Here is a 57,671-nt window from a genome sequence, read left to right as displayed (position 1 = left end):
TATTGTGATGGTAAAGCGATACTTAAAGATGCCATAAGAGCGTATGCCAAAGATGTAAAATCTCAAGCATTTCCACAAGCCCAAGAGAGCTATTAAGAGGTAAGATTATGGAGAAAATCACCATTGAGAAAATGATGAGTTTAGGAGAGGGTGAGAAAGTAAATCGTGTCGTAGATATGGAAAAATATAGCTTTGAAAGTGTCCAAGAGTTATCTTTGCGTCCAAATGTGTGGGAGGAGTATATCGGGCAAGAAAAGATTAAAAAAAATCTCAAAGTGTTTATTGAGGCGAGTAAAAAGCGTAAAGAATGCCTAGATCATATTTTGTTTTTTGGACCACCCGGTCTTGGTAAAACTACGCTTAGCCATATTATCGCACACGAAATGGGATGCAATATCAAAGTCAGTGCTGCGCCTATGATTGAAAAATCTGGCGATTTGGCGGCGATTTTAACAAATCTTAATGAGGGAGATATTTTATTTATTGATGAAATACATCGTCTTAGCCCTGCGATTGAAGAGATTCTCTATCCTGCAATGGAGGATTTTCGCCTTGATATTATTATCGGCTCTGGTCCTGCTGCGCAAACGCTTAAAATTGACTTAGCTCCTTTTACTCTTATTGGCGCAACTACACGCGCAGGTATGCTTTCAAATCCGTTGCGTGATAGATTCGGTATGAGCTTTAGATTGCAATTTTATGAACCAAAGGAGCTCTCTGCTATTGTGATTCGTGCTTCTTCAAAGCTAGGCAGAAGCCTCTCAAAAAGCGGTGCAGATGAAATTGCGCGCCGATCAAGAGGCACACCTCGTATTGCTTTGCGATTGCTTAGGCGTGTGAGAGACTTTGCAGATGTGGGTGAATATGCACAGGATATGAAAAATCAAAGTGAAATAAGCCTTGAATGTGTCCGTTATGCACTTAATGAGCTAGGTGTGAATGAGCTAGGCTTTGATGAGCTTGATTTGCGTTATTTGGCAATTTTAGCAGAATCTAGAGGCAAAGCTATAGGGTTAAACACCATTGCCGCTGCGATGAGTGAAGATGAGGCAACTATTGAAGATGTAATTGAACCCTATCTTTTAGCAAATGGCTATTTGGAGCGCACAGCAAAGGGGCGAGTGGCAAGCCCAAAGACTTATGAACTTTTGCATATTCCTTTTTTGGAGCAAAAGGGATTGTTTTAGAATCTATTTTATAAATTTAATTGTCCCAATCTTTTTGCTGTTTATTTTTTATAGCACTTAGTTGCTCCATTTTGCACAATGCACTTCTTATTAAACTCATAATCCATCGCCATTACAAAACAAATTAAAAGAATGACAAATCCTGTCAAAATATCTCTTATCCAATTCTTTTTTACTTGTGCTTTCTCTTCCATGTTTAATTCATTCCACTTTTTAGATTCTTGTGCTTTAGGATAACGCTTCTCTGTCATTTTTTCTTCCTATGGATAATGAGTAATCCAATTAAAATAATCAATAGGCATAAAGCTTGTCCCATACTTTATATTAAACTCCTTTATTCTTGCTCTGTTACTTTAGTAGCAAAACTTGTGCCACGTATGACATTATCTTAAAACAATCAATAAATTATAAAGATTCTGCTAAATTTGCATAAATTACTTTCGCAAACTCCCTTAATTTCTTTTTGTGTCTATAAGTTTGCTTTTTATTTTAATATAAAACAATATTTACTTAATAATAATATTTTTATACATTACTTTTATTATACTGCTATATTCACTATGATTAAACTCTTCCTCATATTTAACAATGCAATGTCCTATATATAGCGCACCCATACTTCTTGCATAATTATACTTTTTCTCTAAGTGTTCATTTACACACTCCGCAATTTTTTTACCCATAACTTCAGATGTATTTGTATTATCGCCATAACAAGCAACTGCAAACCAAAATACAAGCAGCCAAATCGCTAATACCTTTGTATTAAATGGTGTGTGAAAGATTATTTTTTGTATGAGATTCGCATTTAAGCGGTTAGAAAGTGTGCTGCTCTTGTGATGTGTAATGCGATTTGAAGAATGCGATGTATAAGAATATAGCTTATGCCCCCCCCCCCGTTAAAAGCAAATTCATTATTCCCCTCCATCAAATAAATTTAAAGCTGCAATTATAACGAAAAATCTAAAAGAGTTGCTTAAGGATAATGGGATTATTGCTGCGAGTTTTGCAGAGTTTCTTCTAAAATAGATTGCGTTACAGGCGCATCTTTTGGATCGACAAAGAAAAATATCTCTACACGATTATTTTTTGCACGATTGAGCGCGCTATCATTAGGCGCAATCGCTTGATGCTCTCCATAGCCAGAAAATGAGATTCGCTCGGGAGAAATACCATTTTTAATAAGATTTTTCATCACGCTTAAACTTCGTGCAGAGGAGAGCTCATAATTATCTTTATAGCGTGAACCAACAGGCAGTGGTGCATTATCTGTGTAGCCTCGCACATCAATTTTTACATAATCGGGCAGTTTTTTGATAATAGCACTCATTCGTTGGAGGTACAAAAATACATCGCTATTATTAATCTCTGCACTACCAGAATCAAAGAAAAGGTTAGAAGGGAGGCGCAATGACATACCCATTTCCATTTGCTCTAAAATTCCGCCTTCTTCTGCCATTTGTTCTATTTCTGCTGAAGTAACCGATGAACTTTCACTTATTGCCCCACTTTCATTTTCTGTTTCAGAATCATTAACATCATCTTGGTCAGAATTGAGTGGAGAGGTAAGCGTAAAATCAAAAATTTTAACAAACTCGGTTTTAAGCAATTCAGAATCCGCATTGCTTGTAGATGAAATCGCCCATAGCGCAATAAAGAGTGCCAATAAAAGTGAGAGGAAGTCTGCATATGGAACAGCCCATTTCTCTCCTGCAGGACACTCAGGGCATTTTTTCTTTTTAGCCATTTTGCACTCTTAATCTATCTTATTCAAATTGTGAGATTTTAGGCTCACCGGGTGGAATAAATCCAAGTAATTTCTCTTCAAGGTTGCGAGGGTTATCACCATTAGCGATACCTACAACGCCTTCTAAAACAACCATACGTCCCCTTATTATATCTGCGCTTTTAGAGTGCATTTTATGTCCCCAAGGTCCAAAAAGTGCATAAGAACAGAAAATCCCTGTAACGGTCGCGGTAAATGCACCCGCAATACCTGCTGCCATCGCTTTTGGGTCATCAAGCAACTGGAGGGCAAGCATAAGTCCCATAACCGCTCCAACTAGCCCCATTGTAGGACAAGTTTCTGCATAGAGAATCCAAAAGTGTGAGCAACCTTTATAATATTCTTCAAGCGATTCTATTTGCACTTCCATATCTTCACGCACAGCGTGAGCATCTCGTCCGTCAATAATCATTGAGAGGGATTGACGCAAGAAGTCATCTTCAATTTGTGCCGCCTTTCCTTCAAGTGCAAGCACACCATCTTTTCTTGCGAGTGTAGCAAGTTCTACAAGCTGTCGTATTATTTCATTGAGATTCACTCCTGTTGAACCAAAAACGATTTTGAGCTCTTTCATTGCACCTTTGATATGTGTGGCGTGTGTAGCACTTGAGGCAGCACACATAGCGGTAGGTATGATAATAATCAGTGAGCTTATGTGGATAAGATGCAGGGGGTTACCTCCCTCAAGAAAGTCCCCAACACAAAGGCTTATAATCGCCCCAATTAGCCCACCAATGGTCGTTATATCCATAAATACCCCTTTATGTTAATTTGAGATGAAAAAGCAAAAAGTATTCCTAATTATAAACTATGTTCTAGCTGTTTAATCCAAAAACTGACATTGCGTTGTTCTTCAGCAAGATTTGTTGAAATTCCGTGTCCGGGGTGGATTGTTTTGTTTGGATTTGAGGGTAAAGAGCTAAAGCGTATCAGAGATTCTCTCATATCCATTGAGTTTGAGTAAGTAAAATCACTCCGCCCAATGGAGCGATGAAAAATAAAATCACCACTAAAAATTTCTCCCTCAATCTCCACAATAGAGCAACCCGGGGTGTGTCCGGGAAAATGAGAGAATATTACTTCAATACCTTTAAAATCAAGTTTTTGTGTGCCTTTTTGACATTGTGTAAGAATATCTGGAGTGCTAGGAGTTACGCCTATATCAAAGCAATCAGATTCTAACATAAATGCATCAAGTGCGGGACAAACTAATGGCACATTGGGAAAGTGAGATTTAAGTGTAGCATTGCTCCAAATGTGGTCAAAATGACCGTGCGTATTAAGGAAAGCAAGCGGAGAGGGGCATTTTTCTATAACCCAATTATGCGCCCCCATTCCTGCATCAATAACAATCTCTCCTTGAGGAAATTTGCAAATATAACAATTTGTCTGATACTCGCCAAAACTTTGAGAGAGAATTTCCACTGCAATCTTACCTTTTTGAGAATTGTGGGCTTCGGCGTGCTTTTCGTTTTCCATATTTTTTTCGTTCAACCACACGAGAATCTCGTGTTAAAAGTCCTTTTGGTTTTAACATCGCTCTGAAAGCAACATCATAGGCATTAAGTGCTTTTGAAATGCCGTGTCGCAAAGCTTCTGCTTGAGCCGAATATCCACCACCAAGTGTAACAGCGTGAATATCCACTGATTTTTCTTGTTTGGTAAGGATAAGCGGTTGCATTACTTTCATTTTAATAGCTTCGTGTCCTCCAAGCCAGTCATTGAGACTTTGCCCATTGATATTGAGCTTACCGCTCCCAGAAGTAAGCCAAACTTTCGCGATTGCCGTTTTTCTTTTTCCTGTTGCATAAACTTTTGCCATAGTATTCCTTATTTTGAGCTTTTAGCGACTTGAGCGCTGTGTGGGTGCTCACTGCCGCGATAAACTTTGAGTTTTTTAAGCATAGCTCGTCCAAGTTTGTTTTTGGGGAGCATACCTCGCACCGCAAGATGATAGAGTTTTTCGGGAGTTTTTTCTAACATTTCTTGAAGTGTTTTACTTTTAGTGCTGCCAAAGTAACCTGAATGCGTGAAGTATTCTTTGTCTTTGAGTTTCATACCTGTGAATTTTACTTCTGTGGCATTAATAATGACTACAAAATCGCCACAATCAATATGAGGTGTGAAACAAGGTTTGTGTTTGCCTCGTAAAAGTGTAGCTATTTCTGTGATAAGGCGACCAAAGACTTTATCTTTTGCATCAAGCACAATCCACTGACGATTGATGTCATTTTGTGTTGCTATTTTTGTCAATTCCATTATTTTCCCTTAGATTCTAAATAATTTTGGAAAGGGGATTCTAGAGTAAAAAAACTTAAATTTTTATTAACTTAAGCATATTTTAATGTAAGATACCAAAATGCTCTAAAAATTCATCATCTATATCATCAATAAGTCCCTTTTTCTTTAATGTGGCGATGACAGATGGGCTACAATTTGTATCTTGGGGCCACTCGCGCAGATGTCCATCACAGGTTGATTTATCGGTTGCATCAATAAAAACAAGATTTTCAACAATAAGAATATCACGCTTTGCATCAATATTATTAACAATCCGCCAAGTAAGCATATAAGGGTTTGTGAGATGATTTTTATGCGAATCTACAAAGATAAGAATACTTAAGCAGTTTTGTAAAGCTTGAAAACCTTTAAGATTCTCATTTAAATCTGTAAAGAGATGACTTTGCTTTACCACACTTACAATACAAATGGGATTGGGCGTGTGAGTAAAATATTGCTTTAAAGCAGTGGCTTGAGGAAAAAGTGGAGCAAATTTCTCCCATAAGCACTCATCATTAAGAGCAATAAATGAAGGCTTATGCACGGGTGTAATAGCTTCTACACCAAGCTTTCCTCCGTGAGCAAAATGTGGGCTTGCGTGATCAAGTGCATCACAGATTCCCTCTGTAATAAGCAGATTATTAGGAGAGAAGCGCTCAAGTATGTAAGTGCCAAGAGCTTCATAATCTGTCAGTTCGGGTGCATTTTCATCAACAAAAATAGCGTGTTTTACAAAGCTCATTTGCCCCACTCCCCAAAAATTGTGCATAATCTGCTTACTATGCGAAGGATAATCAGGCTTGATTTTTGCAAAAATAAGATTATGGAATACGCCATTTTCGGGCATATGATAATCCTTTAATCCGTGTGCAGTAGTTTGTAATAATGGCAAAAATACGCGCTCTGTTAAATAACCCATATATTTATCCTCAAGCGGAGGTTTGCCAACGATTGTAGCAGGAAAAATAGGTTTTTTTCGCATCGTGATTGCACTCACTTCAAGCACAGGATAAGGTTCAATAGGCGTATAGAATCCTGTATGATCGCCAAATGGTCCCTCATCTCGCATTTGTGTGGTATCTACCCAGCCTTCAATAACAATATCTACATCATTTGGCACAAAGAGTGGGTTAGTGATACACGGGCAAAGCACAGGCTTTTTAGAGCGGATAAAGCCATAGAGCATTAGTTCAAAGATACCCATAGGTAAAGGTGCCTGTCCGCACCAAATATAGAGTGGGTCGCCGCCAAGAGCAATACTCACAGGCATTTTTTCCCCTGCTTGTTTATATTGATGAAAAAAATGTTGAGAATCTTTATGAATTTGCCAATGTAATCCTAAATGTTTCTCATCATAGACTTGCAGACGATACATACCTAAATTTTTTGCTTTGCCATCAAGGCTTTGGGTATAAACTTGCCCCATAGTAATAAATGCTCCCCCATCGTGTTCCCAAGTTGTGAGAATGGGGAGATTAAAAAGATTAATTTCTTCACCTATAATAATAGTATCTTGGCATAGACCTTTAGATTTCGTGTATTTAGGAAAAACAAAGCGCAAGTGAGCAAGTTCTTTAAGCCGAGAGAAAATCTCTTTTATACCTTTAGGTGGGCTAAAGCGCAAAAGATGTTGTATGTGAGTAGCAATTTGTGGAATTGGCTTATCAACGAGGAGGTTAAGTCTTTGATGTGAGCCAAAAATATTCATAAGCACGGGTATATCAAAGGTTTTTCCACTTTTAGCACAAATAGGATTTGTAAAAAGAAGAGCTTTGCTCGTTGGTTTTTTAACTTCAAGATAGGCAAGCTGAGGAATTTGCAGATAAATATCAAGAGGTTCATCAATAATAGTCAGTTCATTGTGAGATTGCAAAAATGTAATGAGCTGATGAGAATCTAAAGCCATATAAAGCTCCAAAAGTAAGTTACTCCCCTCTTTGCTAAGCCATTTGGTGATTAAGCAAGAGGGTTAGGATTCTATAAAATATAGAATCCTAGAAATGCAAGGCAATAAGTGCTTGAATAGTTTGCATTTTCTCTTTATTGCCTAAGGGAGTATCAAGCTCTGGTTTTTGATAAGTATAGAGTAAACCAAGTGAAATAGGAATAAGATCAAATTTAAGCTTTAACCCTGCATTATAAGCAATAGTATCTTTATAAATTTTATTAAAACTTGAGTGATTCACTCCTATATAAGGTGTTAATCGTGCGATAATGAGCCCAATGTTATATCCAGCTGAGATACCATATTGTAAATTTCTAAAATCATTATCAGAGTTTGAATGTGAATTAAAATCCCATTTGACTTGCGGAGCTACAACAAAATCAAAAGCACCAAGCCATATACGCCCAAATGCACTATAATCTTTTAGATTCGCACTATCGATTTTTGTTTGTCCTGCAGCAAATCCGATTTCAGGGCTTATTTCAAACCCTGCAATACTTGCAGCTTGCACATTAAGACTAAGTCCTGCTACACAAAGTAGCGAAAGTAGATGTTTTTTCATTTTGTTCTCCTTAGTTTTGAAAATGACGTGCATTATAATCAAAATATCATTTATTTCCCTTAAATATTTTTCTAAAATTTTATAGAATTTGAAACAATTTTGCCAATGTTTATAAAATTATTGAGAGAATCAAACACAAAGGAAGCATTTTTAATGTGAATTTGAGATACAATGAAATTATATTACGACATTAAGGGGGCAATATGACAATTAATGATTCAAAAATGTATTTTAATCGTGAGCTTTCGTGGCTCAAATTTAATACACGTGTGCTTAATGAAGCTAAAAATACTAATATTCCACTTTTGGAGCGATTAAAATTTGTAGCAATTTATGGGACGAATCTTGATGAATTTTATATGATACGCGTAGCAGGGCTTAAACGTTTATATGCAAGTGGAATTACCGAAGTGGGCGCAGATAAACTTACGCCATTGCAGCAGCTTAAAAGTATACGCGAATACCTTGATAAAGAAAAAAATATGCTTGAGAGTGTTTTTAAGGAGATTCAAAGTGGCTTAGCAAAGGAAGGTATGCACATTAAACAAGTCAATCAGTTAAATAATGAGCAAAAAAAGCGATTGCACGAATTTTTTATTAATTATTTGTATCCTGTGATTGTGCCTGTGGCAATAGATGCTACACACCCCTTTCCTCATCTAAATAATTTAAGTTTTGCCATTGCGCTTAAACTTAAAGATACACAAGAGGGGAGTGTAAAATTTGCTATGGTAAGAATCTCGCGTTTGCTTTCGCGTTTTGTGGAGATTGAAAGCGGCGTGTTTATAGCGGTTGAAGATATTGTAGGTGAGTTTGCAAGTGAATTGTTTGGAGAATATGAGATTCTCAATTATGTTCCTTTTAGAATCACGCGTAATGCGGATATGGAAATTGAAGAAGAAGAGGCAGATGATTTTATAGAGATTATGAGTGAGGGGCTTAAAACTCGTAGGAAAGGTGAAGTAGTGCGTCTTGAGATAGGTGCAGATAAAGATAGTAGCCTTTTAGATTTTATTAATTCTCATTTAAAAGTTGATGCTAAAGATGTTTATGTTTATCATATTCCGCTCAATCTAAGTGGATTGTGGGAGTTGGTAGGAAGCAAGGCGTATGCTCATCTTACCATTCCACCTTTTAATCCAAAAACACTTCCACCATTACACGGGAGTGGAGAGATTCTCTCTACAATGGAAAATGATGATATTTTGCTCTTCCACCCCTATGAGAGCTTTGATCCAATAGTGAATTTTATTCAGAGCGCAGCAAAAGACCCTGATGTACTCTCCATTCGTATGACACTTTATCGTGTAGGAAAAAATTCACCTATTGTTAAAGCTCTCATACAGGCAGCTGAAAATAATAAGCAAGTAACGGCGTTGGTTGAGTTAAAAGCACGATTTGATGAAGAAAATAATCTGTATTGGGCGCATTCTTTAGAATCTGCTGGAGCGCACGTTATTTATGGTGTGCCCGGACTTAAGGTGCATGCCAAAATTGCGCTTGTGATTAAAAAAATTGGCAATACACTTAAAGAATATGTGCATTTAAGCACAGGAAATTATAATCCTAGCACTGCAAAAATTTATACTGATATTTCGCTCCTAACTTGCAATCAGTCTTTTGCAAAAGATGCAATTAAACTTTTCCACTCTCTCTCTACAGGTTCTTCATATCGCACCAAGCTTAGTCATTTATTGATTGCTCCTACACAGATTAAGACTAAAATTTTAGAGCTTATTGAAAACGAAAAGAAAATGGGAAGTGAAGGGCGCATTATTATGAAAGCAAATGCTTTTATAGACATTGATGTGATACGTGCACTTTATGGGGCATCAATAGCTGGAGTAAAGATTGATTTGATTGTGCGTGGCGTATGTGCCTTGCGTCCGGGTATAAAGGGCGTGAGTGAAAATATTCGTGTATTTTCAATCATTGGAAAATATCTTGAACACGCTAGAATCTATCATTTTAAGAATGATAAAGTAGGCGTATATTTTGCTTCAGCAGATATTATGCCTCGTAATTTAGAGCGACGCGTGGAGATTCTCACACCAAGCTTAAATGCACAGATGAGCAAACGTTTAATGGAGATTCTCCAAATGCAGCTTAATGATAACGTCCAAATGTATGAACTACAAAGCAATGGGGAGTATCAGAAAGTAGTGAGCTCACAAAAACCCTTTAGTTCGCAACTTGCTTATGAGGAATATGTGAATGCTATTTATGGAGATTTGGTAAGAAATGATGAGGTGAATAAGGCAAAAAAACTTGCTAAAAGAATGCTCAAAGAGAGTTAAAAAAACAGAATATTAAACGATTTATTAAGGAGGTTTAACATAAAGCAAAGAAGCTTTATAATGCAGGGAGAGGTAAGGCAATGGGTAGGTTGCATTATACAGAAGTTTGGAATTTTATTACAGGTTGCACCCAAATATCCCCAGCGTGTGATTATTGCTATGCTATGACTATGACTAAGAAATTGCAAGCTACATCAAAAAGCGAGCTTGATAAAACTATAAATAAACTTGATTATAGTAAGTGTGCCCCTAAATGTAAAGATATTACGATGAGTGAAGAAGGCGATAAATTGCATATAGTATGCGAATGCAAAAATACTGAACATTTGATTGAAACGCCTAAATATTATTATGGGTGGGAGCAAGTTGTATTTCATAAAAGTATGTTAGAAGAAATACTAAACACAAATATGTATCCAAGCGGTTCTAAGGTTTGTGTATGCAATATGAGTGATTTATTCCACGAGGATATAGACTCGCAAGATTTAGCTCTTGTTTTTGAGTATATGATTAAGCGTAAGGATTTGATTTTCCAAGTGCTCACTAAACGACCGGAGCGAATGTTAGAGAGTGTGAAAAACAATATAGTAAATACAGATGATACAAAGCATATTTGGTTTGGTATATCAGCTGAAGATCAAGCTATGTTTGGCAAGCGTATGCCATCGCTTGTAGAGGTTAAAAAAAATTTGGGTGAAAAGGTGAAAATTTTTGCGATGATTGAGCCTATGATGAGTGGGATTGATTTACAATCTTATAAGGACAAGCTTGATTGGGTTGTTGTCGGAGGAGAGAATATCCCTGAAAACCCAAAAAAAGCAAGAAGTATGCAATATGAATGGGTAGAAGATTTGTATGAACAATGTAGACAATACGATATTGCTTTCTTTTTTAAACAATGGGGAAGTAATCCTAGAAATAGACCAGATTTGATTAATTTAAAGTCGGGATTCCCGAAGGTTGAGGAAGTTGAAACCTAAAAGCTGTGGTGTCCCCGATGCGATTCGAACGCATGACCTCACGATTAGGAATCGTGTGCTCTATCCAGCTGAGCTACGAGGACAAAAAGTAGAGCAGACACATTTTGGAATGGGCATTTTACACTCATTTGCCAGAGAAATCAAGCCAAAAGGTGGAGAATGGGCTTTTTTATGTTAAAATATATATTCAAACCCTTGCTGGGCATATTTGATAAAAGGAGAAAATATGGCGATTAAGCTCGCAATTAATGGCACTGGGCGTATAGGACTTTGTGCAGCGAGAATTATCGGACAACGCGATGATGTGGAGCTTGTAGCAATGAATACTACAGCAGATATTGATACACTTGTGCATTTGCTACGTTATGATTCTGTGCATAGGAGCTATGACATAGAAAAAATAGATAAACAGACTTTATGTATTGGCAAAAGCAAAAATGTTAAGATTGTAAGCGATAGAGATCCTAGAAATCTTGATTTTGGTGCAGCTGTGGGTGTGCTAGAATGCACAGGCAAATTTAATTCCCTTGAAAAATCAAGTCTTCATCTTAAAGATAATATTAAAAAAGTCATCATATCTGCTCCTGCAGATGATGCGCCCACATTTGTTTATGGCGTTAATCACACAAATTATCAAGGGCAAAGTGTCATTTCAAATGCTTCTTGCACCACAAATTGTCTTGCACCCATTGTAAAAGTGCTTGATTCTCACTTTGGTATAGAAAATGGTTTGATGAGCACGATTCATAGTTACACAAATGATCAGAATCTCCTTGATGTCAAACATAAAGACTTGCGCCGAGCACGTGCAGCAGCATTAAATATGATTCCTACGAGCACAGGAGCAGCAAAAGCAATAGGGCTTGTATTACCTCATCTTGCGGGAAAACTTAATGGGATTTCTGTGCGTGTGCCAACTCCTGATGTGAGTCTTGTGGATTTAAGTGTAAATCTTAAAAGTAAAGTGAGCAAAGAAAGTATCAATGAAGCATTTTATAAAGCTCAAGAGGGGGCAATGAAAGGTCTTATTATCGTTGATGATGAGCAAAGGGTATCAAGTGATTTTATTGGCTCAAGTGCGAGCGCAATCATTGTGTCTGATAAGAGCATAGCTATTGATAAAAGCGCAAAGATTCTTGCGTGGTATGATAATGAGATGGGTTATACTCATCGCCTTGTAGATATGAGTGTATATGTATGTAGGACATAAAAAAGTATGGTAGCGTTTTCACTGCATTTTCAAACACAGCATCAAAAAGTATGTGATACGCTTTTTGAGAGTATTTGCGAGGAACGAGATAGTCAAAAAAGTGGCTATTATGATTTGCCTTTTACAGAGGTGGCAGTTGATGAATCTTCTTGTTTTGTGAATGATAATAAAGCATTTTTGCAAACTCTCTCTCACTTGGTAATTATTGGCATTGGTGGGAGTTCACTTGGGCTTAAAGCCATAGATTCTATGCTGGAGCATTTGCCTCATCGCAATAAGCTTAAACTCTCATTTTTAGAACATACTGACCCTATTAGTATTACTAAGAGTTTGCAGGGTATTAAGCGTGAAAATACACTTTTTATTGTTATTTCTAAATCGGGCACGACTATTGAGACTTCATCTTTGCTTAAGTTTGTGCTTGAAGAATATAATTTACTCCAAAATGTGCAAAGCAAACGACATTTGCTTGTTATTACCGATAGGGATTCTCCACTTGAGCATTGGGCAAAAGTAGAGAAACTAACATATTTTGGAATCCCACCAAATGTAGGAGGGCGATTTTCAGTATTAAGTATGGTTGGTATTTTGCCTTTAAGCATTCTAGGCTTTGATACGCGAGCGATTTTGCGGGGAGCAGCAGGCATTACACAACGATTTTTTGAGCGCAAAGAAGAGCATATTTTGCACAAAGCTCTCACTTATTTTACTCATAAAAATCATATTTCTATGAATGTGTTATTTTCATATTCAAGTCTTTTTACGTATTTTAATGCGTGGTATGTGCAACTATGGGGAGAGAGTTTGGGTAAAATCAATGCTATGGGAGAAAGAGTAGGGCTTACACCTATTGCGCTTATTGGGAGCATTGACCAGCATTCATTTTTGCAGCTCATCGTGCAAGGCGTGCGTGATAAAAGCGTAACTTTTCTAAGCCTTAATCCTACTCATAGCGCACAGCCAAGCATTCCAAATCTTCAAATTCCATTTTTAGAATCTACAAACTTTGTAAATACACAAAGTTTTGCAACTTTGCTCAATAATCAACGTATTGCTACGATGCAGACAATAGAAAATGAGGGGATTCTCACAGATTGTATTGAGGTAATGAGTTTGTGTGAGGAAAGTGTAGGGATACTTATAGCATATTTTGAAGTACTCACTTCGTGTATGGGACAACTTTTTGAAATTAACACTTATGACCAGCCGGGTGTAGAATTTGGCAAGGCAAGATTAAAAAAACTTTTTGAATCTTAAATAATGGAGGTGAAACTATGCGAAATTTGTATGAATCAAAGGAGAAAAATGCAAAAGCTTATTTGCTTGTGTGCTTGCTATATGGTGCATTTATGCTTGAGGGCTGCTCACTTAAAGAATGCGCAGATGAGGAAGATAGAGAAAGGGGCTGCATTCAAAAAGAATATCGCTTAAGTGGGAAGCTTGGATTTGAAATTCCTTATAAAAACAATAAGGCAGAGGGCAGCGCAAAATTTTATTATCCAAGCGGGGAACTTGAATGTATAGTGCCATATAAGGGAGACAAAAGAGAAGGTGTAAGAAAATGTTATTATAAAAATGGAAAGATTAAAAGTGAAACACCTTATAAAAATGGCGAGCAAAATGGCGTTGAAAAATGGTATTTTGAGAATGGCAAGATTGAAAGTGAAAGACCATACAAAAATGATGAAAGAGAAGGGATACACAAATGGTATTCTGAGAATGGAAATATTAAAAATGAGGAATCATATAAAAGAGACAAACTAGATGGCGTATGCTCATCTTACTACGACAATGGCAAACTTAAGCAGCAAATCCCATATAAAAATAGTAATAGAGACGGTATTGAGAAAAACTATTATGAAAGCGGGAATCTTTGGATTGAAACTCCATATAAAAATGGCTATAGAGAGGGTATTGAGAAATGGTATTATGAAAATGGTAAGCTTTTTTCTCAAGTATTATATAAAAATAACCGCAAACAGGACGTAGCGAGCTTTTATGATGAAGAGGGTAATACAATTATGGAAATTACATTTGAAGATGGCATTCCCACAGGGGTTAAATGTCAAAATGGCAAAGAAAGTGAAAGAGGAATTGACGGGTTTTGGATGAGACTTCCTTCCTTTTGTGAGCAATGAGATGAGGTTTAAACATTGGGCAAAAAAGATTCTAATATTCTATTCCTACTTCTTTAAGCCTATCGCGGAGATAGCGCATTTGAATGTTTTTATCAAAACACCATTTAGGAGCAAGTAAAGATTCATCGTGTGCTCCTGCACTGATTCTCTGCACGACTACATCAGGTGGGATTTTTTGTAAAGATTTCACAATAAGATCACTAAAGCTTTCCATTGTGATTGGCTCATATTTCCCATCTTTATAAAGTTTAGCAAGACGCGTGCCATTGACAACATATAAAGGGTGAATTTTAATACCATCAATTCCCCATTCTAACACAGATTCCAGCGAGTGGAGCATCATTTGAGGGGTTTCTTCGGGTAATCCATAAATAAGGTGTGCGCAGACTTTCACACCTTTTTCACGAGTTTTTGCAAACATCTCTTTAGCTCCTGTAATGCTATGAGCGCGGTTTGTGATTGTTAGAGTGTTATCATACACCGATTGGATTCCATATTCTAACCAAATTTCTTTGCCTTTTTTGACATATTCGCCTAAAAGTTCCAGCACTTCATCTTTTACGCAATCAATGCGTGTGCCTATGCTTAAACCTACGACATTTGGGAAACTTAGTGCTTTATCATAGAGGGCTTTGAGCGTGGAATAAGGCGCATAAGTGTTTGTGTATGATTGAAAATATATCATATATTTGCACACACCAAATTTTCTTTGATGAAATTCAGAGTGCCAATAGAACTGCTCTTCTAGCTGCTTGAGCTGTTTTTGAAGTAGGGGATTATGAGTAAGTGAAAAATTCATTTTGACTTCAGAAATTTTATCAAGCTTAATGAGACTGGGTGAAAAACTTTCATTATCACAATAGATACAGCCGCCTTTGGCAAGGCTTCCATCGATATTGGGACAAGTAAATCCTTGTAAAGAAATAGGAATCTTTCTTACCCTTGTGCCAAAACGTCTTTTAAAATATCGCCCTATACTTAACATTACACGCATTATATATCTTTAATGAGAGGATTTTAAAGCGGCAGGGATTGCTGCACCTGTGGTATAATCATCAATATAATGTCCATCAAAACACGCTTTGCATAAAGAATTGTTTTCGCCTATACTTTTGGTCAAACCGCTAAGGGAGAGAAAACCTAGAGAATCTGCACCGATATGCTTACACACTTCTTCAATACTTTTATTAGCACAAATGAGTTGCTCCTTATTGGGCGTATCTATACCATAAAAGCACGGCGAAATCGTAGGTGGAGAGCTAATAAGTAGATGAATTTTTCTTGCCCCCGCTTGACGCAAGATTTTAATAATTTGCTTACTTGTCGTGCCTCTAACCACAGAATCATCAATGACAATAATATCTTTATTAGCTATAAGTTCTCTGATAGGGTTGAGTTTAAGGCGAACTTTAAGCTCTCTCTCTTGCTGCGTTGGCTCAATAAATGTCCTTCCTACATAGTGATTGCGGATAAATCCTAGCTCAAAATCAATTCCGCTTTGCTTACTATAACCAATAGCTGCAGCCACACCAGAATCTGGCACAGGAATTACCATATCTGCTTGAATTTGATGTTCTTTAGCAAGCTCTATACCCATTTGTTTGCGTGCTTGATAGACATTATGTCCAAACACATTGCTATCAGGACGTGCAAAATATATGTATTCAAATACGCAAAAATGCGGTTTTGGTTCAAAGACTTGAATACTTTTGGGTTGAGAATCTTGAAAGGCATACGCTCCATCAAAAATAATCATCTCACCTGCTTTGACATCTCGGACAAATTCCGCACCTATAAGGTCAAATGCACAACTTTCACTCGCTACAACATAGCCTGTGCTTCCATCTTCGTTTTGTATTTTGCCTAAGCTAAGTGGGCGCAATCCATACCTATCACGAATAGCAAACATTTTGCTCCGTGAAAGAAATACAAAGCAATACGCTCCATCAATGTAGCTTAAAGCATCAATGATTCTATCAGTAAGTGATGTTTTTTTACTTCGTGCAATCAGATGAATGAGATTTTCAGTATCAAGATAGCTTTGGAATATTGTTCCCTCTTTAATAAGCATCTCACGCACTTCTTTGGCATTTGTGAGATTCCCATTATGTGCGATTGCCATTTCGCCTAAATCATATCGTGCAAAAATAGGTTGTGTGTCATTTATAGAATCTTCACCTGCAGTTGAATAGCGATTGTGCCCAATACTTGAGCGACCTTGCAATTTATCAAGTCGCTTTTGTGTAAAAATTTTAGTTACTAAACCAGTATTTTTGATAGTTGTGATTTTTGTGCCATTACTTGCGGAAATCCCACTTGCTTCCTGCCCCCTATGCTGCATTGCAAAGAGTGAATAATAGCTTAAGAGTGCTGCATTATCAACATTATATACGCCCACAATGGCGCACTCTTCGTTCCAGCTTTCCATTCCTTATCCTCATTATGTTTTGTATCTGCGATTGTATAGTAACAAAACCAACAAGCAAATTTAAAGCTTAAATCTCAAGTGCATCCTCAATACTATAAAGCCCATTTTTTTGTGTTACAATCCATTTTGCCATATCAAGTGCGCCCTTAGCAAAAGTAAGGCGAGAAGTAGCATTATGAGTAAGCTCTAAATATTCACCATCAAGATAGAATCCAATTGTATGTCTTCCAGCAACATCACCTCCGCGTAGGCTCATTACGCCAATTTCGTGAGGATTTCTTTCACCAATATTTCCATTGCGTCCGCTTATGCGCACATCGCTCAATTTGAGATTCCTTGCTTTCGCACAGCTTTGAGCAAGAGTAAGGGCAGTCCCAGAAGGCGCATCTTTTTTGTAGCGATGATGAATCTCGCAGATTTCTATATCACTTTCTTTTAATGTTGCAGCCACTAATGCGCCAATTTTATTGAGCATTGCTACCCCTTTACTCATATTTGTTGCATAGAGTATAGGCATTGTATGTGAGGCATTTTCAAGGAGATGTTGTATGTCATTATCTAAACCTGTTGTGCCTATAACAAGCGGTTTTGGATAAGAGAGAGCGACTTCAAGAAGTGCTTTTGTCGCTTCGGGTGAAGAGAAATCAATAATCACATCACTTGCTTGTAAAAATATTTCAAAGTCTTTTGTTACCATTGTGCTTGAGGGAAGCGAATATTGTAATTCATTACGCACATATACACTTGAGAGATTGAAGTGAGTGTGATTAAGTATTTCTTCAATAAGTAGCTTTCCTACGCGTCCCGTAGCGCCAAAAATCCCTACTTTTAGCATATATTCTCCTTAAATGTAATAGATTCTATAAAATATATAATATTACTTATGTTCTAAATATGCAATAGCTTGTAATGCCGCAGTTGCACCATCTCCAGCTGCGCATACAACTTGTTTGGGAGCAAGAGTGCGGACATCTCCAGCTGCAAAAAGACCTTCTACACTTGTTTTCATTGATAAATCTACCTTGATACTGCCATATTCATCGCATTCACAAAGCATTGAGCCATCATCTTGTTTGAGCGTAGCTGTATTGACATTATAACCTACAAAAATAAAGATTCCCATAACAGGGATTTCCTCATTTGTATTTGAATCTGTATGTTTAATCAGCACACTCGTTACACCCGATTTATCGCCTTTGATTTCCTCAACAACTGCGGGAGTAACAATGTGAATCTTATCATTTTTCTTTACGTGTTCAATTGTGCTGGGCGCAGCGCGGAACTCATTTCTTCTATGCACCAAATGCACTTTAGAGCAAATCCGACTAAGATATACTGCTTCTTCAAGAGCTGTATCACCACCGCCGAGCACAATAACCTCTTGGTCTTTGTAAAAAAATCCATCACAAGTAGCACAAGTGCTTATACCTCTACCCCAAAACTCATCTTCTCCCTTAAGATTTGCTCTTTTTGGGCTACCACCGGCGCAAAAAATTACTGCTTTTGCTTCATCAATACTTCCATCGGTTTGATGAATGTAAAAAATATCATTTTTCTTTGTGATTTGGCTGACTTCACTCATTTTATGAGTTAATCCAAAGCGAAAGCATTGCTCTTGCCAAGGCTCCATAAACTCCATACCACTTACAATATCTTTTACACCCGGATAATTTTCTATTTCACTACTTCCTGTAATCTGTCCGCCGGGCATACCTTTTTCAAAAAGCACTACATTTTTAATACCGCCTCTTGTTGCGTATAAACCTGCACTTAGTCCAGCTGGACCACCACCGATAATTGCTAAATCAATCATATTTTTCTCCTTACAAATAATAAAAATTTTCCATTACTATAATTAACTAAAACAACAACTAGGTAAATGGAAAAGCAATGTTTCATAAGGTAAGGAAATTTGCAAGAAGCCTTAAACCTACGTTATGGCTTTTTTCGGGGTGAGCTTGTATGGCAAAAAGATTATCTTTATGGACAATCGCACCAAAAGGATAGCTATAGGTGCATTGAGCAAGGATAAATTGAGGTTGTGTTTGAATGTGAAAGCTATGTACGAAATAAAAAAAGCTTCCATCAGCGATACCCCTAAAAAGCTTTGAATGTTTGCCTTCAGGAGTAAAATTACAGCTATTCCACCCAATATGTGGCACTTTTAGTGGTGCAATATGTTCAAATCCTACTACTTTGCCCTCAATAAGTCCTAATCCTTTGTGATTACCAAATTCTTCACTTTGCTCAAAAAGCAGTTGCATTCCTAAACAAATCCCAATTAAGAATTTGCCGCTTTGGACAAATTCTCTGATAGCCTCATCTAAATGAGTGTTTTTTAAATGTGTCATTGCATTGCCAAATGCTCCAACACCCGGCAATAAGAGTTTATCGTAATCTTGTAGCCTTTCAGGGTGAGATTCTACCTTTATTTCAAGTGTATGTGGTAATACATCGCTAAAATGTGTTTGTATAAAAGCAAAAGCATTTTGTACACTGCCGAGATTCCCTACACCATAATTAATAATACCAACACGAAGATTACTCATTGACAAGTCCTAAAAGCCATTGTTTATTTTGTGCAATTACATCATTGCTTTTTTGTAAGAGATTATCACGCACATTTTCTAAATCTACACAAGAGAGAGTATCCATAACTGCAGGAGAAAGTGTGGTATGCGAAGCAGGAATTACATTAAGAAGTTGCTCTATCTCGGAGATAAGTTGGGCTTTGGTAGTGATTTCGCCATTTTTGGTAATATAAGGTGTATTCATTACTTTCCTTTTTTAAGAATCTGCTTTATAGGATTCTATATGTTTTTTAAGCGTATGTGTAAAAATATCTGAATAAGGCTTGTCTTTAGGGAGTTTCTCGCAAAACTCCACAAGTAGAGCATAATAGTCATTTTCTAATAAAGTGCCCTTAAGCAGCTCATATTTTAAATAGAGCCAATAAGTATTAAGCACATCACTATGGCAGTAATGATTAATTGTTCCAAGTGCAGCTTTTTTGGTTTCTAAAGTATTTTCTCCACCAAGATAAGTTTGATAGACTTGCTCACCACTCATATCATATTTGCCAACCATATCAAGCATACGACAGAGCGTGTTGAGATTGAGTGCGCGCACTGCCCCAAATTGCCCTAAGCTATCAAATAAGTCTGTGTGGAAAATCTCACTATATCGTTGGCGATAATTGTCCCATTTAGTTTTATTATGCGCAGGATTATTTTGCTCAAAATATGCGTATGCACTGATATTGTAGCGCATAGAGCGAAGAGCAAGAACAGGCAAATCAAAACCTCGTCCATTAAAGCTTACAAGCTTTGGATTATTTTTATTAAAAAACTGCCAAAATTCATTTAAAAGTGTAGATTCTAAAGTATCTAAGAAATCTTTTGAGAGACAATCTGTGCCCTCTTGTATCAAATCTAAAAATCCCTGCCCAAAGTGCCCTACTTTGCGGAAATGCCCAAAGTCATCGCATACCACACTGCTTATGCTTATTATACGATGAAAGCATAGAGGGAGAAACTCACTCCCGCTTTTGTCAAATTGTTCTTTAAAGGCACTTTGTGCGATTTGCAAAGGTTCGCCCTCATAACCAAAGGTAGTTTGAAGCAAGTCAAAATCTGGGATTGTTTCACAATCAAAGACACATATCATTTTATTGCCTTCTTAAAAAATATGGCTACAATATTACCAAAATTTACTAACAAGGACAGATATGTATGCACTATTAAGTGTAAGCGATAAAGAAGGTATTGTAGAATTTGCACAGGATTTAACACAATTAGGATATAAGATTCTAAGCACAGGTGGCACACTTAAGCTTTTGAAGCAATCTCACATTGCAGCTATTGACGTAGGAGAATATACACAAAGTGAGGAAATGTTTGATGGACGCGTGAAGACTTTGCACCCTAAGATCCACGGCGGGATACTTTATCGGCGCGATAATCAAAGCGATGTGGGCATAGCACAACAAAAAGGTATTAGTGCGATTGATATTGTATGTGTAAATCTTTATCCTTTTAAGCAAACCATAGAGCGCACAGATGACTTTGAGGAGATTATTGAAAATATTGATATTGGTGGTCCCGCAATGGTGCGCTCTGCAGCGAAAAACTTTGCGAGTGTGCTTATTATTACTGATAAAAATGATTATAAAAGCGTGATAGAATCTTTACGCGCAGGCAATAATACGCTTGAATTGCGTCAAAAAATGATGATAAAAGCTTTTTCACACACAGCAAGTTATGATGCAATGATAGCTCAATATATGAATAAATGCTTTAATAATGGTTTTGGGGAAAAGGTGTTTATTGTAGGCGAAAGAGTGCTACAAACACGATATGGCGAGAATCCACATCAAAAAGGTGCACTTTATGAGTTTGGGAGTTTTTGGAAAGAACATTTTGAGATAAAAAAAGGTGAGCCAAGCTTTAATAACCTTGCAGATATAAATGCTGCAATGAAACTCTCTATAAGTTTTGGTAAAGATGCGAAGGCAGTGAGTATCATCAAGCACGGCAATCCTTGTGGTTTTGCACTTAAAGATTCGCTTTTAGATTCTTATATTCACGCACTTGCGTGTGATAGCGTGAGTGCATATGGTGGTGTGGTAGCGGTAAATGGCATTGTGGATTTGCCTTTAGCCCAAGAGATGAATAAAATTTTTGTTGAGGTGCTTGTGGCTGGAGATATTACAGATGAGGCACTTGCGCTTTTTGAAGGGAAAAAGCGTATGAAAATCTTTACGCAAAAGACTTCTTATTTATCGCTCCCAAATGATGACTATGACTTTAAGCATATACAAGGAGGAGTGCTTTTCCAAGAGAGCGACAATGTCTTAAGTGAGGAAATAGATAATGCCACGCTTGTAAGCGAAGTTGCTGCAAGTAAAAGTCAAAAGCAAGATTTAAAAATCGCCTATATTATTGCTGCACTTACAAAATCAAATTGTGTAGCCTATGTCAAAGATGGCTCACTTGTAGGCATTGGTATGGGTATGACAAGTCGCGTTGATGCTTCAAGGGCAGCTCTTGCAAAAGCAAAAGATATGAATCTTGATTTAAATGGCTGTGTATGCGCTTCAGAGGCATTTTTTCCATTCCGTGATAGTGTAGATATGCTTCATCAAGCCGGTGTAAGCGCTATTATTCAGCCCGGTGGGAGTATTCGTGATGATGAAGTGATACAAGCGTGTAATGAATACAACATAGCGATGTATTTCACACATACAAGGCATTTTCTACACTAGATTTGCAAATTTATATTTCCCACTCAAGGGCGAAGTTAATAAAACTTATCGCCTCCCATTCTAGCGTATTCTTATTAAAGCTACATTTTCCTTTGCCCTCAAAGTTTAGGGTGATAATATAGATATGATTGTAAATGAAAGTGAGTTTTGAGAGTTTAGATTCTATATTTTCTAAGTTGCTAAAGGGCAAAAACAAAAACACACCGATTTCGCATACAAATTCCCCTAAATCGCCATAATATATTTGTTCGCTTTTTTCATATTGCTCACATAGTTTAAGAATCTCTAAAAGCAGCATATTTTCTAAAATCGCAATGAGATTTTTTGGGCTTTGCACGCAAAGTGGCAAAGTGAAATCATAAAAATATAATTTTTTATTTGCATTTTTAATATGTGGGATAAGATAGATAATACCGCACGCTTCAAGGTGTGTAAGCCACGGATAGATTTTATCTTTGGAGATTTTATGAGATTTTTTTAAAAGTGTGTAGATGTGGTTTATAGTGAGTTTTTGTCCTTGCATAGATAGGAGGGAGCAAAATAGAGCAAAATCATTAGCAAGTGCAAGTTTTAGAATCTCTTGTTTGCGAGTGATTTTGTAACTTGGTTGAAGTCGTTGGATTTCAGGGAGATTACCTTCTTTGAGGAAAAGATTAAAGAGATTTGTAATAGAAATATTTTTATTATCAAAGCTCACATATTCTTCAAAACTCAAAGCTCGGATATGCTTGTGTTTGAAATCTTTTGGGCAATGTGTCATTGAGGGGGCAATAAGGATAATATGATTAAGATTAGGTAGAGAGAGCGCAGGCGTAAAATTATCTATGATGAGAAGCTCAAGATTACGCTCAAGGTAGGATTTGAGAATAAGCGCATTAGCAGATTCTATATTTGTGCGGCAATCAGCGCAGTTTATATAAAGTGTCTTTTTGTAATACATACTATGAAAAAATGCTAATGAACTTTTACCCACGCCGGGTGCGCCATATAAAAAGATTCTCTGTTTATTGAGCCCATATCGGCGAGGTAATATGCCCACTACGCGTTCAAGGTAAGATTTGGATAAATCTTGCATACTTTGCCTTTGTAAAAGATTATATCATTATAGCTAGGCTTAATGCAAAACACAAAATGAATAAATTGAGTTATCTTTAAGTGTCGTTTTTTTTTTTTTTGATATATTTTCATTCAGATTTTTTTAATATTTACTTTATCTTTATTAGGTTTGGTTAAAGGGGGCAAAATGAATTTTTTTCGTTCATTAAGTATTGGCGCAAAAATTATGCTAGGTTTTTCAAGCATATTGGTTATTTGTATGTTGGCTGTTACGATAATCATCGTAAAAATTTCGCAAGATATTCAAATGAATGAAGCAAATAAAATGCTTGTCAATGCAGCTAAACGCGAAGCAAATTGGGTAGGAGGGATTTTTAATGAAATCTATGTTGCTGTGAGTGCTTCTAAGCATTTTGTAATGCGCGATGTGCAAGCAGGTGCACAGGCTATTTTGCAAAATGATGTTATGGATATGTTTAATAGCAATGAATGGGGCAATTTTGGCTATGTGTATCTTAGAGATGAAAGATATAAAGGTGGAAATATCCTTGATTCTACACATAAGTTACCTAATGGTGATTTTATGGTTTTGGCTATTAATGAGGGCAAAAATCAAAGTCGCATTGTGCCAGCAAGTGAAGTAATTGCAAATTTTCCAAGTGTGCAAGAAGCTCTAAGCACAGGAAAACCTAGTGTGGGCAGACCTTTGTGGGTAACAATTAATGGTAAAGAATACTTTGGTATGGGTATAAATCAACCTCTTATAGATAAAAAAGGTATAGTGCAAGGTGTTTTAGGTGTGTTTATTGATTTATCAACTATTACAACAATACTTCAAGATCCAAAAAATTCTATTTACAAAGGTGATTTTAAAGGCGTGTATGCGACTGATTCTACCATTGCAGCACACGGGAGAAAAGAATTTTTGGGTAAATATTTGCGAGAAGTGAATCAAAGCCCTACAATGAATGAGCTTAAACACGCGATTGAGAATCAAATTGAGGGGATATTTAGTTATATTAATTCACTAGGTGAGATGAGTTACACAGCTGTGGCAAATATCCATATCGGTGATAGTGTGGATACATCAATATGGACACTTATTGTTTCAGCGCCAGAAAGCTCTATTTACGAATCTGTCTCAAAGCTTAGAATAACAATGATAGCTGCTAATATTGCGAGTATTGTCATAGTGATGTTTGTAATGTTTATTTTTATCCGCACACAAATTGTCGCGCGATTAAAAAATATTTCTGCCTTGCTCTTTGGTTTTTTCAAATATATTCGTCACGAAGTGGATATTCCTCCAGCGTTTTTAACTCCAAAAGCAAATGATGAATTTGGCATTATGGCAAAAGAAATCAACCAAAATATACAAAATGTGCAAGAAGGTTTAGAGCAAGATAAAAAGGCGGTAGAACAATCTATACAAACGGCTAAGGCAATAGAAGAGGGAGATTTAACAGCAAGAATTATAGAAAATCCTTATAATCCTCAATTAATAGAACTTAAAAATGTCCTTAATACTATGCTTGATGTGTTGCAACATAGGGTAGGGAGCAATATGAATGAGATTCATCGTGTCTTTGAATCTTATAAAACCCTTGATTTTACGACAGAAGTGCCCAATGCACAAGGTAGTGTAGAGACGACCACGAATATTTTAGGAGAAGAGATTAAGAAAATGCTTCGTTCCTCAAGTGGCTATGCTAAAGAGCTTGTTGCACAAACACATCAGTTACAAGAATCTATGAATAAGCTCTTAGCTGGTAATTCTTCTCAAGCAAGTTCTTTGCAGCAATCTGCCTCCTCTATTGAGGAAATCTCTAGCTCTATGCAAAATGTTAATGATAAAACAAGTGAAGTTACGCATCAAGCAGAGGATATTAAAAACATCGTGGGTATCATTAGAGATATAGCAGACCAAACAAACTTACTTGCTCTTAATGCAGCAATAGAAGCTGCACGTGCAGGAGAACACGGAAGAGGATTTGCTGTTGTTGCCGATGAGGTGCGAAAACTCGCAGAGAGAACAAGTAAATCGCTCAATGAAATAGAGGCGAATGTCAATGTTTTGGTGCAGGGTATTAACGAAATGAGCGAATCCATCAAAGAGCAGACTTTAGGAATTGAGCAGATTAATGAGGCTATTGCCCAGCTAGAAACTCTTACTGATAATAATGTGGGTGTAGCGAATACTACAAATGAGATTGCTCAAAATGTCAATCAAATCGCTGATGATATTTTAAGTGATGTAAATAAGAAGAAGTTTTAAATTTTGAGTAAGTTTATTTTTATATTCTAATTTCCTTTTTTCTTATAAGAATATTATTGTTGCTTAGAATTTTTGTAAGTGGGCAATATAGAATTTACAATCATTATTCTTGAGTGCTAACTTCTAAAGCCCATACTCTTAGCATTATCAAAATTTCCGCTAAGCTCAGCCTTGATATGTGTGATAAAATCTTGTTGTGTGAAAATAGGCTCTTTTTTTGTGGCGACTTTATAAGCGGTATTTTTAACAATAAGGTGAATCTGTCCTCCACTTAAGTTATATTCTGCAAGTGCATTGGCAAGATTTTCTTTGCAATCTTCTCCAAAATCTGCATTTTTTGGCAGATATTTAAGCCATAGAGCGATTCTTTGCTCTTTATTTGGTCGTTTAAATTCAATTTTATAATTAAATCGCCGCGAGAATGCGCTATCAAAGTTTTCTAAAAGATTGGTTGTTGCAATCAAAATGCCCTCAAATCGCTCAATTTGCTCTAAAAAAATATTTTGCATTTGGTTGTGCATTTTATCTGCACTATTGCCGCTAGTTGCGCGCGTGCTAAGGAATTGGTCAGCTTCATCAAGGAGCAAAATAGGCTCATTTTTAATTTTTTTGCAAATTTCTTGGTAGCTATCAAAAATTTTGCGCACATTTTTTTCGGATTCTCCCACATACATAGAGAGAATCTTTGAACAATCAAAGCTTAACACTTGCTTTTTAAGGCTTTTAGCCAAAGCTAGAGCAGTAATGGTTTTACCTGTGCCAGCTGCACCATAAAGAAGAATTTTTGCATCAATGCCTTTTTTCTTATCTTTTATCCCCCAAAGTCTAAGCAGAGAAATTACATTGCTATTGACTTGAGCTAAGAGATTGTCCAAAATCTCACGCGTGTGAGAGTGCAAAATCACATCATTAATGCTTTGTTTCGGCTCCACAAGCTCAAAAATCTCTTGTTCTTTGATAATAGAATCAAGACTGATTTTAGCGCGTTTCTTTTTTTTGTTAGGGTGAATGATATCTTGAAGTATTTCTTCTGGGATAAAAAATGTGCGTGATATGCCCCCAAAGGGATTAAGCAATTCATCATAATCCACTAAGCCCTTTTGCACAAGATTAGAATTTTCATCAAGTAAAGAGCGATGTTTGATTTTGTCATACTCATCAAGGCTAATGAGCTCAAGTAAAGCATTTATATCGCGTAGATTCTCATCACTACTTGAATATTCTTCTTTGAGCAGGGCAAAAAAGATAATCTGTTCTTTTTGTTCTAAGTGATGTTCTTTGATAAGCTTGATAATACTAATATCTTTAGTTGTAAGCTTTAAGCGTGAGTTGATAGTATCTTCAAGGAGCTTAAGGCGATAATTTGCACGTAAAAGAGAGGGAGAATCTATTTTTTGCGAAAATTTAAGCCCACTCATTTTATGAAGTAAATCAATATGTGCAAAGCGGTCTTTGAGATATTCAAGGTGGTCTTCATAGGGAGTGATTTCGGGCAAATCAACATTAAGCGTGCCATCTTCAAGGAGTTTCAAAAAGGTGTGTGAGAGACAAATATTATCATTATAGAGCTCAAGTAATGCAATATCGGTAAGTTTGGGCTGTAAGAATGAGCTTTGAGTAATCCAACCTAACTCAATAAGATTACGAATATGATGCAAAAATGCAAGGCTATGCTCACCTTGTGTGCTTGAGGTGTCTTTGTGTGGGAAGACTTTAGCAAGTAGTATATGCACGACAAAATCCATTTCACCCTCAAGCAAGGCTTTTGCCATAAATTGCAAAATTTTTCCTTCATTTTCATTACACTTAAGGAATCCAAAAAGGCTATTATTTGTTAAATCTTTACACGAAATAAAATCAAGATAATGCTTCATTTATTACTACCCCTCCCCTGTATTTCCTTTGATGAGTATTTATTAATTAAATGCTTTTTAGGAGTGTGTTTTGACACAATTTTCCTTTAATATATTTAAAAGTTTTAAGGGGAACATTATAGCAGTCCCTAGCTTTTTGGCTTCTTAGTAGGATTCATTTTTGTATCTCTCGCCCACCATAAATATGGGTCAATGCCATAAGGTGGGGTAATGGTTGGCATTTCAATTTTGCGCCAATATGCCACACGAAAAGCAGGGAGGTTAAAATGTGGGATAGCATAGAATCCCCAAAGCAAGATTCTATCCATTGCTCTGCCAATGGCTATACGCTCTTTTTCATTCGTAGCATTTAATAATCTTTGAATTAAATCATCTACCACAGCATCTTTTACGCCTGCAAAATTTTTACTCCCACTTGTATCTGCCACTGCAGAGCTCCAATAGTAATTTTGCTCATTGCCCGGAAAAAGGCTTTGCCCTAAAAGCTCAATGACCATATCATATTTGAAATGCCGCACACGATTAATATATTGTGAATCATCTACTTTTTTAATCGTAGCAGTAATGCCAAGCTTTTGGAGATTTTTTACAAAAGGCAAGCAAATACGCTCAAAAGCTTCATACGATATAAGAATTTCAAAAGTAAAAGGTTTGCCTTGCGGCGTATAAAGTGTGCCATTTTTAATATAAAATCCCGCACTTTTAAGTAAATCTCTTGCGTATTTAAGATTCTCTCTTAAATTTTCCCCACGCACTTTTGCTCCATCTGTGCGGGGGATAATATAGCTTTGGGTAAAGATTCTAGGATTAAGCTTAGATTTATATTCTTCCAAAATCTCTTTTTCCCTGCCTGTGGGAATGCCAGAGGAAGCAAAAGGGGAGTTATTAAAAATATGCTTTGTGCGCTCGTATTGATTAAAAAATAAATTTTTATTGCTCCATTCAAAATCAAACGCATAAAGCAAAGCTTCCCGCACTCTTATATCGGCAAAAAGAGGATTTCTTGTATTGAAAAAAAAGCCTTGAAATGTGCTTGGAAGCTGATGTTTAAAGCTCTGCAAAATGATTTTTCCCTCTTTTTTTGCCTTGCCCTCATAGTCGTTTGCCCACACTTTTGCTGAAGATTCTATGCGATAGTCGTATTCTCCAGCAAGGAAGGCATTTTGCGCCACAGAAGGGTCTTTATAATATTCTATAATGACTTCATCAAAGTTATATGCCCCCTTTTGTGTAGGGTGATTTTGCGCCCAATAGTGAGGGTTGCGTTCATAAGTGATACTGCGCCCTATATCAAATTTTTTCACTCTATATGCGCCGCTTCCTATGGGGATTTGAAGTGGATTCTCACCAAAAGTATTTTTGCCCTCTTTAAGATAAATATGAGCAGGTAAAATAGGGAGTTGCCCTAAGATTAAAGGTAGCTCTTTGTTAGAATCATTTTTAAAATAAAATGCCACTTCGCTCTCACTTAGCACTTTGACGCTTTTGACATCAGCATAGTAGCGTTTAAACTCTATCTTGCCCTTTCGCATTAGCGTCTCAAAGCTAAATGCGACATCTTTTGCGCTCACCTTTACACCATCACTAAATTTTGCCTTTGGGTTGATATGAAAGATAATGTAATCTCTCCCCCTTGTCATAGAATCTGCAATTAGCCCATATTCGCTAAAAGGCTCATCTAGGCTTTGAATGGTAAGTGTGTTATACACAAGTGTGCTAAGCTCCGCAGCCGCATTGCCCTTTTGCACAAAGGGATTGAGGCTATCAAAAGTGCCAAGAGCAAAGCCTTTGAGTGCGCCACCTTTTGGAGCATTAGGATTAGCATAGTCAAAATGTGTGAAGTTTTGAGGATATTTTGGAGTGCCATAAATGCTAAGAGCGTGCGTTTTTCTTTGTGCGTGCAAAGTATCCGCGTTCATTCCTATGCATAAAGCAAGTAGAAGTATAAAATAGACTTTCATTATCAAAGATTAATAGAATCTATTAAGCGCGTAAGGAAATACACCAGCAATAAAAATCAGCACAATCACGAAGGGCAAGACATATTTAACATACGCATACCATATATTTACAAGGTGCGGATTAAGTGTGCCATTGTTGCTTAACTCTTTTTTTGCTTCATCTTTTAAAATCCAACCCACAAAAAGTAATGTGCCAAGAGAAGTGAGCACAAAGAGAATATTGCCGCTGATAAAATCAAAGCTATCAAAGATATTTTTGCCATTCCAAGTGATATGCTCCCAAGCTCCATAAGAGAGGATACAAGGGAGATTCCCACATATGAAAATAAAGCCAAGCGTGATATTAATTGCATTGGTGCGTGAGATATTACACTTTTCATATAAGGCGGTAATAATCACTTCATAAATGGGCAAAGAAGTAGTAAGTGCTGCAGTAATTAAAAGCAGGAAAAAGATAAGGGCGAGGACATTACCAAAATAAATATGTGAAAACACAATAGGGAGGGTTTGAAATACAAGGCTTGGTCCTTGATTTGGTTCTAATCCAAAACTAAAGAGTGAGGGAAAAATCATAAATCCAGCTAAGAGCGCGATAAGTGTATTAAGCACACCGGTGGTGACAGCGGTTTTAATCATATTTTCATTTTTTTGTAGATAGGAGCTAAGTGTAATCATCACGCCAAAACCTAAGGAAAGTGCAAAAAACACTTGCCCTAGCACATCAATGAAAAGCTTAGCTGTGATTTTGCTAAAATCGGGCAAAAGATAGAATCTCACACCCTCCATTGCGCCCGGAAGCGTAAGATTGCGGATAACGATAATAAATAAACAGATAAAAAGCAAGGGCATAAGATATTTCATACTGCGCTCAATGCCATCAATGATGCCTTTTTTGAGAATTACCCAATTTATAGCGACAAATACACTTGTCCAAATGCCAATCATTAGCGGATTATGCTCTATTTTGGCATTATAAAAGCTTTGGGCAAGTTCTTTATCAATGGGCGAGGAGAGATTAAGCTCGCCACTTAGGATACTTGTGATATAAGTAATCACCCAGCCGCCTAGCACCATATAATATGCCATAATCCCAAATGCTCCTGCAATGCCACAATAGCCAATGATTTTATAGATATGCGGAATGCTTTTGCCTTCTATCTCTCCACTAAAAGCATCAACTGCATTTTTATGTGCGCGTCTGCCAATGACATTTTCTACCCAAATCACGGGGATTCCTACTAAAATCATTGCAAGAATAAAAACAAGCACATACGCACCACCACCATTTTCTCCTACAAGATATGGGAATCTCCAAGTTGCTCCAAAGCCAATAGTCGCTCCTGCAACGGTTAAAACATAAGTGAGACTAGAGCTCCAAGTTTGGCGAGTAGGGGCAGGATTTTGCATTATTTCTCCTTTTGGGGTGTTTTCCAAAATACATATACAATTTTAATAAGCACACTAAAAATAATACCCTCTAAAATCGCACCAAGCACAAATGACGCATAAAGCGTGTCATTGAGTTCCCCAATACTTTTACCTAAAGTAGCAGTGGCGATAAGAAAGGTAAGTGGCATAGAATCGCTTAGCGCAAAAAGGAGTGTAAATTTTGCACTTTTAAAATATTTACCAAAGACAATACTTGCACTAATGAGGCGCAATGTAAGCATACCGATGACAAGATATAAAGCGTGATAGAGAATCTGTGTATCCCTAAATACTGCATTGAGATTGAGTGTAGAGCCCACGTGCACAAAGAAAAAAGGCACAAAGAATCCAAATCCAAAATGATTGAGTTTTTCGGGTAATTCGGCTTTATGTTTAAAAAATGTAGCGAGAATCGTTCCGGCTAAAAATGCTCCAAGCACAGCTTTAATTTCTAAGAACATCATTAAAAGCACGAAGCCAAAAAGTAACATAAAGACAAATCGTAAGTCTTGAGAGTTGCTATCATCGTTTGGCAAAAATAAGAATCTTACCTGAGGTATCCACCAAAAAATGACTTTTGCAATTTTAAAACCAAAGATGACAAAAAGCAAGAAAAGTCCAAGCATAAAGAGTTTTCTTCCCAGCTCACTTCCCACTCCGTGCCGCGATGCACCATCAATAATTACAAGTGCAGCAATACTTACTAATTCTCCCAAGATACCAATTTTGAGTGCCAAATCAAGCCAAGGTTGGTCTTTGCCATAATCCTTAATAAGCGCTACAATCATACCTAAGCTCATAACAGGAAATGCTGCAATATACACATAAGAAATTTTTGCGCTAAAAACAACGATACAAGTAATGCCATAGAGTGTGCAAAAATATGCTAGAGTTTGAAGCAAAAAGGGTTTGCCAAGCTTTGCAAAAGATTTAATATCTACTTCCAAACCGCATAAAAACATTAAAAATAAAAATCCTATTTCTGCGACAATGTGTATTTCTTGAGAATCATTAAGGAAAGTAAAAAAATGTGCAGCAATAGCTCCTAAAATCATCTCTACTACTACAATAGGAATACGCGTAAGGCTACTAATAGGCGAAGCAAATAGAATAAGGAGAACAAAAATGCTAAAAGCACTGAGTGTTTCAATGGGATAACTCATTTTGATTCCTCTACACTTTTGTTTAAATCTTTTAACCCAAGTGTGAGCAAAATAGCGCGTGGATAGAGAGAATATTCAAGGGCGTGGATTTTAGATTCAAATTCTTCAAGGGTTTCATTTGGAATCTTTTGCAATTTTTCTTGCAAAATAATTTCTCCACCATCAAGTTCTTCATTTACCCAATGGACACTTACTCCACCATAGGATTGAGCAGAGTTAAAACTCTCTCTAATGGCATAAGCTCCTTTGTGTTCAGGCAGAAAAGAGGGGTGGATATTGATTGTTTGAAAGGTTTGTGTAAAAGAAGATGTAAGAATGCGCATAAAACCTGCTAAGAGCACAATATCTATGGAATGCACTCGGAGTATTTCTATCATAGCATTATCAAAATCAATACGCGAGGAGAAATCTTTGTGATTAATAATTGTGCAAGGGATAGCAAGATCAGCAGAGCGTGTAATACCTTGTGCTTTGGGATTATTACAAAGAGTGAGAGTGATTTCAAGATGCACAGGATTGTTATTATTATCATAAAATATTTTATTATGCAAAGATTCTATAAGGTTTTGCATATTGCTTCCGTTTCCGCTAAATAAAATGGCACATTTGATGTTTCTCATCACTCTGCAAACCTATGTTTTGATAAAAAATTGTGGGTAGTCTTTTTTAAGAGATTTGATAATACCAATCATCTCTTCTTGCCCATAATTTGCATCTTCAGGGAGTTTGGCATAAAATTTGTCCATTTGTTCCGAATAAAGCTCTATAAGTTCATCAATATGCTTTTTTTTCGCTCCAGCAAAATAAAGTGCAACGCCTAGCATATCAATGACTTCTAGTGCCATTTCTTCTAAACTCATTTCAAGCGTAAGTTCTTCACTGATGTTTTCATCAATACTCATAAATCCTCCTTGTGCTTATTAAAATATATTCAATTTGTGTTTTAATATCTGCATAAGCAAAACTTTCTTTAAAACCTTCAATTTTTCCTCCAGCAGCATTTTTATGTCCCCCACCATTGAAAAGCTCTTTGCTCATTGTATTAACATCGCAGTTACCATTAGCGCGGAGACTTACATTACCACGCGAATTAACATCAATATAAAAATCATATTCAGGATTACGCCGCAAAAAGAGATTTGCCAAAACACTAATGCCTCCTAAAGAATAACTTAAGAATCCTTTTTTGTCATTATAGCTAATCGTGCAAAGATGTTTTTTTGCGCTTAAGAGTTCTACTTGTGCGTTTGAAGTGATAGTATCCATTGTTTGCGTTTTTGGGTCGCCTCCAAGTGCGCGTTTTTTAATTTCATACAAGGCATTATCAAAAGCTACCTCACCATTTGGGAGTTCTAAAAACTCTTGTGCAGATTCTATAAGAGCGAATTTATATGAGCGATGTTCCTCATCAAACATAAAACGATTAAGTTCATAACTTGAGCTAATCATATTCATAGCAACCTTGCCAAAATCAAATTTATAGCCATCTTCAAGCCAAATATCTACAGAATTAATCATTTCACTTAGATTGTGAATCCATTCTTTACGTGCAGAATTAAGTATATTGTGGTGCTGTGTAAGTGTTTGAAAAGTAATCTTACTTGCACTTCTTAAACTATCGAGATGATACCATTCATATTTATCTGCACATTCTTGCCCGCTAATATGGTGGTCTAAAAGCAGCAGTTCTATATCATATCCTGTAATTTTGAGCTCACTTACACGTTCATTAAGATAATTTGCCTCATTAAGTGTGAGATTTAAATCTGTGATAAGCAAAAGATATTTTTCATTTGTTGTCTGTTTTGTAGAGGAATTTTTAGGCGTTTTGCCAAATTTTAAAGCGAGGAGATTTTCAGTTGATTGCGTAGAGTGGATTATATAATCGAGTATAGAATTAAGGCGCACAAGCACTTCTTTGCCATAATTTGCATTATAAAATTTGATATGAGGGAAAAATTCTTTAGCTATAAATTGGCAACCATAGCCGTCTAAATCGGTATGTGAGAGATGAAAAACTTGCATATATGTCCTTAAAATTCAATATTAAGTGTGCCGACAACTTCAAAACTTGCGTGAGGGTCAATTTCTGCATTACCAAGTATGGTAATACTCATTCTAAAGGGTTCAAGGAGTTTAACAAGTGGTTTGCGGATTCTATAATCTACAAGCAGCACAGGCATAATATTTTTTTGTTTTAATTTCATATCTTCTTCTTGAATTGCATCTATGAGCTTTTGTACTTCATTAGAGTGTAATACGAAATTTTTGCCATTAGGTTGTTCTTTGATTCTATCAATGAGATATTGTTCGGTAGCAAGTGAGAGTGTGAAAAGTTTAAGATTCCCATCTTCGGCTTTGAAAATATCTGTAATAGTGCGTGCAAGGCGAGAGCGCACTTGCTCTACAATCGCATCAGTATCATCTTGCAAAATAGGATAAGTATCTGTGATACTCTCCAAGATTGTAGGCATATCTTTGATTGGAACTTTTTCGTGAAGAAGCTCGCGCAATACACGCAAAATGATACCCATAGGAATTTTTGAGGCTTCACCAACCACCACAGGATAATCTTTAGCGTGTCTGTCCATAAGAACTTTCACTTCATCTTTAGTGATGAATTCTTCCGCATAAGTTTTGATAAGCTCTGTCATATGTGTGGTAATAATCGTAGAGGGATCAATAATATGATACCCTTGAATAATCGCTTCTTCTTTATCTTTTGGGTCTATCCATAGTGCATCAAGCCCAAAAGCAGGTTCTTTTGTGGGGATACCCTCAATAACTTGTCCTACCATACCTGTATCCATTGCTAAAAATTTATCGGGCAAGACATCACCTTCACCAATTTTTACACCTTTGAGCAAAACCTCATAGTTGGTAGGCTGGAGATTAAGATTGTCTTTGATACGAATTTGTGGGATTAAAAACCCATAGTCAGTAGCAATTTTCTTACGCATAGCACGGATTCTTTCTAATAAATCACCATTTTGCTTTATATCAGCAAGGCGGATAAGTTGATAGCCCAGATAAATTTCTAAAGTCTCTACTTTGAGTGCTTCATTAATAATGGCTTCCTCTTCTTTTTTAATTTCTTCTTCACTCTTTTGTGCTCTTTGCGCTTTATGTTGAGATATATCAATATCTTGTTCTCCGCTTTGTGTTGGAGTTTTATTCAGATGCGACGAATCCTCTTTGCGCAACCATTTTTCTACGAGAGAAAACATACTGCTTAAATCCTCTCGGCTTGTGAGCCACGCTACAACGAGGAAAAATCCTCCTACAAAACCAAGTGAAATTGGCAATCCGGGCACGAGTGCAAATAGGATAAGAATAAAACCTACAATGCTTAGAATCTTCGCACTGCTTGTAATTTGTGTGATAATATCTCCTGCAAAGTTGGCTTGTGAGTTTTTTGCTGCGCGAGTAGTAATAATACCTGTGGCAGTAGCTACAATGAGCGCTGGAATTTGTCCCACAAGTCCATCGCCTATAGTGAGGATTGTAAAAGTTTCTGCACTTTGTTTAACGCTCATTCCGTGCTCAAATACACCAATAAGGAATCCACCAATGATATTAACAATAGTGATGATGATAGAGGCTATTGCATCGCCTTTGACAAATTTGCTTGCTCCGTCCATTGTGCCGTAAAAATCTGCTTCTTGTGCAAGAGCATCACGGCGTTTTTGAGCCTCTTCTTGCCCAATAAGTCCTGCATTTAAATCTGCATCAATCGCCATTTGCTTACCCGGCATTGCATCAAGTGTGAATCTAGCGCGCACTTCTGTTACACGTGTAGAACCATTTGTGATGACTATAAGATTCACAATTACAAGAATAGTAAAAACAATAATCCCAATGACATAATTTCCGCCCACAACAAAGTGCCCAAATGCTGCAACAATGCTGCTTACGGATTCTACACCATTATGTCCTTCGCTTAGAATCATACGTGTGGTAGCGACATTGAGGGCGAGACGATAAAGCGTAACAATAAGCAAAATCGTTGGAAAAGCTGAAAATTCTGTGGCTTTATCCACATAGAGTGTAATGAGAATAATTAAAATAGAAAGTGCAATAGAAATGCTGAGTAAAAAATCAAGCATTGCACTTGGTAAGGGCACCATTATAATGCCTACAATCAATACCATAAAGATGACAATAATCATCTCTTTGCTTTGAGAGAGGCTTTTAAAAGATGACATTACTTGGTCTAAAATATGTGTCGCGTTAAATGTCAATACTCTTCCTATACTCATCTGAATTATAAAAAATAAAGTGTGGCATTGTAGCAAGAATTTTTAAATTTAATGCTTTGCCACTTTTGAATATGTTTGCATTATTGTAAAGTTATTTGCATACTTCTTTCATTTTATAATTTTTAATAAAAATAGGATTTGCACTTCCCCAATATCCTAATGTTTCGGAGAGAATCGTGCCCGTTCCTTTTTCAAATTCGGCTTGAGTGATTTCATTGCCGCATTGTTTTCCAAAGAGCACGACTTCATCGCCTGCTTTAATATCTGGATAATCGGTTACATCTACCATAAAAGTATTTTTTGTAACTCTCCCAACGACTGGCACTTTATGCCCTCTAATAAGCACTTTTCCTTGATTGCTTAAAGATTTTGCATAGCCATCATAATAACCCACAGGAATATTGGCGAGTTTAGAATCTCTTGTAAGTGTGTAAGTGCCATCATAACTTACTTTGCTCCCTTTTGGATATTCATTTATAACTGCTACTTGAGATTTTAAACTCATAATTTGTTGTATGGGCAGATTTTCATCTCCTCCACCATAGCCATAAATAAGCTTTCCGGGTCGTATCATATCTAATCTTGATTGAGGCACTTGCACTGCTGCATATGAGGCAGCAGCGTGCAGCACAAGTTTATTTCTATCAAGTTTTGCTTTACTTATTAGAAAATCCGTATCTTCTTCAAAATGTTTTAAATTTGCCTTTACTTTTGAGGTGTCATCATAAGGAAAATGTGTCATTAGCCCTTTTATTTTAAGATGTGGCAAAGTAGCTAACTTAACTGCAGATTCTTTGCCTTTATCAGTGCTTAAATCAATACCATTTCTATCCATTCCACCTGAATTGAGTTTGATATGAATGGGAAGTTTTTTGCCTATTGTCTTTGCTAGAGAATCTACTTTTTTTGCTTGATCTAAATTTCCCAAAACTTCTGTGATGTTATATTTTAAACCATCTTTTATTTCTCCCATTGTGGCTGTTCGTATTCGTAGAATCTCGCCTGTATATTTCATTTTGCGGATAACTCTTGCTTCTTCATTGCTTGTAATAGCCACACAAGGGATTTTTTCTTCTATGATAGTGGGCAACACTTTGCTTATTCCAGCCCCATAAGCATTGGCTTTTAAAACTGCACAAACTTTAGCATTTCCTGCTATTTTTTTGGCAACTTTGATATTATTTTTAAAGGCTTTTATATCAACTTCCATAAAAGAGTTTGTATTGTTTTTATTCACATTTGTGCTCTCAACAAGTATAGGCGAGGCAAAATTTGCACTAGCAAGTATTCCCATAAGTAATAGGGTGGTAAATCCAGTTTTAAATATATTCATCTTTTGCTCCTTAAAATATATATTTTGTTTATAAAATATTTCTACACCAAATAGGAGAAAAAACATTAAATTTTGTAACATTGAATGTGGAAACTTTATTAAAATTATTTCAAAAAGTAACAAAGAATTTAAAGCCAAAAGGCAGCGATGAGTTGTATTAATTATGGTGTGATTTAAGCTTTTTTTCTATAATGCTACTTTGAATTCAATAAGTGAGGGTAAGTAATGCAAGAGCGGAAATATAATCCTAAAGATATAGAATCTAAATGGCAACAATTTTGGGCAGAGCATAAGAGTTTTGAGCCATTTGATATAGATATTGCTACATCAGATTCTATGAAAAAAAAATATATTTTAAGTATGTTTCCTTATCCAAGCGGAGCAATTCATATGGGACACGTAAGAAATTATTGTATTGGTGATGCATTAGCGAGGAACTATCGCCAAAATGGTTATAATGTTTTGCACCCTATGGGTTGGGACGCTTTTGGTATGCCTGCTGAAAATGCTGCTATTAAACATAAGACACACCCTAAAACTTGGACATATAGCAATATTGATACAATGAGAAAAGAACTTGCCACTCTTGGACTTAGTTTTTCTAAAGAGCGTGAGTTTGCTACGAGTGATGCAATTTATACGCGTTTTGAACAGGAATTTTTTATCAAAATGTGGGAGAGAGGACTCATTTATCGCAAAGAGGCGTATTTAAATTGGTGCCCTAAGGATAAAACAATCTTAGCGAATGAACAAGTTATTGAGGGCAAATGTTGGCGATGTGATACGCCTGTGGTGCAAAAGCAAATGTTTCAATATTACATTAAAATCACAGATTATGCCGATGAGTTGCTTGAGTGTCTTAATAAGCTTGAGGGACATTGGCCTTCTCAAGTGTTGAGTATGCAGAGAAATTGGATTGGTAAGTCAAAAGGGTTAAGTTTTGCCTTTGATTTTAGTGTAGATTCTCTACAAAAACTAGGTAATGGCAAAGTAAAGCTAGAAGTCTTTACCACGCGTCCAGATACAATTTATGGTGTTACTTATTGTGCAGTTGCCCCAGAACACCCTATTGTGCAGCAGTTGATAGAAAATAAAAGTCTTGATGAGAGCGTGATAAAATCTATTGAAGCAATTAAAAATACTACTGCTAGAGCACGTGCAATGAGCGAGAAAGTGGGTTTTGATTTAGGAGTGTATGTAATACACCCATTGACACAAGAGAAGTTGCCTGTGTGGGTGGCAAATTTTGTGCTTATGGATTATGGTTCTGGAGCAGTGATGAGTGTTCCAATGCACGATGAGCGTGATTTTGAATTTGCCAAAACCTATGCTTTGCCTTTTAAATGCGTTCTTACAAAAGAGATAGATGCTGAAGAGCCAACACAAGAGATATGTGCTGCGTATGAGGAAGGCTTTTTGATTAATAGTGGAGAATTTAGTGGTATGTCAAGCTCTCAAGCAAAAGAGCGTATTATCGCACATTTTGAGAATGCTAGCATTGGTAAGGGCATAACCAATTATCGTTTGCGTGATTGGGGTGTGTCAAGACAAAGATATTGGGGGGCGCCTATTCCTATGGTGCATTGTCAATCTTGCGGTATTGTGCCTGAAAAAATAGAAAATTTGCCTATCACATTGCCTGAAGATGTTGTGATTGATGGAGAGGGGAATCCTCTTGATAAACATCTTGTGTGGAAAGATTGTCTTTGTCCTAAGTGTGGTAAAAAAGCACAAAGAGAGAGTGATACGATGGATACTTTTATTCAATCAAGTTGGTATTTTTTGCGCTATAGCACACCAAGAAAATTATGGGAGAAACAAGCTTTTGATAAGGAAAGTTTAACGTATTGGCTCAATGTTGATGAATATATTGGTGGTATAGAACACGCTATTTTGCATTTGCTCTATGCACGATTTTGGACAAAAGTATTACGTGATTTGGGCTATATAGAAATTGATGAGCCTTTTGCAAATCTACTCACGCAAGGTATGGTGCTTAAAGATGGAGCAAAAATGTCAAAATCTAAAGGCAATATTGTCAATCCAAATGAACTTATTGCGCATTATGGCGCAGATACGGCAAGACTTTTTGTCCTTTTTGCTGCCCCTCCTACACGAGAGCTAGAATGGAATGATAAAGCAGTGGAGGGAGCGCATAGATTCTTAAAACGCTTGTGGGAAAGAGCCGAGCATATAGAATCTTGCTCACAAAAGCCACATATCAATCATAAAACATTGAAAAAAAATGAACAATATGCTCGTCAAAAAGTGTATGAGGCATTGCAAAAAAGTAATGAGATTTTTAGTAAAAAGCAAAGTGGATACGCATTTAATACACTTATTGCTGCGAGTATGGAAGCTTTTAACGCACTTAATGAGCAAGAGAATCCTCTTGTTTGGACGGAAGGATATTTTGTTTTATTGCATATTTTAGAGCCTATTGTGCCTCATATTTGTTGGGAGCTAAGTGAGCAGTATTTTAGACGATGTAATTTCGCACCTCTTAGCGTTGATAAAGATGCACTTACAAAAGAGAGCGTGATATATGCTATTACGATTAATGGTAAAAAACGCGCAGAAGTGGAGATGCCTTTAGGCTTAAGCAAAGAAGAAATTATTATCCAAGCTAAAGAAAGTGTGCCAAAATGGCTTGAAGGAGTAGAGATTCTTAAAGAAATAATTGTGCCAAATAAACTTGTAAATCTTGTGGTGAAATGATGCCAAAAGCATTATTATTGAGTTTATGTTTGTATTTTGTGGGGTGTGGGTATCAGCCTATAAGCTATTATGCACAAGGTATTTTTAATGATGGTGTATATGTAGATATTAGTATTAACTCTTCTGTGCCAGAATCTGGAGCGAGCATTAAAGATGCGGTCAATAATGCTATTATTAAACGTTTTGCAAGTAAGCTTATGAGCAAGCAAGAAGCAAAAAGTTATTTACAAATCAAAGTTCAAAGCATTACACAAACGCCAATAGCTTATAACCAGCAAGGTTTTATCAGTTATTATCGCACAAATATTGTGCTTGATATTCATTTTGAAAATGCACAAGGTAAGAGTTTTGATGTGAGCAATACAGGTTATTATGATTATAGTGCAGATTTTACCTCTACAATCGTATTTGACCAATATCGTTTAGAATCTATATCTAATGCTGCCTCTCAAGCTCTTGATAAATTTATTTCACAAGTAGCATATTATGGAGAATTTTATAATGAACATTAATGATATTTCTTACAAAGCACTTCAACGTTTGCATTTATTGCAAAAAGCCCCTACTCCCACTGCATATTTTGAAGCATTTTATGAGATTGCTAGAGTTGAGGGAATGGCTGAAGAATTAAATTGGCAGACGCAGTGGCTCAACAAATTTGATAAACATATTCAAAATCAGCTTAAAAATGTAAGCAATCCTGATGAGTTTATTGATAAGATTTCACTTTTACTCAAAGAATATAAAGAGAGTTATGCACCAGAACATATGCAATGGCTAAAGAATCTTAATCGTGGCTTGCTTGGTGTTATTTCTGATATATTTTCAATCGGAGCAAAAAATAAATTTCATTTTCTTTTTAGTTTAGGTGGGCTTAATAGTCTTGAAGTAACAAAAAAGCTTGTGGGATATTGGGAGCATTTCCGAGATTCTAAGGTGCATTTGAGTGTGTTAAAAAGACTTGTGGGAATTATAGTATATGTTTTGCGCACGCCTAATCATAAAGGCACGATAAACAAGGAAGCTTTAGAAATAGCATCTACGCTGATGATTCACCCTGAAAGTCTTATTGATTTAGATTTACTTAGACGTATAGAGAAAGTTTTAGGCATAGAGGGTGCGCAGGAGATAAAGTCGCCCAGAATACAAGCTAGTGAGTTGCATAATGTTTGCGTAGCAATATTTAAAATAAGTAATTTACATTTTTTAAACCAAGAAAATGAAGATAATATCCATAAGGCAATAGAGATTGTGCAAAAAATGTGTTTTAATACATTTGGAGAGAGTATTTTGCTAGAGTATCATCAAAATGGATTTGTTTGTGTGTTTAAGAACGTTACACCTAAGGAATTGCTTGAAAAGATAAATCCTATTTTAGAGCAGGTGCAGAAAGTGTCTTATGAAGGTATGTTTTTTTCTTTTAACACTTCAGTAGAAACACTTAAAGAGAGCGATTTTACTTCATTTGAAGAACTAAAATATAAAATTCAACACAAGCATAAAAATTGATGTTAAAACTTTCCCAAGTGCTCCAAAGTAAAGGCACAGAATATGCGCCTTTTGACCCTACACGTGCTCATAAGATTTATGCTAGTATTGCTTCAAAATGCGGTTTTAAAGAGCATTTTGGCACAAAATGTAAAGTGATTCATATCATAGGCACAAATGGCAAGGGTAGCACAGGACGATTTATCACAATGGGGTTAGAACAGCAAGGCAAGAGTGTGTTGCATTTTAGTTCCCCGCATCTTTTTAGATTCAATGAGCGCTATTATATAAGCAATAATTCATATAAAGGCGAGGTTGATGATATAGCACTAGAAACAGCTCATCAGTTCCTTTGGCGTATGGAATCTGTGCATAAGGCAAGTTATTTTGAGTATGCAACCTTTCTTGCACTTGTGCTTGCAAAAGAATGCGAGTATCTTGTATTAGAATCTGGCGTTGGTGGCGAGTTTGATTCTACACATATACTAAAAGCTGATGTGAGTGTTTTTACGCTTATTGGTTTAGACCATCAAGAAATGTTAGGGAATACTTTGCGTGAGATTGCGCTAACAAAACTAAGAGCAATGGATACACGAGCAATTATAGCAAGGCAAAATGAAAGAGAGGTTGAGAATCTTGCGCTTAAAATAGCAAAGCAAAAAGGTATTGAATGTGATTTATGGCAAGAGCTAGATACGGATGAAGCCTTTAAAGACGAGAAAGATTCCTTTAAGGACTACGCACACACTTACCATTTACCTCGTTTTTTGTGCGATAATCTTCATAATGCGATGCGCACGCTTGCAGTTTTTGGAATGAAATTTGATTTTAAGAATCTAGGTGCGCTTACACTTCGTGGGCGATGCGAAGTCTTAGCACCTCATATTGTGCTTGATGTAGGACATAATTTTGATGGCGCAAGAGTTTTAAAAGAGCAATTTATAGGAAAACAAGTAAATCTTGTGTATAATAGTTACGTAGAAAAGGATATTGAGGCAATTTTGCGTGAGCTTTTGCCAATCATTAAGAAAGTTTTAATAATTTCTGTGGAAAATTATAGAATCTGCCCAAGAGGGAAGCTCATTGATGTTCTCATAAAGTTGGGAATTGCATATGAGGATTTTAATGTCCATATTCTCTCACACGATGAGAGTTATCTTGTTTTTGGTTCTTTTAGTGTTGTTCAGAAATTTTTACAAGAATATCAAGAATATAAGGAAAAGTAAGTGCAAGACAAATTAATGATTTCTATTATTGATGATAATGGTTCAAGGCAGTTTAGTGTGCATCGTCTAGTGCAAAAGGTGGCGCTTTTTACGGGTGTTGGTATGATATCGATGGTTATTTTGTATTTTGTTATGGCTCATTTTTTGATGAGTGAGCTCGAAGTCATTTTGGCAAATAATAATCAAGTGCGTGAGAATTTCCAAAGTATCTATGAAAAAAATAGTGCCTTAGAGCGTGATATTGACTATAAAACAAATGAACTTCTTAAGGTAAATACCAAAGTCAGTGAGCTTGAGAGCATTGTAAATGTCCGTAAACATAGCAATGAATTATATAATAACCAAGATATTGACATTGATGCGCTTACTCCCTTGCAAAAGGATATGATTTTAAAGATTATTCCTAATGGTAACCCTGTTGATGATTTTGCATCAAAAAGTTTCCCAAATAAAGGCGTTTCTATATATCACCTTGCAAAAGCTTCTCCTGTGTATGCTACAGCGAATGGTATTATTGATTCTGTGCGAGTGGCAGGAAGCGAGAATCAATTTGTGCAAATTCAGCATTCTTATGGATTTACTTCAAATTATGGGCATTTACGTAAGGTCATTGTGCAAAAGGGTGATTTCGTTACAAAGGGGCAAGTGATAGGATATAGTGGGGTAGGTGCAGGTTTATATTATGATTTGCGATTTATTGATTCTGCGCTTGAAGTGGCAAATTATACAGATTGGAATAGTGATAATTTTGCTCAAATTGTAGGTGTAAATAGTGTTATTGACTGGAAAAGTTTGGTATGGGCGCTTAATGATATAGTTCAATTAAAAAATTATCGTGTAAGTTACCAAGATGATGAGAAGATGCTCACATATTAAGCAATGAGTCCTAAAAATAGCCGCCTTGTTTTAATGATTACCGACCAAAATGGGTCGCGCTATTTTAATGTTAGCTCTATTTTTAAACAAATAAGCCTTTATCTTGCTGTATTTATTGTTACATTGATAGTTTTTGGTGTAGTCTCTATTAAAACCTTTAGTGCAGAAATTAATAAAATGTCAGTGTTAAATGAAACAATAGCCAAACGCTATAACAAAATGCTTGCTAAAAATGAATCGCTTAATAATCAAATTGAAAGAAGACTTGAAGAAATTTCCCAAGTTGATGATAAAATAGGAGATTTGGAAAGTATTATCGGCGTGCCTATTGATGCTTCTAGAGATGCTGATGGCAACCTTGAGCATCGCATAGATGTGGCTTCTCTCACTGGGACACAAAAGGCTTTTGTAATGAAATTTGTTCCAAATGGCTATCCCATAGAACACTATAATCATATTTCTGCTTATTATGGTTACAGAGTGCATCCGCTTTTTTTTACACGACATTTGCATACAGGAGTGGATTTTGCCACTCCTATTGGCACACCAATATACGCTACGGCTGATGGAGTTGTAAATGCTGCAAGTTTTTCAACTGGTGGTTATGGATATCTTGTTAAAATAGATCATTCACTTGGGTTTACAACTTATTATGCTCATTTGAATAAAATAGTAGTGCAAAAAGGAATGTTTGTAAGACACGGGCAGCTTATTGCTTATAGTGGCAATACCGGACAAAGCACAGGACCTCATCTTCATTATGAAATAAGATTTTTAGGGAATGTTATTGACCCTAAAAATTTTATGGAATGGAAGATGAGTAATTTTAATTCAATTTTTGAAAAAGAGAGGAACGTAGCATGGCAATCTTTGTTAGCGACAATAAACAACTTGATGGAGTAAGTTCATCTAGCGGCGGTGGAGCAACTATCATCGCACAAGGCACAAGAATTAAGGGGGAAATCAACACAGATTGCAGATTGCATATTGATGGCGAATTTGAGGGAAATATTCATTCTAAAGACACTGTAATGATTGGTAAAAGTGGTATTGTAAGGGGTGATATGCAAACAGCCTCTTTAATTGTGAGTGGACGTTTTATCGGCAATGTAACTTCAAATGTGCTTGAGATTAAACCTCAAGGGCGTGTAGAGGGGATAGTAGTTGTAGGTGAGATTATTATTGAACGCAAAGGTGTGTTTATAGGTGAGAGCAAGATTAAAGATTCAAAGGTAAAAACAGATATTGCTTCACTTGAATTGCCCAAAAAAGATAAGTAATAAGAGAAAAATCTCGGAGGGGTAGTTTGATACAATCTTGCCTATATAAGCTTCTTAAGCAGGGCAACTTTCCCTACGAATTATTGCTTACTAAAGATGCTAAGCAATCCCAAGATGCATATGAACTTATAAAGCTTTTTGATTATCAAAAGGCTTTTGTTTTACCTGAATTGCGTATTCATTTTGGAGATGATTTAAGTTCATTTCGTGAAGAATTTTTAGGAGTTTTGAGCGTATTGCGGACATTTTATGCTGCCACCTCGCCAAAGATTCTTATCTCTCCTATTTCCAGTGTGCTTTATCCACTACCAAAGGAGCAAATACTTCAAACTTTCAACCTTTCTTTTGGACAACGTTATGATTTAGCAGTTTTGAAAAAGCATATTGTAGAATATGGTTATGAATGTGTAGAGGTAGTAGAACTTGAGGGAGAAGTAAGTTTTAGAGGTGATATTGTTGATATTTTTATGCCTCATAGTGAATCTCCTTATCGCATTGCTTTTTTTGATGATGAGGTAGAGAGTATCCGCATATTTGATACGCATACCCAAATGAGTAACCCCACTGAAGTTAAGGAGATTTGTATCGCTCCTGCACTTTTTTCGCTTAACCCTCAGCAAAGCAGCGATATACAATCTCTTGTGAATCAGAGTGATTTTGATGGGTTTAACAAAGATATAGCTTCATTTGGATTTTGGTTTTTAGGAGAAAATGCACATTTTTTGCCTTTACATTTTTGTTCTTTGCTTACACCCCAAGCACTTTTAGAAGCTAAAGAGATTTATAGTTTAGATTCAATGGAGCACGCTCTTACATTGGAGCAGCTACAACAAATAGGGTGTTGTGAAGCAAGTGAAGGTTATAGCGATATACTTTTTAAACCAGCTAATCTCGCCTCAATGATAAATGCTCATAGCAATCGTGAAATTACGCTTATTGCACATAATGATATTAAACTTAAGGCATTTGATATTAGCACACAGGGATTGCATATTAAATATTCAGATGCAGTAGTAAATATTATCACTCCAAATGAACTTATTCTCTCACTTAATACTTTTACACCTAAAATCAAGCATAAGAAGCCTACACTCAAGCTCAATGAAATTGCACAAGGAGAATATGTTGTGCATAGTGAATATGGTATAGGGATTTTTGAGGGAATTAAGCAGACTCAAATAGTTGGGGTTGTAAGAGATTTTATTGAAATTAGTTATCAAGGTGAAGATAAACTTTTGCTTCCTGTTGAGAATCTTAATATGATTGAGCGTTATGTGGCAGATTCTGGACAAATACCTATGCTTGATGGATTAGGTAAGGGTAGTTTTGCTAAGCTTAAACAAAAGGTAAAAACTAAGCTTTTAGAGATTGCTCATAACATTATTGATCTTGCTGCAAAACGTAATTTATTACAAGGCATTAAGATTGATACGCAAAATCCCTCACTTTTATCTTTTCAAAATGCGTGTGGATTCACTCTCACTCGTGACCAAATACGAAGTATTGAAGAGATTTATGCAGATTTATCTTCTGGTAAAGTAATGGATAGATTGCTTAGTGGAGATGTAGGGTTTGGCAAGACTGAAGTAGCTATGAATGCTATTTATGCAGTGTGTTTATCAGGTTTTCAAGCGGCAATGATTGTGCCTACTACGCTTTTATGTGCGCAACATTATCATTCATTACAAATGCGCTTAGAATCTTTTGGCATACGCGTAGCACGATGTGATAGATTTTTGAGCACGGCAGAGAAAAAACGGCTTTTTTTAGGACTTAAAAATAATGAAGTAGATGTAGTGGTAGGCACTCACGCTTTATTGGGTGCAGAGTTTGCAAAACTTGGTTTGATTGTGGTAGATGAGGAACATAAATTTGGTGTGAAGCAAAAAGAGAGAATCAAAGCACTTTGTGCCCATACGCATTTGCTTAGTATGAGCGCTACACCTATTCCACGCACGCTTAATATGGCGCTTTCTCATATTAAATCTTTGAGTTCTTTACACACGCCTCCTGTGGATAGAATCCCTGTGCGAACATTTATAAAAAACGCTAAAGATTCACTTTTAAAAGAAATAATTCTGCGTGAATTGCGGCGCGGTGGGCAAGTATTTTATATTCATAATAATATTGCAACTATCCAAAAAAAAGCCCAAGAAATTCAATCTCTGCTCCCGCAACTTAAAATTGCTATTTTGCATTCAAAAGTAGAGAGCACTCAAACCGAAAATATTATGCTTGATTTTGCAAATAATGTATATAATGTGCTTCTTTGCACAAGTATTATAGAATCTGGTATTCATCTGCCCAATGCAAATACCATTGTCGTAGCAAGTGCTGATAGATTCGGCATAGCTGATTTACATCAATTACGAGGACGCGTAGGAAGAGGCAATAAAGAGGGATTTTGTTATTTTCTTGTAGAAGATATGGAGGTCATTACTCCTGAAGCAAAAAAACGTTTAATGGCGTTAGAGAAAAATTCTTATCTTGGTAGCGGAGAGAATCTAGCATATTATGATTTAGAAATACGTGGTGGAGGGAATTTACTCGGTGAAGCTCAAAGCGGACATATCAAAAATATCGGATATGGTTTGTATTTGCGTCTGCTTGAAGAATGTATTAATTATTTGAGTGGTAAGGGCAGTGTGCAACAAGTTCAATGTGATTTGAAAATTAATCTTAATGCGTATTTAAATCCGCAGCTTATTGCAAGTGATAAATTGCGTTTGGAGTTGTATAGGCGTCTTTCCCTTTGCGAGGAAATAAGCGAAGTCAATGATATAGAATCCGAAATTTTTGATAGATTTGGTGCTCTTGATACAATGAGTAAGGCATTTTTGGAGCTTATATGTGTTAAAGTGCTTGCTAATAAATTGAGATTAAAACAAATAATGCACTATGGGCAAAATATTACAATCACTTATATGGACAATACCAAAGAAAGCATTATTTCGCCAAGTAAAGATTGGGATGATGTGCTAGAGTGTATTATGGTATTTTTGCGCAAACAGATTCAGAACAAACAAAGCTAGGAGGGGAATATGAGATGTGGTTTTTGTGAGCGGATTAAGAAGCTTCGTAAAATTGATGTTGTTTTAATTTTGCTTATTTGCCTCTTTATGTATATTGCCAATCAATTTCAAATGAGAGAATATTACGCACAAAAAGCAAAAGTGGAGCAACAAAGAGCTAAAGTTCAAGATGAAAAATTACAAGAATTTGAGAATCTGCAACGACAATGTTTGTTTAAGCAAGATAAAACTGCTTGTGAAGCGCTCAAAAAATTTTAGGTTTGAAAATTAGGAATCTGAAATTTTAAGTAAGATTATGGCTCCGGATGCAGGATTCGAACCTGCGACCAAGTGGTTAACAGCCACCTACTCTACCGCTGAGCTAATCCGGAATAAACAAAAGCCCCGATTATATAGAAAAATCCTCCCATTGTCAAGGGTAGAGAGTTTTGTGTGGGATACATTGAGTGATTGTTTTAGAATTTTAGAGATTTAATTCATTTGCGGGGGGGGGGGGGGGTGAAATGCTATCGCTCCCTTCTTTTATTAAAGCTTTAAGCGGTGTGTTTGCATAATCAATAATGCGCTTGATTATTGCATCAAGACTTAAAATTTCGCTCACAGCACCCATTTCAATCGCTTTTTTTGGCATACCAAATACTATGCAGTCTTTTTCATTTTCTGCTAGAGTGTGCGCACCATTATCATAAAGTTCTTTAAGTCCTATGCAGCCATCATCACCCATACCTGTGAGGATTATGCCAAGTGCAGAACGTCCAGCAGTATTATTTGCGCTTCGGAAGAGGATATCTACGCTTGGCTTATGACGCGAAATACGTAGTTTCTCATCAAGTGATTTTGCGTAATATGAACCCATTGCAAAATCTATAATCATATGCTTATCACCCCCTGCAATATAAACACAATTATCTTTCATAGGTGTTTTTGAAGTAACTTCGCAAATGCTAAGTTGAGAAAGAGTATCAAGCCTTTTGATAAATGAAGAGCCAAAACTTGGTGGGATATGTTGCACTACAGCAATAGGAGGTAGTTGTGCAGGGAGACGAGAGAAAATATATGAAAGCGCATCAACACCACCAGTGGAAGCTCCTATAACGACAAGTTTATCGCGTATGATTTTACAAGGATTGCTTTTAAGAATTGTGTCAGGGTGATATTTTATAGTATCCATTAACATAATTTACGCCTTGATTTTAATAAAAGCTTTATTGCCAAGCTTTTCAAATTTTTCTTGGAGATGATAAAGTGTTTCAGAATGTCCCAAATAAAATGTGCCATTAATACGTAAAGTATCAATGAGTTTTGAGAGAATCTTTGGTTGGTCTTCTTGCTTGAAGTAAATAAGCACATTACGACAAAAAAGTATGTCAAACTCTTCGTGCATAAAGGGATAATGCCTATCAAAAAGATTCATTTGTTTAAAAGTAACCATTGATTTAAGTTTGTCTTTGACTTTAAATAGAGGAATAGATGGTGTATTGCTCTCATCAACAGGGTCAAAATATTCATTAATATCACACCAATTTGGGAATTTGTCTATTTTAAAATCAATCGCATAAATTCCTTCTTTTGATTTTTGTAACATATTTGTGTCAATGTCTGTAGCGATAATACTTACGGGTGTAGAGTTACCATAAAGTTTTCTTGCATATAAAACACTCATAGCAATAGAGTAAGGTTCTTGCCCGGTAGAGCTTGCACAGCAGTAAATTTTGATAGGTTTATTGAGTTTAAAAAGTATAGGAAGTGAGCGGTCAATCATATCCTGAAAGTGAAAATATTCACGAAAAAAATCTGTTTTATTGGTTGTAAAACTATTAATAAATTGTTGTTGAATTTTTGGATTAGTTTCAATACTTGAAAGCAAAGAATCAATGCTATTAATATGTGTCTCGTGCATAAGATGGTAGATTCTATTTTTTATCATTGTGAGTTTAGAATCATTTAAAAAAATACCACTATATTTATACAGACGCTCCTTAATGAGGGAGATCTGTGTATTATCAAGCATTACCAAATTTATTTCCTTATGTTTTTGTTATTTCATCATAATTGTTTTTGTGCCATTAGCGCTATAAACTAAGATTCTCTTGTTTTTGCCCTTAAAGCGTGTAAATGCATTGGTTAAGTCTGTTGGCTTTTTAATAGCTATATTTTCAACTTGTGCAATAATATCGCCCACTTCAAATCCTGCTTGTTGAGCTTTTGAATTAGGATTGACTCGAGTAACTACTACGCCATCAATATTATTTGGCACTCTATAACGTTGGCGTTGAGCTTGATTGAGCGATTCTACACTTAAGCCTTCTACACTTGAGGCAGAACCATTTGGCGTATTTTGTGAAGAAGTTTGATTTGATTTTGTATCGGGTAATTCGCCAAGTGTGATTTGAGTTACACGCTCTTGTTTATCACGGATAAACTTCACAACAACTTTTTCATTAGGAGAGAGCATACCGATAAGATTTTTAAGTTCGGCTGCATTTGAGATTTTTTTGCCATTAACGTGAGTGATTAAATCCCACACCATAAGCCCTGCTTTTGCTGCTGGAGACTGAGGCTCTAGGCTAATAACCACTGCACCACTATTATCTCCATAACTTTCTTTAATATCATTATTAATATCTTGGATTCCTACGCCTAAGAATCCACGTTTAATCCCACCTTTTTCAATGAGCTCTTTGGCGATTTTTTTTGCCATATCTGAAGGTATTGCAAAGCCTACACCGTGATTACCTCCTGTGCGCGAAAGGATAGCCGTATTAATCCCAATGAGTGCTCCCCGAGAATCCACTAATGCTCCACCTGAATTACCCGGATTGATTGAGGCATCAGTTTGGATAAAATTTTCATAATCATTGATGCCAATACCACTTTTATTGAGTGCAGAGACAATACCTTGTGTAATTGTTTCACCTACGCCAAAAGGATTCCCAATAGCAAACACTACATCGCCTATAAGAACATTGCTACTTTGGGCAAAAGTGATAGGAGATAGGTTTTTTTGTTCAATTTTAATCACCGCCAAATCGCTTCGTGCATCTGTGCCAATGACTTTAGCAGTGTATTCTTTTGTGCTATCAGAAAGTGAAACAAGCACTTTGTCGGCGTCTTCAATCACGTGATTGTTTGTAATAATGTATCCATCATTTGAAATAATTACGCCACTTCCTAAACTACGTTCTACGCGTTCTTTGGGAATCTGTCCATAAATATCACCAAAAAATTGCTTAAAAAATGGGTCATTAAACATCGGGTGATTAGGAAGTTGATTGCTGACATTTTTTTGTGTAGAAATATTTACAACAGCTTTTTTTGCACTTTCTATGGAGGAGTTAAAAGAGTAGAGTGTATCGCTATTTTGTTGAGGATTAACACGTTTTTGGATTGTGGGCGCTTCTTGAAATTCAATAGCTAAAATATGAGTCATAAATAGCGCACTGACAAAGAAATATATACTTGCATACTTCATAAAATACTCCTTAGCATTTAATTGTGAGATTTTATAAGTTTAAATTAAACACTTATTAATCATTTTTAAAAGAGCTATCTCCTAATATCTCTCGCACACCTTTGACATTAGGCGTAGATAAAAAGCCCTCTCGTTCAAGCTGCTCAACAATATTTGCTGCTTTGTTGTAGCCAATGGACAATCTTCTTTGTAAATAACTTGCAGATGTCTTTTTATCTTGTAAGATAATATTTTTTGCCTCTGTGAGCAAATCATTATTCTCGTTATTAAGATTCTCTGTGTTTTCGCTCATAAGATTTTCTTTTTCATCAAGCATAAAATTTTTATCATATTCCACATTTTGTTGTGATTTAATAAATTCAACAACTTTTTCAATTTCTTCTTCTGTATTCCAAGGTGCGTGCAAACGTATTACTCCACCTTCGCGAGGCGGAGTAAAGAGCATATCACCCTTGCCAAGCAAAGATTCTGCGCCAAAAGTATCAAGAATAACTTTAGAATCTATTTTACTGCCAACCTTATAGCTAATGCGTGATGGGAGATTTGTTTTAATTAGTCCTGTAACAACATCAACGCTTGGACGTTGGGTCGCTACAATAATATGTATGCCACAAGCACGTCCCATTTGAGCAATCCGAGCAAGAGAAAATTCTACTTCTTTGCCTCCTGTCATCATTAAATCAGCCAATTCATCAATAATAATTACAAGATAAGGGAATTTCTTCCCACCCTCATTTAATACTTTGTTGTTATAACTATCAATGTCTTTAGCGCGCATTTCGCTCATTAAGTCATATCGTCTATCCATTTCAGCTACAGCACTATTTAAACCTACAATAGCCTTTTTGGGTTGTGTAATAATAGGTGTGATAAGATGAGGAATATCTGCGTATATACTAAATTCTACTTTTTTTGGGTCAATCATAAGGAGTTTGAGATTATCGGGCGAATTTTTATAAAGCAAAGAGAGAATCATTGCATTAATTCCTACACTCTTGCCACTTCCTGTGGTCCCTGCAATAAGCAGATGAGGAGCTTTTTTTAAATCTGTGATAAAAGGATTGCCAATAATATCTTTACCAAGTGCAAGGGTAAGTGGCGAAGTAGAAGTCTTAAATAAATCAGATGCTAATACTTCACGTAAATAAATTGTCTGCATTGTGTTATTAGGAATTTCAATTCCTACTACATCTTTTCCCGGAATAGGAGCTTGGATACGTATTGAACGCGCACGTAATGCCATAGCTAAGTCATCTTCAAGAGTGAGAATTTTACTTACTTTGATATGTGGTGCTGGGCGAAATTCAAAAGTTGTAACAATAGGACCCGAATAAGTGCGCACAATATCTCCCTCTACGCGGAACATTTTGAGCTTTGCTAATAAATCTTCTATTTTTCTATCAATTTCGCTCTCATCAATCTCATTTTTTTCTTCAAATGGTTGATTAAGGAGACTTATAGGGGGAAGCTTAAAATGAAGCGGTTTATTGACTTTGCCATATTCAAGATTATCAAGCAGTGCTTTATTTTCAGCAATCTCTGTTACTTGAATTTTACTTGGTTGAGGTTTTGGTTTTTGCTCTTGTGGGATTTCTTGCACAATAGAATCTACCCAATCGATGTTACTTGTCGGTATCTCTTGAATATTAATATTGAGTGTTTGTGCCATAGTGTGAGAGGCAGTATCTTGCGTATGTTGAGGTATTGTGTTTTGTTTAGTTGGGATAGAGGGTTGAACATCTGATTGCATAGGTGTAAGCAGTGAAAATGGTGTGAATTGTGGCATTTGTGTTTGGAGATTATCATCATATTCGGCATAATCAAAAAGTGTTGTATTTGTATGAGAATCTTGTTTTGATTGTGTGGATTCTTGCGTGGCAGCTCTTATGTTTTCATTTTTAATATGAATGGGAGTTATAGATTCTTGTTTGGGAGCAGTTTGTAAGAATACATTAGGATTAATCGGACGTGGAGGAGGTGTGGAAATCTCTTTGGTATGTGATGTTTGGAAAAGAGTATCAGTTTGTGATGGCGTAGATTCTTGAGGTAGAGTGGATTCTTGTGTGGGTGCGGTAGGCTTAGATTCGGAATACTTAAGTGCTGGTTCGGAAAGAGCAGTATGCTGATGAAGTTTAAGATTTTGGAGCATATCAAAATGTTTTGCAACTTGATTTTTGAAAAAATCTTCTAAGTTTGTGTCTTCAGAGGCTTCAACAATTTGTAATTGAGATGTTTGAGGAGTGGGCGATATTATAGGCTCTAAAGTATCTAATGAAGGTTGTGTAGCCATATTTGTGGATTCTGTTTGCGAGGGAGAATCAGGGCGCATTTCATCAAAAGTCTCTTCTACAATAACATCTTTAAAATCATAATGTGCCTGTGTGGTTTGCTCTTGTGTAGCAGTTTGTAAATCAAGCACATCTTGTGTATTTTTTGCAAAAAGTCTTTGTATAAATGGTGTAATACTTGTAATAAAATGTGTTAAAAGTTTCTTGGTGAAAATATAAGATGAAGTGGTAATATGTTTAAAAAAATCAAATCCCATAAGAATCTTATTTTGCATTTGTTTTAAAAGTAAATCAATGTTATGCTTTGTGGAGATAAGCCACGAAAAAAGAAAAAAGAATAAATCAAGCACCCATACGCCAAAGTAGCCAATGTAGCCTTTTAAAAAGAGTAGAAGGCTAGTGCCAAAAGAGCCTTTATGAAAGAGTAGGGATTGTAAAATCAATAACGCTACAAAAAAAAGCGAAAAAGATACAATGAGTTCAAGTCGCCTGAAAGTAAGCCTTGTGTTTTTATAGAGGCAATATGTGGGATAAAACAAAAAGAGCGGATACACATAGGCGATATAACCGAAGATCCCGATATTAAGATGAGCAAAACGTGTGCCAAAATCGCCTACAAGCCCATAATCACCAAAAATAGTCGCTACACAAAGAAAAAGTAGAACAATATTAAGCCCAATGTAAAAATATAATTTTTTTATGAGATATCCTTTGTTATTCCTTTCAACTCCTAAATTAATCTGCCCTCAATAATGATAATTTTGATGTGGGATTATAATTTTGTGTTGATTTGAGATAAAATTTGTATTATATCATAAAGACTTTGATAACTCATTTATGGATTATATTTTTTTTATTTTTATTGAGTTATAATTCTCCATAATTTAAGATACAAAACTAGTTTTAGAGCTTTAGAGTGAAGGAGCGCAAAAGTGCATGGTAAAATATTGAGATATTCAAACCAAACAAAAAATGGTGTTATTATTAATGCTAACAAAAAAATTTTTGAATTGCGTGGGAAAAATTGGCACGACCAGCGAATGATGCCAAGCACAGGTATGCTTGTTGAGTTTCGGCTTGATGATGATGGAAACATAGTTACAAGCTGTAAAGCTTCAAAGTATCAGCATTTTCCAGAAGGAGGACTTTTACGAGAGATTGACTTTTGGCGCACTAATACTGATGAAGAGCTTAAGAGTAAAGAATCTGATGCGCAAGGAAATATTGCTAAACAGATTTTTGAAGAGACAGATTATTATAAGCTTAATAGTATTGAGCTTAGCACACCTATTCAAGATACAATAAAGAATTATTTTCAAGCAGAATTTAATGCTCTTAACTCCATTGAAGGAATGGAAAGCGAACAAAATGAGCCACAGACACGCATTAATTACATTATTCTCAAACCTTATCTTTCAAAAGCAATTGATTTTTTAGTCTTTAATGACCGACACGTAACCATTGATAATTTTGCTGATGATTTGCAGATACTTAAAAAACTAGAATATTCCTATAAGCAGTTTCAGGTTAATACTAACCTTACAGCCGATAAGATTTATCAAGAATGTTTTCTTGATGTGCAGTATCACTATAAGGGCGTATTAAGAGCAATAGAAAATTTTAATGAACAAAAGCTTTCTATGCAAAATAAAATTCGTGTGGGTTCTATGGAGTTGCGCTCAATTCAATCTAAAATTGATGCAAAAAAAGGTGACCCACAAGCGTTAGAAGAGAAAAAAAAGCGCACGATGAATGTTATAGCCAATGCGGAAGCTGATATTAAAGTAATCACTGAAACTTTTGAAAGGCTTAAATCTCTCTCTGAAAATTTTAAAAAAGAGAATCTTGCAAAATTTGAAAGTGTATTTAATAAAATGTATGACCTTCTTGTTAATAAAACAAAAGATGCTATGGACGTTTGTGCTACACATATTGATAATAAACTTTGGAAACTCGGTATGGCTTCACTTGCTATTAAAAATGTATTTTTTAAGCATAATCTTAACAGCCCTTTTTGTTCAATGACTTTTTTAGGTAATCATACTAAAATGCTTGATAAAGCAAAGCTACGTGATAATGAATATGCTGTATATCAGTATTATAATAGATATATGCAGAAAAATGCTAAGCACTTTTTGATTTTTACAGATAATCCAGATTTTGGTTTGGAGCTTAAAATTAAAATTATGGCTGCAAGTAAATTTCATAATGTTGTGATTTTCCAAAAGGAGATTGAATATTTCAGTGCTGTGAATCGTCAAGCCTTTGAACTTATCTATATTGATTCTGAACTTAGATTTCAAAAACCTGCATCTATCATAAAAATCGGTAAAGAATCTAAGCGCAATAAAGAAACAAATTTTGCACTTCTTTCTTTAAGCGAAATCAAAACACTTGAGCTTTAAAATAGGGCATTTGAAGAATTTATTATTAGATTTTGCATAAAAAGCTTTGTTTTATTAAAGGCTGCTTAGGAAAGTTAGGAAACTTTTGCTACAATCCACAGCATTATTTTAAAATACAATGAGGGGTTTTCTATGAAAGAAGCGCAATTTATTTGGAAAGATGGTGTTCTTGTGCCGTGGGCTGAAGCTACGACACACGTTTTAAGCCATACATTACATTATGGTAATGCCTTATTTGAAGGCACAAGAGCATATATGACAAAACAAGGACTAGCCATTTTTCGCTTAAAGGACCATACCAAACGACTTTTAGATTCTGCTAAAATTGTATGTATTAAGTCTCCTTATACACAAGAAGAATTAGAAAAAGCCCAAATAGAGCTTTTGAGGGCAAATAAAAGTGATTATAATGGCAATGTTTATATTCGTCCTCTCATATATTTAGGGTATGGTGTAATGGGCGTTAGTCATATTAATGCACCTGTAAATGTAGCGATTGCTGCGTGGGAATGGGGTGCATATCTTGGCGAAGAGGGCATTAATAATGGCATTAAAGTGAAAACAAGTTCTTTTGTCCGCAATCCTGCAAAAGCTTTTATGGGTAAGGCAAAGGTAGCTGCTAATTATCTCAACTCTCAAATGGCAAAGCACGAGGCGCTTTCTTGCGGTTGCGATGAGGCGTTGCTCCTTGATGATAATGGTTTTGTAGCGGAAGGGAGTGGTGAGTGCTTTTTTATCGTGCGAAATGGTAAGCTTATTACACCACCGCACGCAAATACTTTAGAATCTATTACTCAAGCAACAACCATAGAAATTGCTAAGAATATGGGAATACCATTTGAGCAACGAAATATTACACGCGATGAGGTATATATCGCTGATGAAGCTTTTTTTACAGGCACAGCAGCAGAGATTACGCCTGTGCGTGAGCTTGATGCTCGTATCATTGGAAATGGCACAGCAGGAGAGATTACAAAATCACTTCAAAAAGCATATTTTGCTATTGTAAATGGAGAGAATCCTCGTTATCAACACTATTTGACTTATATTGACAAGGAGAAATAAAATGCCTATTGATTTAAATGAACATCTAAAGAAAAAACGTGCACAGCTTGATGAAAACAAAGCTGAATCTAAAAATGAATCACCAAAGAGTGGTAATGGTGGTAATCGTCCAAATGGTAATAATAATCGGGGAAATAATAATGGTGGATTCAATATAGAATCTCTCCCTATGCCATCTATGCCAAGTGGCAAGTCTCTTGGCGTGCTTGTGGCTATTGTGTTGTTAATTATTATTTTTATTGCAGCACGTCCATTTGTGATTGTTAATGCTGGAGAAGTAGGGATTAAGGTAACTACAGGGAAATATGACCCAAAGCCTCTTGACCCCGGATTGCACTTTTTTGTGCCTATCATTCAAGATGTAATCCTTGTAGATGCAAAAGTGAGGACTATTAA

General features: G+C 36.2%; 51 protein-coding genes and 2 tRNA genes (2 of these 53 running past the window's edge). 22 read left to right on the top strand and 31 right to left on the bottom strand.

Annotated elements, in window-relative coordinates; all coding sequences use genetic code 11:
- Nucleotides 1–96 carry the final stretch of a 3-methyl-2-oxobutanoate hydroxymethyltransferase gene (gene panB, locus LS66_RS04840; RefSeq protein WP_034366019.1) on the top strand. 699 nt of this gene lie to the left of the window's left edge, so 96 of the gene's 795 nt are visible here — the last part of the coding sequence; its start codon lies beyond the left edge, outside the window; its stop codon occupies nucleotides 94–96.
- Nucleotides 97–134: 38 nt separating this feature from the next.
- On the top strand, nucleotides 135–1,187 hold the full coding sequence (ruvB, locus tag LS66_RS04835; protein ID WP_034366053.1) for a Holliday junction branch migration DNA helicase RuvB: 1,053 nt from the start codon (nucleotides 135–137) through the stop codon (nucleotides 1,185–1,187).
- Nucleotides 1,188–1,228: 41 nt separating this feature from the next.
- Here ruvB and LS66_RS04830 read toward each other — a convergent pair whose 3' ends face one another.
- The 8 genes from LS66_RS04830 to LS66_RS04795 all read right to left on the bottom strand — a co-directional run bounded on the left by LS66_RS04830 (nucleotide 1,229) and on the right by LS66_RS04795 (nucleotide 7,760).
- Nucleotides 1,229–1,438: a hypothetical protein gene (locus tag LS66_RS04830; protein ID WP_034366022.1), complete on the bottom strand. Its 210-nt coding sequence runs from the start codon at nucleotides 1,436–1,438 to the stop codon at nucleotides 1,229–1,231.
- Nucleotides 1,439–2,178: 740 nt separating this feature from the next.
- A complete protein-coding gene (motB, locus tag LS66_RS04825; protein WP_011115344.1) occupies nucleotides 2,179–2,934 on the bottom strand; it encodes a flagellar motor protein MotB in 756 nt (251 codons plus the stop codon).
- A 19-nt stretch (nucleotides 2,935–2,953) separates the two neighbouring features.
- On the bottom strand, nucleotides 2,954–3,724 hold the full coding sequence (gene motA, locus LS66_RS04820) for a flagellar motor stator protein MotA (RefSeq protein WP_011115343.1): 771 nt from the start codon (nucleotides 3,722–3,724) through the stop codon (nucleotides 2,954–2,956).
- Nucleotides 3,725–3,774: 50 nt separating this feature from the next.
- Nucleotides 3,775–4,398, bottom strand: coding sequence for an MBL fold metallo-hydrolase (locus LS66_RS04815; protein WP_034366025.1), 624 nt, complete (start codon nucleotides 4,396–4,398; stop codon nucleotides 3,775–3,777).
- 7 nt (nucleotides 4,399–4,405) lie between these two features.
- On the bottom strand, nucleotides 4,406–4,795 hold the full coding sequence (rpsI, locus tag LS66_RS04810; protein WP_011115341.1) for a 30S ribosomal protein S9: 390 nt from the start codon (nucleotides 4,793–4,795) through the stop codon (nucleotides 4,406–4,408).
- 8 nt (nucleotides 4,796–4,803) lie between these two features.
- On the bottom strand, nucleotides 4,804–5,232 hold the full coding sequence (gene rplM / locus LS66_RS04805; RefSeq protein WP_011115340.1) for a 50S ribosomal protein L13: 429 nt from the start codon (nucleotides 5,230–5,232) through the stop codon (nucleotides 4,804–4,806).
- 82 nt (nucleotides 5,233–5,314) lie between these two features.
- Nucleotides 5,315–7,159, bottom strand: a complete 1,845-nt coding sequence (locus LS66_RS04800) for a menaquinone biosynthesis decarboxylase (RefSeq protein ID WP_034366027.1) — start codon at nucleotides 7,157–7,159, stop codon at nucleotides 5,315–5,317.
- An 88-nt stretch (nucleotides 7,160–7,247) separates the two neighbouring features.
- Entirely contained in the window at nucleotides 7,248–7,760 is a 513-nt protein-coding gene (locus LS66_RS04795) for a hypothetical protein (RefSeq protein ID WP_034366030.1), read from the bottom strand.
- Between the two features lie 203 nt (nucleotides 7,761–7,963).
- On the opposite strand from LS66_RS04795, the gene LS66_RS04790 reads away from it, so the two are divergent.
- Both LS66_RS04790 and LS66_RS04785 read left to right on the top strand, forming a co-directional pair.
- Nucleotides 7,964–10,057 carry an RNA degradosome polyphosphate kinase gene (locus LS66_RS04790; RefSeq protein ID WP_034366033.1) on the top strand — a complete coding sequence of 698 codons (2,094 nt, stop codon included), beginning with the start codon at nucleotides 7,964–7,966 and terminating at the stop codon, nucleotides 10,055–10,057.
- A gap of 80 nt (nucleotides 10,058–10,137) precedes the next feature.
- Nucleotides 10,138–11,037, top strand: a complete 900-nt coding sequence (locus tag LS66_RS04785; protein WP_081947939.1) for a DUF5131 family protein — start codon at nucleotides 10,138–10,140, stop codon at nucleotides 11,035–11,037.
- A gap of 6 nt (nucleotides 11,038–11,043) precedes the next feature.
- On the opposite strand, the gene LS66_RS04780 is transcribed toward LS66_RS04785, so the two are convergent.
- Nucleotides 11,044–11,120, bottom strand: a tRNA-Arg gene (locus tag LS66_RS04780).
- Here LS66_RS04780 and LS66_RS10380 point away from each other — a divergent pair.
- Genes LS66_RS10380 through LS66_RS04765 form a run of 4 tightly spaced genes read left to right on the top strand, consistent with a single transcriptional unit; the run spans nucleotide 11,093 to nucleotide 14,385 of the window.
- Nucleotides 11,093–11,215 (top strand): hypothetical protein, encoded by a 123-nt coding sequence (locus tag LS66_RS10380; protein ID WP_264357602.1) that lies wholly within the window; start codon nucleotides 11,093–11,095, stop codon nucleotides 11,213–11,215. The genes LS66_RS04780 and LS66_RS10380 overlap by 28 nt on opposite strands.
- Before the next feature lie 48 nt (nucleotides 11,216–11,263).
- Nucleotides 11,264–12,247 carry a type I glyceraldehyde-3-phosphate dehydrogenase gene (gene gap / locus LS66_RS04775; RefSeq protein ID WP_011115334.1) on the top strand — a complete coding sequence of 328 codons (984 nt, stop codon included), beginning with the start codon at nucleotides 11,264–11,266 and terminating at the stop codon, nucleotides 12,245–12,247.
- Between the two features lie 6 nt (nucleotides 12,248–12,253).
- Nucleotides 12,254–13,504, top strand: coding sequence for a glucose-6-phosphate isomerase (locus tag LS66_RS04770; RefSeq protein ID WP_052057340.1), 1,251 nt, complete (start codon nucleotides 12,254–12,256; stop codon nucleotides 13,502–13,504).
- Between the two features lie 17 nt (nucleotides 13,505–13,521).
- Nucleotides 13,522–14,385 (top strand): toxin-antitoxin system YwqK family antitoxin, encoded by an 864-nt coding sequence (locus tag LS66_RS04765; RefSeq protein WP_052057342.1) that lies wholly within the window; start codon nucleotides 13,522–13,524, stop codon nucleotides 14,383–14,385.
- 31 nt (nucleotides 14,386–14,416) lie between these two features.
- Here LS66_RS04765 and LS66_RS04760 read toward each other — a convergent pair whose 3' ends face one another.
- From LS66_RS04760 to LS66_RS04730, 7 genes are all read right to left on the bottom strand, one after another.
- The gene (locus LS66_RS04760; RefSeq protein WP_034366036.1) at nucleotides 14,417–15,379 is read right to left on the bottom strand and encodes a TIGR01212 family radical SAM protein; all 963 of its coding nucleotides are present in this window, start codon (nucleotides 15,377–15,379) and stop codon (nucleotides 14,417–14,419) included.
- A 9-nt stretch (nucleotides 15,380–15,388) separates the two neighbouring features.
- A complete protein-coding gene (gene purF, locus LS66_RS04755) occupies nucleotides 15,389–16,813 on the bottom strand; it encodes an amidophosphoribosyltransferase (protein WP_011115330.1) in 1,425 nt (474 codons plus the stop codon).
- Between the two features lie 67 nt (nucleotides 16,814–16,880).
- Nucleotides 16,881–17,648 carry a 4-hydroxy-tetrahydrodipicolinate reductase gene (gene dapB, locus LS66_RS04750; protein ID WP_034366040.1) on the bottom strand — a complete coding sequence of 256 codons (768 nt, stop codon included), beginning with the start codon at nucleotides 17,646–17,648 and terminating at the stop codon, nucleotides 16,881–16,883.
- Between the two features lie 42 nt (nucleotides 17,649–17,690).
- A complete protein-coding gene (gene trxB, locus LS66_RS04745; RefSeq protein WP_011115328.1) occupies nucleotides 17,691–18,626 on the bottom strand; it encodes a thioredoxin-disulfide reductase in 936 nt (311 codons plus the stop codon).
- An 82-nt stretch (nucleotides 18,627–18,708) separates the two neighbouring features.
- A complete protein-coding gene (gene hisH / locus LS66_RS04740; RefSeq protein ID WP_034366043.1) occupies nucleotides 18,709–19,362 on the bottom strand; it encodes an imidazole glycerol phosphate synthase subunit HisH in 654 nt (217 codons plus the stop codon).
- Nucleotides 19,355–19,588, bottom strand: a complete 234-nt coding sequence (locus LS66_RS04735) for a hypothetical protein (RefSeq protein ID WP_034366045.1) — start codon at nucleotides 19,586–19,588, stop codon at nucleotides 19,355–19,357. Before LS66_RS04735 ends, hisH begins: the two co-directional genes overlap by 8 nt.
- Nucleotides 19,589–19,600: 12 nt before the next feature.
- Nucleotides 19,601–20,479 (bottom strand): 3'-5' exonuclease, encoded by an 879-nt coding sequence (locus tag LS66_RS04730; protein ID WP_034366047.1) that lies wholly within the window; start codon nucleotides 20,477–20,479, stop codon nucleotides 19,601–19,603.
- 61 nt (nucleotides 20,480–20,540) lie between these two features.
- Between LS66_RS04730 and purH the strand changes: the two genes are divergently transcribed.
- Nucleotides 20,541–22,076 carry a bifunctional phosphoribosylaminoimidazolecarboxamide formyltransferase/IMP cyclohydrolase gene (gene purH / locus LS66_RS04725; protein WP_034366049.1) on the top strand — a complete coding sequence of 512 codons (1,536 nt, stop codon included), beginning with the start codon at nucleotides 20,541–20,543 and terminating at the stop codon, nucleotides 22,074–22,076.
- A 10-nt stretch (nucleotides 22,077–22,086) separates the two neighbouring features.
- Here purH and LS66_RS04720 read toward each other — a convergent pair whose 3' ends face one another.
- A complete protein-coding gene (locus tag LS66_RS04720) occupies nucleotides 22,087–23,151 on the bottom strand; it encodes an ATP-binding protein (RefSeq protein WP_011115324.1) in 1,065 nt (354 codons plus the stop codon).
- A gap of 168 nt (nucleotides 23,152–23,319) precedes the next feature.
- Between LS66_RS04720 and LS66_RS10430 the strand changes: the two genes are divergently transcribed.
- Complete coding sequence (locus LS66_RS10430) at nucleotides 23,320–25,407, top strand: methyl-accepting chemotaxis protein (protein WP_034367555.1); 2,088 nt, start codon at nucleotides 23,320–23,322, stop codon at nucleotides 25,405–25,407.
- A gap of 116 nt (nucleotides 25,408–25,523) precedes the next feature.
- On the opposite strand, the gene LS66_RS04710 is transcribed toward LS66_RS10430, so the two are convergent.
- From LS66_RS04710 to alr, 9 genes are all read right to left on the bottom strand, one after another.
- Entirely contained in the window at nucleotides 25,524–27,281 is a 1,758-nt protein-coding gene (locus LS66_RS04710) for an ATP-binding protein (RefSeq protein ID WP_011115316.1), read from the bottom strand.
- Nucleotides 27,282–27,409: 128 nt separating this feature from the next.
- Nucleotides 27,410–29,200, bottom strand: a complete 1,791-nt coding sequence (locus LS66_RS04705; RefSeq protein ID WP_052057474.1) for an extracellular solute-binding protein — start codon at nucleotides 29,198–29,200, stop codon at nucleotides 27,410–27,412.
- A gap of 51 nt (nucleotides 29,201–29,251) precedes the next feature.
- Nucleotides 29,252–30,649: a sodium-dependent transporter gene (locus LS66_RS04700; protein ID WP_034367552.1), complete on the bottom strand. Its 1,398-nt coding sequence runs from the start codon at nucleotides 30,647–30,649 to the stop codon at nucleotides 29,252–29,254.
- Nucleotides 30,649–31,833 carry a cation:proton antiporter gene (locus LS66_RS04695; RefSeq protein WP_034367549.1) on the bottom strand — a complete coding sequence of 395 codons (1,185 nt, stop codon included), beginning with the start codon at nucleotides 31,831–31,833 and terminating at the stop codon, nucleotides 30,649–30,651. The genes LS66_RS04700 and LS66_RS04695 overlap by 1 nt, the downstream gene beginning before the upstream one ends.
- Nucleotides 31,830–32,453 (bottom strand): phosphoribosylglycinamide formyltransferase, encoded by a 624-nt coding sequence (gene purN / locus LS66_RS04690; protein ID WP_034367558.1) that lies wholly within the window; start codon nucleotides 32,451–32,453, stop codon nucleotides 31,830–31,832. Before purN ends, LS66_RS04695 begins: the two co-directional genes overlap by 4 nt.
- A 12-nt stretch (nucleotides 32,454–32,465) precedes the next feature.
- Nucleotides 32,466–32,735 (bottom strand): hypothetical protein, encoded by a 270-nt coding sequence (locus LS66_RS04685; RefSeq protein ID WP_011115311.1) that lies wholly within the window; start codon nucleotides 32,733–32,735, stop codon nucleotides 32,466–32,468.
- On the bottom strand, nucleotides 32,725–33,858 hold the full coding sequence (locus LS66_RS04680) for a DHH family phosphoesterase (protein WP_034367547.1): 1,134 nt from the start codon (nucleotides 33,856–33,858) through the stop codon (nucleotides 32,725–32,727). Before LS66_RS04680 ends, LS66_RS04685 begins: the two co-directional genes overlap by 11 nt.
- 8 nt (nucleotides 33,859–33,866) lie before the next feature.
- A complete protein-coding gene (gene flhA, locus LS66_RS04675; RefSeq protein WP_011115309.1) occupies nucleotides 33,867–36,074 on the bottom strand; it encodes a flagellar biosynthesis protein FlhA in 2,208 nt (735 codons plus the stop codon).
- Between the two features lie 109 nt (nucleotides 36,075–36,183).
- Nucleotides 36,184–37,425, bottom strand: a complete 1,242-nt coding sequence (alr, locus tag LS66_RS04670) for an alanine racemase (RefSeq protein WP_034367544.1) — start codon at nucleotides 37,423–37,425, stop codon at nucleotides 36,184–36,186.
- A 225-nt stretch (nucleotides 37,426–37,650) separates the two neighbouring features.
- Here alr and leuS point away from each other — a divergent pair, with 225 nt between their 5' ends.
- From leuS to LS66_RS04625, 9 genes are read left to right on the top strand one after another with little or no spacing between them, the layout of a single operon-like run.
- Nucleotides 37,651–40,143, top strand: coding sequence for a leucine--tRNA ligase (gene leuS / locus LS66_RS04665; RefSeq protein WP_138091914.1), 2,493 nt, complete (start codon nucleotides 37,651–37,653; stop codon nucleotides 40,141–40,143).
- A complete protein-coding gene (lptE, locus tag LS66_RS04660; RefSeq protein WP_011115306.1) occupies nucleotides 40,143–40,655 on the top strand; it encodes an LPS assembly lipoprotein LptE in 513 nt (170 codons plus the stop codon). The genes leuS and lptE overlap by 1 nt, the downstream gene beginning before the upstream one ends.
- Nucleotides 40,645–41,652: a hypothetical protein gene (locus LS66_RS04655; RefSeq protein WP_034367967.1), complete on the top strand. Its 1,008-nt coding sequence runs from the start codon at nucleotides 40,645–40,647 to the stop codon at nucleotides 41,650–41,652. The genes lptE and LS66_RS04655 overlap by 11 nt, the downstream gene beginning before the upstream one ends.
- Complete coding sequence (locus LS66_RS04650) at nucleotides 41,652–42,857, top strand: Mur ligase family protein (protein WP_034367968.1); 1,206 nt, start codon at nucleotides 41,652–41,654, stop codon at nucleotides 42,855–42,857. Before LS66_RS04655 ends, LS66_RS04650 begins: the two co-directional genes overlap by 1 nt.
- Nucleotides 42,858–43,733 carry a M23 family metallopeptidase gene (locus tag LS66_RS04645; protein WP_034367972.1) on the top strand — a complete coding sequence of 292 codons (876 nt, stop codon included), beginning with the start codon at nucleotides 42,858–42,860 and terminating at the stop codon, nucleotides 43,731–43,733. It begins immediately after the preceding gene.
- 3 nt (nucleotides 43,734–43,736) lie between these two features.
- Nucleotides 43,737–44,636, top strand: coding sequence for a M23 family metallopeptidase (locus LS66_RS04640; RefSeq protein ID WP_011115302.1), 900 nt, complete (start codon nucleotides 43,737–43,739; stop codon nucleotides 44,634–44,636).
- Nucleotides 44,594–45,013 carry a polymer-forming cytoskeletal protein gene (locus LS66_RS04635; RefSeq protein WP_011115301.1) on the top strand — a complete coding sequence of 140 codons (420 nt, stop codon included), beginning with the start codon at nucleotides 44,594–44,596 and terminating at the stop codon, nucleotides 45,011–45,013. Before LS66_RS04640 ends, LS66_RS04635 begins: the two co-directional genes overlap by 43 nt.
- Before the next feature lie 26 nt (nucleotides 45,014–45,039).
- Nucleotides 45,040–48,045: a transcription-repair coupling factor gene (gene mfd / locus LS66_RS04630; protein WP_034367975.1), complete on the top strand. Its 3,006-nt coding sequence runs from the start codon at nucleotides 45,040–45,042 to the stop codon at nucleotides 48,043–48,045.
- 9 nt (nucleotides 48,046–48,054) lie between these two features.
- Entirely contained in the window at nucleotides 48,055–48,303 is a 249-nt protein-coding gene (locus LS66_RS04625) for a hypothetical protein (RefSeq protein ID WP_011115299.1), read from the top strand.
- 38 nt (nucleotides 48,304–48,341) lie between these two features.
- Here the strand turns inward: LS66_RS04625 and LS66_RS04620 are convergent.
- The 5 genes from LS66_RS04620 to LS66_RS04600 all read right to left on the bottom strand — a co-directional run bounded on the left by LS66_RS04620 (nucleotide 48,342) and on the right by LS66_RS04600 (nucleotide 54,359).
- Nucleotides 48,342–48,416 (bottom strand) — tRNA-Asn (locus LS66_RS04620).
- Between the two features lie 92 nt (nucleotides 48,417–48,508).
- Nucleotides 48,509–49,222 carry a CheB methylesterase domain-containing protein gene (locus tag LS66_RS04615; RefSeq protein WP_011115298.1) on the bottom strand — a complete coding sequence of 238 codons (714 nt, stop codon included), beginning with the start codon at nucleotides 49,220–49,222 and terminating at the stop codon, nucleotides 48,509–48,511.
- Between the two features lie 3 nt (nucleotides 49,223–49,225).
- Nucleotides 49,226–50,056: a protein-glutamate O-methyltransferase CheR gene (locus tag LS66_RS04610; protein WP_034365578.1), complete on the bottom strand. Its 831-nt coding sequence runs from the start codon at nucleotides 50,054–50,056 to the stop codon at nucleotides 49,226–49,228.
- Nucleotides 50,057–50,083: 27 nt separating this feature from the next.
- Entirely contained in the window at nucleotides 50,084–51,517 is a 1,434-nt protein-coding gene (locus tag LS66_RS04605) for a Do family serine endopeptidase (RefSeq protein WP_011115296.1), read from the bottom strand.
- A 55-nt stretch (nucleotides 51,518–51,572) separates the two neighbouring features.
- Nucleotides 51,573–54,359 (bottom strand): DNA translocase FtsK, encoded by a 2,787-nt coding sequence (locus LS66_RS04600; RefSeq protein ID WP_371414323.1) that lies wholly within the window; start codon nucleotides 54,357–54,359, stop codon nucleotides 51,573–51,575.
- Between the two features lie 378 nt (nucleotides 54,360–54,737).
- Between LS66_RS04600 and LS66_RS04595 the strand changes: the two genes are divergently transcribed.
- The 3 genes from LS66_RS04595 to LS66_RS04585 all read left to right on the top strand — a co-directional run.
- On the top strand, nucleotides 54,738–56,210 hold the full coding sequence (locus LS66_RS04595) for a hypothetical protein (RefSeq protein ID WP_011115294.1): 1,473 nt from the start codon (nucleotides 54,738–54,740) through the stop codon (nucleotides 56,208–56,210).
- Between the two features lie 132 nt (nucleotides 56,211–56,342).
- Complete coding sequence (locus LS66_RS04590) at nucleotides 56,343–57,275, top strand: branched-chain amino acid transaminase (RefSeq protein WP_034365564.1); 933 nt, start codon at nucleotides 56,343–56,345, stop codon at nucleotides 57,273–57,275.
- Between the two features lies 1 nt (nucleotide 57,276).
- Nucleotides 57,277–57,671, top strand: partial view of an SPFH domain-containing protein gene (locus tag LS66_RS04585; RefSeq protein ID WP_034365563.1) — the 5' end (the start) only. Its footprint extends 703 nt past the window's final position; the window shows 395 of its 1,098 coding nt (coding positions 1–395); it begins with the start codon at nucleotides 57,277–57,279; its stop codon lies off the right edge, out of view.

The organism is Helicobacter sp. MIT 03-1614, from assembly GCF_000762925.2.
Lineage (GTDB): Bacteria > Campylobacterota > Campylobacteria > Campylobacterales > Helicobacteraceae > Helicobacter_C > Helicobacter_C hepaticus.
The sequence above is the reverse complement of the archived record's forward strand: the minus strand, read 5'-3'. Positions and strand labels throughout refer to the sequence as shown.

Coding starts and splice junctions, on each gene's coding strand:
- ruvB (WP_034366053.1), top strand. CDS start 135: ATGAGTTTAGGAGAGGGTGAGAAAGTAAATCGTGTCGTAGATATGGAA.
- LS66_RS04830 (WP_034366022.1), bottom strand. CDS start 1,438: ATGACAGAGAAGCGTTATCCTAAAGCACAAGAATCTAAAAAGTGGAAT.
- motB (WP_011115344.1), bottom strand. CDS start 2,934: ATGGCTAAAAAGAAAAAATGCCCTGAGTGTCCTGCAGGAGAGAAATGG.
- motA (WP_011115343.1), bottom strand. CDS start 3,724: ATGGATATAACGACCATTGGTGGGCTAATTGGGGCGATTATAAGCCTT.
- rpsI (WP_011115341.1), bottom strand. CDS start 4,795: ATGGCAAAAGTTTATGCAACAGGAAAAAGAAAAACGGCAATCGCGAAA.
- rplM (WP_011115340.1), bottom strand. CDS start 5,232: ATGGAATTGACAAAAATAGCAACACAAAATGACATCAATCGTCAGTGG.
- LS66_RS04800 (WP_034366027.1), bottom strand. CDS start 7,159: ATGGCTTTAGATTCTCATCAGCTCATTACATTTTTGCAATCTCACAAT.
- LS66_RS04795 (WP_034366030.1), bottom strand. CDS start 7,760: ATGAAAAAACATCTACTTTCGCTACTTTGTGTAGCAGGACTTAGTCTT.
- LS66_RS04790 (WP_034366033.1), top strand. CDS start 7,964: ATGACAATTAATGATTCAAAAATGTATTTTAATCGTGAGCTTTCGTGG.
- LS66_RS04785 (WP_081947939.1), top strand. CDS start 10,138: ATGGGTAGGTTGCATTATACAGAAGTTTGGAATTTTATTACAGGTTGC.
- gap (WP_011115334.1), top strand. CDS start 11,264: ATGGCGATTAAGCTCGCAATTAATGGCACTGGGCGTATAGGACTTTGT.
- LS66_RS04770 (WP_052057340.1), top strand. CDS start 12,254: ATGGTAGCGTTTTCACTGCATTTTCAAACACAGCATCAAAAAGTATGT.
- LS66_RS04765 (WP_052057342.1), top strand. CDS start 13,522: ATGCGAAATTTGTATGAATCAAAGGAGAAAAATGCAAAAGCTTATTTG.
- LS66_RS04760 (WP_034366036.1), bottom strand. CDS start 15,379: ATGCGTGTAATGTTAAGTATAGGGCGATATTTTAAAAGACGTTTTGGC.
- purF (WP_011115330.1), bottom strand. CDS start 16,813: ATGGAAAGCTGGAACGAAGAGTGCGCCATTGTGGGCGTATATAATGTT.
- dapB (WP_034366040.1), bottom strand. CDS start 17,648: ATGCTAAAAGTAGGGATTTTTGGCGCTACGGGACGCGTAGGAAAGCTA.
- trxB (WP_011115328.1), bottom strand. CDS start 18,626: ATGATTGATTTAGCAATTATCGGTGGTGGTCCAGCTGGACTAAGTGCA.
- hisH (WP_034366043.1), bottom strand. CDS start 19,362: ATGAGTAATCTTCGTGTTGGTATTATTAATTATGGTGTAGGGAATCTC.
- LS66_RS04735 (WP_034366045.1), bottom strand. CDS start 19,588: ATGAATACACCTTATATTACCAAAAATGGCGAAATCACTACCAAAGCC.
- LS66_RS04730 (WP_034366047.1), bottom strand. CDS start 20,479: ATGATATGTGTCTTTGATTGTGAAACAATCCCAGATTTTGACTTGCTT.
- purH (WP_034366049.1), top strand. CDS start 20,541: ATGTATGCACTATTAAGTGTAAGCGATAAAGAAGGTATTGTAGAATTT.
- LS66_RS04720 (WP_011115324.1), bottom strand. CDS start 23,151: ATGCAAGATTTATCCAAATCTTACCTTGAACGCGTAGTGGGCATATTA.
- LS66_RS10430 (WP_034367555.1), top strand. CDS start 23,320: ATGAATTTTTTTCGTTCATTAAGTATTGGCGCAAAAATTATGCTAGGT.
- LS66_RS04710 (WP_011115316.1), bottom strand. CDS start 27,281: ATGAAGCATTATCTTGATTTTATTTCGTGTAAAGATTTAACAAATAAT.
- LS66_RS04705 (WP_052057474.1), bottom strand. CDS start 29,200: ATGAACGCGGATACTTTGCACGCACAAAGAAAAACGCACGCTCTTAGC.
- LS66_RS04700 (WP_034367552.1), bottom strand. CDS start 30,649: ATGCAAAATCCTGCCCCTACTCGCCAAACTTGGAGCTCTAGTCTCACT.
- LS66_RS04695 (WP_034367549.1), bottom strand. CDS start 31,833: ATGAGTTATCCCATTGAAACACTCAGTGCTTTTAGCATTTTTGTTCTC.
- purN (WP_034367558.1), bottom strand. CDS start 32,453: ATGAGAAACATCAAATGTGCCATTTTATTTAGCGGAAACGGAAGCAAT.
- LS66_RS04685 (WP_011115311.1), bottom strand. CDS start 32,735: ATGAGTATTGATGAAAACATCAGTGAAGAACTTACGCTTGAAATGAGT.
- LS66_RS04680 (WP_034367547.1), bottom strand. CDS start 33,858: ATGCAAGTTTTTCATCTCTCACATACCGATTTAGACGGCTATGGTTGC.
- alr (WP_034367544.1), bottom strand. CDS start 37,425: ATGAATATATTTAAAACTGGATTTACCACCCTATTACTTATGGGAATA.
- leuS (WP_138091914.1), top strand. CDS start 37,651: ATGCAAGAGCGGAAATATAATCCTAAAGATATAGAATCTAAATGGCAA.
- lptE (WP_011115306.1), top strand. CDS start 40,143: ATGCCAAAAGCATTATTATTGAGTTTATGTTTGTATTTTGTGGGGTGT.
- LS66_RS04655 (WP_034367967.1), top strand. CDS start 40,645: ATGAACATTAATGATATTTCTTACAAAGCACTTCAACGTTTGCATTTA.
- LS66_RS04650 (WP_034367968.1), top strand. CDS start 41,652: ATGTTAAAACTTTCCCAAGTGCTCCAAAGTAAAGGCACAGAATATGCG.
- LS66_RS04640 (WP_011115302.1), top strand. CDS start 43,737: ATGAGTCCTAAAAATAGCCGCCTTGTTTTAATGATTACCGACCAAAAT.
- LS66_RS04635 (WP_011115301.1), top strand. CDS start 44,594: ATGGCAATCTTTGTTAGCGACAATAAACAACTTGATGGAGTAAGTTCA.
- LS66_RS04625 (WP_011115299.1), top strand. CDS start 48,055: ATGAGATGTGGTTTTTGTGAGCGGATTAAGAAGCTTCGTAAAATTGAT.
- LS66_RS04615 (WP_011115298.1), bottom strand. CDS start 49,222: ATGTTAATGGATACTATAAAATATCACCCTGACACAATTCTTAAAAGC.
- LS66_RS04610 (WP_034365578.1), bottom strand. CDS start 50,056: ATGCTTGATAATACACAGATCTCCCTCATTAAGGAGCGTCTGTATAAA.
- LS66_RS04605 (WP_011115296.1), bottom strand. CDS start 51,517: ATGAAGTATGCAAGTATATATTTCTTTGTCAGTGCGCTATTTATGACT.
- LS66_RS04590 (WP_034365564.1), top strand. CDS start 56,343: ATGAAAGAAGCGCAATTTATTTGGAAAGATGGTGTTCTTGTGCCGTGG.